Genomic DNA, 53,756 nt, shown 5'->3' on the forward strand with positions numbered 1-53,756 from the left:
AAGGGGTTTCGCTGCCTCCTGCTGAGCGCCTGCACCGCCCTGGTGGCGGAGATGCTGCTCAGCACAGCCGGCTGAAGCAGTCGCTCGCCCTCAGCCAGCAGCGGTACCCGCCTTGGCGCCACCAGCACTGGCACCAGCGGTGCTGGGCTGGTGTTGCTTCAGGAGATAGCGCTCGCCGGCTCTCGAATCGATCAACCGGCAACCCTCGGGCAGCACCGCCGCCGCTGCCTCCAGCGATCCCTTCAGCCAGAGCAACCGGTTCAGGGCACCCTCAAAGCGGACCTCGCCGCCGGTGGTGCTCACCAGCACGGCCAGTGGCTTGAAGCGCTGCACCAACTGCGGCAGCACCTGCTGGCCCTTCACGAACGCCCCCACCACCGGCAGGCCCAGATCCACCACCGGGGTGATCACTGCGTCGAGTGGCTGCTCCGGCAGGGTGGGATCGAGGAAGCCATGGGGCTCCAGGTAGATGCGCCCCTCGGGATGGTCAAACAGGTAGCCATTCTCCAGCTGCGGCACCGGTGCCCCCGCCGAGGCCGTCAGCTGCAGCTGTTCGTGGCAGTGACGTGCGCCGTGCGCCAGGGCGGTGAGCTCGCTGAAGCCAAGAGCGCGCGCCCTGGCCACCGCCGCGGGAGACCCCACCACCGGGGTGGTGGGAGGCAGCAGCGCCAGGCTGGCGGGATGGCAGTGGTCGGGCAGCCCCTGGGTGAGCACCAACAGATCCACCGGCAATGGAGCGGGACGCTCCTGTGGCAGCTCGCCGCGGAAGAACCAGGCGCCGGGGGGGAACTCCAGCGGCCCGGTGAGCCAGGGGTCCACCAACACCCGCAGCTCACCGAACTCCAGCAGCCAGCCATTGGCCCCGAGATAGGTGGCATGCAGGGCCATAGTGGCGGGCGAGCAGTTGGCCCCGGACGCTAGACCCCTTGCCAGCGCAGGCGTGAGGGTGGAGTGCTGGTGCCCGTCGCCGTGGGGCGGACCAGTTGCCAGAGCAGCACGGCGTGGGCGCTGAAGCGCACCGCGCTGAACACCGCCAACGCGACGCAGAGGGGGCAGTGGGTGATTCCCATGCGAAACGCATTATTCGCCTCCACCTTGGCACCGGCTGGCACCGGTTGAGGGTGGATGGGGCGGGGGGAATATCTTTGCAACCCTTTCTGCCGCCAACCGGCCGGCGTGGCCGGGACTCGGACTGTTGAAATGAAGGGGTGCGTCAGGCCGCGCCAGGCGCGGTGGCAGATCCTGTGTTGCGGCTCAGCGAAGTCAAGCTCCCCCTCGACCATGGGGAGGAGGATCTGCGCCAGGCGATCCTGCGGCGGCTCGATCTTCCTGCGGCGGCTCTGCGCGGCCACCAGGTGGTGAAGCGCAGCGTGGATGCCCGCAGCAAGGCTGAGATCCGCTTCAGTTACAGCGTGGATCTGGAGCTGGCCGATGAGCAACGGCTGCTGCGCCGCTTCCGCAAGGATCCGCACCTGCGGCCCACACCCGACACCAGCTACCGCTTCGTGGGCCGGGCGCCTGCCACCACCGACCCTCTGGATCGCCCGATCGTGATCGGAGCCGGCCCCTGCGGCTATTTCGCAGCCCTGCTGCTGGCCCAGATGGGCTTTCGGCCGCTGCTGCTGGAGCGCGGCAAACCGGTGAAGGAGCGCACCGCCGATGCCTTTGGCTTCTGGCGCAACCAGCGTCCGTTCGACCCGGAATCCAATGTGCAGTTCGGTGAGGGCGGTGCTGGCACCTTCTCCGACGGCAAGCTCTACAGCCAGGTGCGCGATCCCCTGCACCACGGCCGCAAAGTGCTCGAAGAGCTGGTGGCCTGCGGGGCGAATGCGGAAATTCTCACCCTGCAACGCCCCCACATCGGCACCTTCAAGCTGGCCACCGTGGTGCGCGGGCTGCGGGCTCGCATCGAGGCGCTCGGGGGAGAGATCCGCTTCCAGAGCCGTGTCGATCGGCTCGTGCTGGAGCCCTGTGAAGGAGAGGAGGGCAGGCAGCGGCGGATCTGCGGCGTGGTGCTGGCCGATGGCACCGTGCTGCCGGCAGGCCAGGTGGTGCTGGCGGTGGGACACAGCGCCCGGGACACCTTCGCGATGCTGGAGGCCGTGGGGGTGGCGATCGAGGCCAAGCCCTTTTCGATCGGTGTGCGGATCGAGCACCCCCAGGAGCTGATCGATCGGGCCCGTTGGGGCCCCTTTGCCGGCCACCCGCGTCTTGGGCCGGCCGAATACAAGCTGGTGCACCACGGCGCCGATGGCCGGAGCGTCTACAGCTTCTGCATGTGCCCCGGCGGACTGGTGGTGGCCGCCGCCTCGGAGCCAGGCCATGTGGTGACCAACGGCATGAGCCAGCACTCCCGCAACGAACGCAATGCCAACAGCGCCATCGTGGTGACGGTGGGCCTCGACGACCTGGCGCCCTATGGCAAGGCGCCCGGCGATCCCTTGGCAGGGGTTGCCTTTCAGCGCCACTGGGAGGCTGCGGCCTTCCGCTCGGCGGGCTCCACCTACCAGGCCCCCGCCCAACGCCTGGGGGATTTCCTGGCCAGCGGGGAGAACGAGCGCAGCCCTGACTCCGGTCTTTCTGCCTCGCCTTGCTCCCGCCTCTCTGGCCCAGCACCGCTGCCCTCCTATGGGCCGGGGGTGAGGTATTGCGATCTGCGCAGCTGCCTGCCTGTTTTCGCCGTGGAGGCGTTGATGGAGGCGCTACCGGTGTTCGAGCGTTCCATTCCGGGCTTTGCGGCGGCGGAGGCCGTCATGACCGGGGTGGAAACACGCACCTCATCGCCGGTTCGAGTTCCCCGATTGGATGATTTCCAGAGCCTCAACATCGCTGGGCTCTTCCCGGCCGGGGAAGGCGCCGGTTATGCCGGCGGGATCCTCTCTGCGGCAATCGACGGCATCAAAGTGGCCGAAGCGGTGGCGCTCACTCGCCTTCGTCGTCAGAACCCAGCGGAATGAGGCGGATCTGCTTGCGTCCCAGCTTGATCTCGAAATCATCCCCCGGTTTGAGGTCGAGCAGGGCGGTATAGGCCTTGCCCACCATCAGGTTGCCGTTGAACTGAACCTTGGTGGTGAAACTCAGTTTGCGACCGCCTTTTCCTACTTTTGGATTGGCTCCGAAGTCCACCCCCTTGGCGATGAGCAGTGCCTCATAGAAGGCGGTGAAATTCAGGCGATCGCTATCGTTTTTCTTGCTGGAGACATAGCCGCAGGCCCGCACGATCTCGGACTTGCTTGCATCCCCCATCTCCTTGACTTTGGCAAGCAGGTCGGCGCCACTCAGCATTGGCCTATACCCAAGAACCTGCTCAGTATCTGACAAGCATTTGCTTGAAGCAAGGGTTTTCGCCAGTTTGCCGCGTGCGTTGGTTGGTCCGCTTCTGTGGCTTCTTGGCGCCGATCGGCTCGGCTGCAACAAGGCAGCGATTCGCGGCTGGTGGTGTCCATGCCCCACGCTGTGGCTTGTCGTTCCCCGGTCGCCTCTGACCCGCACGATCATCTGGTTTCGCCGTGATCTGCGTTGCAGCGATCACCAGCCGCTGCTGGAAGCCAGCCGCCTCGGCGCCGTGCTGCCGTTGTTTGTGCTGGACCGTCAGCTCCTCTTTCATCCGGAAACCGGCGTGGCCCGCGTCGCTTTCCTGCTGGCCGCGCTGCAGGCCCTCGACTGCGACCTGCGGCAGCGGGGTGGTCGCTTGTTGGTGCGTTTCGGCGATCCCGCCGCTGAACTGCTGCGGCTGGTGCGGGAAGGGGGCGCCGCTGGTGTGGTGGCCCATACCGACAGCGAACGGATCGTGGGGCGGGTGCGGGACGCCCGGGTGAATCGCCTGCTCGCCGCCGCCGCCGTGCCGGTCCACTGGGTCGAGCCGGTGGGAGCCGTCGCGGGGTTGGTGCCCTACCCCCGCTACCGCCAGCTCTGGCAGCAGGATGTGGCCCGCGCGCCCCTGCCAGCTCCCCGGCAGCTGGTGGTGCCGGCTCCCGCCGATCCCGAGCGGCCTGCCGATCCTGCCGATCCCCTTGCGGATCTGCCCATTCCCAGCCTTGAAGCCCTGGGTCTGCAGCCTGATGGCAAGCCGCTGCCGCCAGCCGGCAGCACGGCGGCCCACGGCCTGCTCAGCACCTTCCTAGAGGGTCCGGCGGCCCAGACCTACTACTGGGAACTGAGCGTGCCCTCGGCCAGGGTCACCAGCGGCCTCAGTCCCCATCTCAAGTTCGGGGTGCTGAGCCCGCGCCAGGTGGTGGCCCGGCTGGCCCCCCTGGCCGATCACCCCGACAGCCGGCGGCAGCGCAGCGGCCGGCAGCTGATCAGTCGCCTGCGCTGGGGCACGTCGATGGCCCAACGCTTCCGCTACATGCCCCAGCTGGAGCTGAGTTCCCTCTGGCAGTGCTTCGATCAGGAGCCGTGGCCGTTCAGCGAGGAGCTTTACGCCGCTTGGAAAGAAGGGCGCACCGGCTTTCCGATCGTTGATGCCGCCGCCCGCTGCCTGCTTGGCTCAGGCGGCTGGCAAGAGCTGAACTTCCGCAGCCGGGCCATCTGTGCCAGCTTCCTGACCAATCTCTGCGGCATCGACTGGCGTTTCGGGGCCCTGCACTTCATGCGCCACCTGATCGATGGCGACTGTCCGATCGATCACTACCAGTGGGCGATGCAGGCCGGCGTCACCCAGCGGGAGCCGCAGGCCTGGACGCGCATCTATCACCCGGGAGCGGTGGCGATGCAGCGCTGCGACCCCCAGGGGGTGTTCATCCGCCGCTGGTTGCCGGAGCTCGCTGAGCTCACCAACGATCAGCTGGCCTGTCCGCCGCCGATGGCGGCGTATCCGGCCCCGATCCTCAGCTACGAGCAGGCCCGGCGCGAACGAATCCGCCAGCTGGCGGTCCGGCGTCAGGCGGGTCCAGCCTCGAACGCCGCCCAACAGCTGGCGGTGATGCCGGGGCAGCCGCTGCCGTTCGGGGCCGACCGCATCCCTGCGGCGGTGGTGGAGTGGGCCCGGCAGGAGCGGGCCGAGCTGTTTCCGCCGCCGCTGGAGCTCGCCGCCCTCGACCCAGTGGCGCAAACTGCCCTTGAGAGCTGGTTTCGCCCGGGGGTGCGGCAGGGGCCCTCGCGCCCGGCGCCCGAGGCGCCCCGCCGGCGCGGGGCCCGCGCCAGACTCGACCCCAACCAGCTGCAGCTGGAGCTGTGGCCGTAGGCCTGGCCGGCCACTTGCCGCTGGAGGGCTGGTGTCAGCCCTGGGACACGATGCCGCTCCACTGCACCGCCTTCACCTGGTCCCGGCGCCAGGAGTGAAACAGCAGCGGCTCCGAGCTGGTGCACAGCGGGCAGATGCTGATCTGCTCGTCGCAGAGTCCGGCGGCGCGCAGCTGGGCGGCGGTGGCGCGGCGGATGTCGAGGCGATCGTGGTCGGGGCGGAGATCGACCTGATGGGCACCGGCCTGCGCCAGTTGTGAAAGAGCGGCTTGGCTGGACAGGGGAGTGGGGGCCAGCGCTGCCGCCACCTGCAGGGAAACGGAGCGGTGCACCTGATACTCCGGGCCGCTGATGGCCGGGCCCAGGGCCACCCGCAGGTCGTGGCGCCGGCTGCCGCCGGCTTCAAGTTGCTCGATCGCGGCGGGCACGATGCGCCCGGCCACCCCCCGCCAGCCGGCGTGGCAGGCCGCCACGCGGCCACTGCCCAGATCGGCGATCAGCACCGGTGTGCAATCGGCGCCACACACCCAGAGGCTCTGCCCTCCTGCATCGCTCACCAACCCATCGGCCTCGGGCCAGGGCTCGGCGATGGCCGCCGCGGCAGGCACCACCGCTGCGCCGTGAATCTGACGGGTGCGGTGCACGCTGACGCCGGCACTGATGGAGCCGGCCAGCTCGTGGGGCCCCCGGCCGCTCCATTGGCGGCTGAAAAAGCCGTGCTCAAAGCCAGCCAGCAGATCGGATTGGAGGTAATAGCCCCCGTAGGTGCCCACCCAGGTCCAGCCGGCGAGGGCGTTGAAGCCCACGTCCGCGCGATCAAAGGGAGGCGTGGTGGCTTCGGCCATGGCGGCGGCGCTCAGCTGGCGAGGAGATCGCGCAGCAGCCAGAAGCCCTCGAACCGCTCCGAGCGCTCGTCGCTCTGGATCGCCAGGAACTGCAGCCCACCGGCTTCGTCCCGGGAGGCCACGAAGGCCTGCTGGGCGGCGTCGGCCTCGGCGGGATCCAGGCGGCCCAGCAGCCAGCTGTTCTCCAGACCCGCTTCCAGCACCAGGGCGCCGCCATCGAGACGCAGCCGCACCGGCTCAAGCCCGGCCACCCAGCCGGCGATCGCCAGGGCGCGGCGGGCGCTGAACACCCGGATGCCTGGTACGCCGGCCGTGTCGCTGAGCGGAGCGGGCAAGGGCACCAGACCATCGAAGCCCACGTCCCAGCCGCCGGCCTCGCGCAGGTCGGCCACGGTGAGGGAGGCCCAGCTCCAGCTGTCGCCGCGCACGGTTTCCGGCAGCAGCATGGCCGGGGCCTGGGGCGGCAGCGGGGTGGGCGCCAGCGGACCGGCCATGAAGCCCTCCTCCTTGGCATACACCTGCTGTTCGCGCTCCTGCAGCCATTCGATCAGTGCGTAGCAGCGCCGGCTCGGCACTGTTTCAAGGCCGATGGCGGCGGCGGCCCGCTGCACCATGGTGCGCATCGAGGCGCGCCAGCAGCGCAACCGACGCGGGGCTGCCAGGCCCTCGGCGGCGGCGGCGGCGAGGGCCTCGGCCAGTGCCTCCTGCAGCCAGATCGAATTCACGCTGGTGGCCGGACAGACCTTCACCCAGCGGAACGGCGAGCTCGTGCTCTCGAACGGCGGGGTGCTGCAGATCAGCAGCTCCCAGCGTTTCTTGCCATCGGCCTCGAGCACGGGCCTGGAGTAGTAGTCGAGTTCCCAGTCGGCGCTGGGTACTGCGGTGGCAGGACCGCTCATTCCGGCGCCTGCTCCTTCTGCCGCAGTGTGAGGCGGGCCCGGTTGGCCCGCTCGCCCGCTTGCAGCAGCACCTGCTCCTTGTTGATCAGCAGCTCACCGGGCTGGTTCTCCAGCAGGGCGGTGTTGAGGGCAATGCGGCCGCGGCCCGGGTCCACGGAGGTGACGATCGCCTGGACCCGGTCGCCCTGGTCGAACACCTCGCGCAGCTCCCGCAGAGCACCGCCGGTGATGCACGACTGGTGCAGCAGGCCGCTCACCCCACCGAGATCCACGAACAAGCCGTAAGGCTTGACGGCCACCACCTGACCTTCCACCAGTTGCCCCACCTCGATTTCGGAGAAACGGGCCGCCGTGGCGGCGCGCTTCTCGGAGAGCACCAGCTTGCGGTTGTCCGCACTCACCTCCAGGAAGGCGGCGCCGAGGGTCTTGCCCACCAGCTGCTCATGATTTTCGCCGTCCTGAAGCTGGGAGCGGGGGATGAAGGCCCGCAGGCCCTCGAGGTCGCAGGTGACACCGCCTCGGTTGAACCCGGTCACCTTGACCTGCACGACCTTGCCCTCCTTCTCCATCTGACGCACCTTTTCCCAGCTCTGGCGCAGAGCGAGGGCGCGGGCGCTGATCGTGACCATGCCATCGGCGTTCTGCTCGCGGGTGACAAGCACCTCCACCGCCAGCCCTTTTGGGAAGCGCTCCTTGATGTTGGTGATCACACCGAGGCCGCACTCGCTTTTGGGCATGAAGCCCGGCGCCTTGCCGCCGATGTCCACGTACACCCCATCGCTTTCAACGCCGATCACCACCCCGGGCACCACCTCGCCGGAGACGCCCACCGGCTCGTTTTCTTCGAGCGCGGCGAGGAAGGCTTCTTCGTCGAAATCGAAATCGTCCACCTGACGGGCCGGCGCCGCCGCTTGGCCGGGCGCGGCGGCGGCGGCTGGAGATGGGTTGCGCGCCGCCTTGCGGCCGGTTTCCGGGGCGGGCCCCAGCAGATCGGCCATGGTCAGCCCTTCGAGGCTGGCGGTCTCGAAGCGGTCCTCGTCGGAGCTGGCGGCGGTTTCGCGGGCCTGGGGCACCGGCCGCACGGCCACGGGAGCGGCCAGTGGCGTGGGCGCGTCAGCGGCGACCGGCGCACTGCTGTCGGCCACCGGTTCGTCGTCCTTGCGGCTGATGTGCAAGACCTGTGGGGGCTTGCGCACCGGAGCACCTGCGGGCTGCCGCGGCGGCGTCGGGGCCACGGGACGCCGGCTTCCTTCCTGGGGCTGTCGCGGCTGCTGATTGCCGGAGCCGGCCATGGTCCAAGGGAGCAGACAGTTGCCCACTGTAAGGATCAGGGCCGAACGCAAGGCCTGGGTGATGGAGCGAGCGCTGGAACGGCTCAGCTGGCCTGAGGTGCGCGCGGCGGCGTGCCGTCCGGGCAGCACCGTGCTCTGGCCGTTGGGCGCCATTGAGCAGCACGGCCCCCATCTGCCGCTGGGCACCGATGCCCTGTTCGCCGACCGGGTGGCCGATGCCGTTCTTGCCGGCCTGGCGGACGACCTGCCGATCTGGCGGCTACCGGTGTCCTGGTTCGGTTTCTCGCCCGAACACACTGCCTTTCCCGGCACCTTCAGCCTGCCGGCTGAGCTGGTGATCGCCCAGGTGATGGCGATCGGCGCCCAGCTGGCGGCTGCCGGCTTTCAGCGTCTCGTGCTCTTCAACGCCCACGGCGGCCAGATCGCCCTGCTGCAGGTGGCCGCCCGCCAACTGCGCGCCGCCCATCCGGCGCTGGCGGTGCTGCCCTGTTTTCTCTGGAGCGGACCGGAAGGAATCGGCGCCCTTCTGCCAGAGCCCGAGCGGAGCGATGGCCTGCATGCCGGCCTGGCCGAAACCAGCTTGATGCTGCATCTGCAACCGGAATGGGTGGGGCCAGAGCGCCCCTGCGACGGCCAACTGCAGCCGCCACCTCCCAGCGGCTGGAGCCTGGAGGGGGCCGTGCCGAATGCCTGGCTCACGGCGGATCTATCAGCCACGGGGGTGGTGGGCGATGCCCGCGGCGCCAGTGCCGCCCTTGGCGAGCAACTGTTCGAGCGACTGGTGGCGGGTTGGCGTCAGCGGCTGGACGCGCTGCTCGCCAGCCCGTGGCCGCCGCGTGGGCGCCTGCGTAGCGATTGAACGGCGGCAGACCAGCTTTGGCCGGCGGTGGTTACAGTCAAAGCCTTCACGATTTGTCCTCGATGCCTGCGCTCGACACTCCGGCGATGAGCCTTGACATTCAGACGTCATCCCTTGGAGCTGGCGAGGTGGCCGGGGCCGATCTTGCCGGACTGCCGGACTTCACCACCGACCTCTACAAGGACGCTTACAGCCGCATCAACGCGATTGTGATCGAGGGTGAGCAGGAAGCTCACGACAACTACATGTCACTGGGAACCCTGCTTCCCGATGAGGCAGAAGAGCTGGCCCGCCTGGCGCGCATGGAGCTCAAGCACATGAAGGGCTTCCAGGCCTGTGCCCGCAATCTGAGCGTCACGGCAGACATGCCCTTCGCCAAGACCTTCTTCCTGCCGCTGCACGGCAACTTCCAGGCGGCCCTGGCCGAAGGCAAGGTGGTCACCTGCCTGCTGATTCAGGCCCTGCTGATTGAAGCCTTCGCGATCTCGGCTTATCACATCTACATTCCGGTCGCCGACCCGTTCGCTCGCAAGATCACCGAGGGTGTGGTGCGTGATGAATACACCCACCTGAACTATGGCCAGGAATGGCTGAAAGCCAACCTCGAAGCTTCCCGCGCCGAGCTTGAGCAGGCCAACCGCGACAATCTCCCCCTCGTGCGCCGCATGCTGGAGCAGGTGGCGGGGGATGCCGCAGTGATCGGCATGGAGAAGGAAAGCCTGATCGAGGATTTCCTGATCGCTTACCAGGAAGCGCTTACCGAGATCGGCTTCTCCACCCGCGAGATTGCCCGCATGGCCGCTGCCGCCCTGATCGGTTGATTCGAGGGGGCTGTGCCTGCCGAGGTTCGCAACCGCCGATGTAGCGTGCGCAACCCTGTGGCCTCCGCCACCTTCCCCTCAGCCTGAGGGTACGCATCTCCCATGTTCGGTCTGATCGGTCACTCCAGCAGCTTTGAAGAGGCACGTCGCAAGGCAGGAGCTCTCGGCTACGAAGAGTTCGCTGCCGGCGATCTGGATGTGTGGTGCAGCGCACCGCCTCAGCTGCTGGAAACGGTCAGTGTCACCAGCCTCACGGGCAAAACCATCGAAGGCGTTTACATCGACTCCTGCTTCGTGCCGGAGATGTTGAGCCGCTTCAAAACGGCCACCCGTAAGGTCCAGAACGCCATGGAGCTTGCCCAGAAGAGCGGCATTGCGATCACCGCACTGGGGGGATTCACTTCAATTATCTTTGAAAACTTCGACCTCTCCAAGTTTCAGCAGATTCGTTCCACCACCCTGGAATGGGAGCGGTTCACCACCGGTAACACGCACACTGCTTGGGTGATCTGTCGCCAGGTGGAAACCAACGCTCCACTCCTCGGCATTGATCTCTCCTCTGCCAAGGTGGCGGTTGTGGGCGCCACCGGTGACATCGGCAGTGGGGTGTGCCGTTGGCTGAGCCAGCGCACCGGCGTGGGCGAGCTCCTGCTGGTGGCGCGCCAGCGGCAACGCCTGCTCGACCTCCAGAGCGAACTCGGCTGCGGCCGCATCCTTCCTCTTGAAGACGCCCTGGCCGAGGCCAATGTGGTGGTGTGGGTGGCCAGCCTTCCCCAGACGCTCACCATCGATCGCGAGCGGCTGCAGAAACCCTGCCTGATGATCGATGGCGGCTATCCCAAGAACCTCGACGCCAAGGCGGCGGGTGATGGGGTGCACGTGCTCAAGGGTGGGGTGGTGGAGTTCTTCACTGACATCGACTGGCAGATGATGGAAGTGGCCGAAATGGCCAATCCCAAGCGCCAGATGTTCGCTTGTTTCGCAGAGGCGATGTTGCTGGAATTCGAAGGCTGGCACACCAATTTCAGCTGGGGCCGCAACAACATCACCGTTGAATCGATGGAACGGATCGGTAGCGCTTCCCTCCGCCACGGCTTCCAGCCGCTCGGCCTTGAGCCGGCGGTCCCGCAGCCGCTTGCCGCCGCCGTCGCCTGAGCCTTCCGGCTCGCTCCCCCGCCTTTTCCCTTCCCATGGCCCGACGCCCCCTGCTTGATTTCGAGAAGCCGCTCGTGGAGCTTGAGGAGCAGATCGAGCAGATCCGGCAGCTGGCGAAGGATTCCGAGGTGGATGTCAGCCAGCAACTGCTGCAGTTGGAAACCCTTGCCGCCCGCCGTCGGGAGGACATCTTCAGCGCCTTGACCCCCGCTCAGAAGATCCAGGTGGCCCGCCACCCCCAGCGCCCCAGCACCTTGGATTACATCCAGGTGATCACGGATGAATGGCTGGAGCTCCATGGCGATCGCCGTGGCTCCGATGACCAGGCCTTGGTGGGCGGTGTGGGCCGCATCGGCGAACAGCCTGTCGTGTTGATCGGCCACCAGAAAGGCCGGGACACCAAGGAGAACGTGGCCCGGAACTTCGGCATGGCTTCCCCGGGGGGCTACCGCAAGGCGATGCGGCTGATGGAGCACGCCGATCGCTTCCGGCTGCCGATTCTCACCTTCATCGACACTCCAGGCGCCTATGCGGGGGTGCTGGCCGAGGAGCTTGGCCAGGGGGAGGCGATCGCCGTGAACCTGCGCGAGATGTTCCGCCTACGGGTGCCGGTGATCGCCACCGTGATCGGTGAGGGTGGCTCCGGTGGCGCGCTGGGCATTGGTGTGGCCGATCGGCTGATGATGTTTGAGCACAGTGTGTACACCGTGGCCAGCCCCGAAGCCTGCGCGTCGATCCTCTGGCGTGATGCGGCCAAAGCCCCGGTTGCCGCCACCGCCTTGAAGATCACGGCCGCAGACCTGCTGCAACTCGGGCTGATCGATGTTGTGCTGAGTGAGCCCTCAGGCGGCAACCATTGGGGGCCTCTACAGGCCGCGGAAACGCTCAGGGGCGCCCTGATCGAGCAGTTGACCGTGCTTGGGCAGCTCAGCGAGGCGGCGCTCCTGCAGCAGCGCTACGACAAATTCCGCCGCATGGGCCGCGTGCTCGGAGCGGGCACCACGGATTCCGCCGTGGGTTCTTAAGGTTTTGGCTGGAGCGGTTTTGGTTTGCCGTCGGTTTTGATCACAGGTGCATCAAGGGGCATCGGAGCTGCTGCCGCTCGCTGCTTTGTTGCTGCCGGATGGGATCTGCTACTGGTGGCACGCACCCTTCAGGATCTGGAAGCCTTGGCGGAGCCCCTGCGCCAAGGCGGAAGGCAGGTGGGGATCGCCACCGCTGATTTCTCCGATCCAGGCGCCATTGCGCCGGCCGTGGCCGCGTTGCTGAAGGGCAGTCCGGCGCCGAACGTGCTGATCAACAACGCCGGTGCGGCTTACACCGGTGAACTCTCCACCATGAGCCTGGAGCACTGGCAATGGCTGTTGCAATTGAATCTCACCAGCGTGTTCCAGGTCTGTCAGTCGGTGCTTCCCGCCATGCGGCAGATCGGTGGGGGCCAGATCATCAACGTGAGCAGCCACGCAGCCCGCCGCGCCTTCCCTGAGTGGGGCGCCTATTGCGCCACCAAGGCCGCGCTTGAATCCTTCAGCCGCTGCCTGGCCGAAGAGGAACGTCGCCATGGCATCAGGGTGAGCACGCTCACCCTCGGTGCCGTGGATACCCCCCTGTGGGGTACGGAAACCGTCCACGCTTCCTTCGATCGGCGTGCCATGCTTTCAGCAGATCAGGCCGCTGAAGCTCTGCTGTATCTGGCCCAGCAGCCTCCGTCTCAACTGGTGGAGGATCTCACCCTGATGCCCGCAACCGGTGTTCTCTGAGTCATCCATGACCTCCACAATTTCCCCCACTCCGCTGGATCGTGCCCCTACGCCTGAGGTGGGTCCAGCCCCCGTCAGCCTGCGCATTCGTGAGCGCCTGCAGCATGCCGGGGTCTCCTTCTTCGCCAATGACAACCTGGCTGATCATCTCCACGAAGGTGAGCTCGAACAGCTCGAGATCGAGGTGGCAGGGAAAGTGCGCGACATGCTGCGCAGCCTTGTGATCGATATCGACAACGACCACAACACCGAGGAAACGGCAGAGCGGGTCGCCCGCATGTATCTGCATGAGGTGTTCAAAGGTCGCTATCACAAGCAGCCCAAGATCGCCAGTTTCCCCAATGTCAAAAAACTCGACGAAATCTATACCGTCGGCCCGATTTCGGTGCGTTCGGCCTGCTCCCACCATCTGGTGCCCATTCTCGGCAGCTGCTGGATTGGCATCAAACCCGGAGATCGGGTGATCGGCCTTTCCAAATTCGCCCGTGTGGCCGATTGGGTATTCTCTCGCCCCCACATCCAGGAGGAGGCCGTGATGATCCTGGCCGACGAGATCGAACGTCTCTGCCGTCCCCAGGGCCTGGCCATCCTTGTGAAGGCGCAGCACTACTGCATGAAGTGGCGCGGCGTGAAAGAACCCCAGACCACCATGGTGAATTCCGTGGTGCGTGGCGATTTCCGCCACGACCCCAGCTTGAAGCAGGAATTCTTTGAGCTGGTGAGACAGCAGGAATCGATGTTCAGCAGCTAGGCCCGGAAGCGCTCCCGGGCGAGCCTTGAACTCATTGACCCAAAGGGCCAAGAGGTGGAGAAGCCACCCGCTTCACCTGGCCATTCTCCGTGGTCACAGCCACCACCATCAGCAGGCTGCCGGTGTCGGCTGGCTTGATGGTGTAGGCCCCTCCCTGCGCTCCGGGAACCAGGATCCAGGCGCTCTCCCCCGGCCGCCTCACGTACCAGTGAAATTCCGGCGTGCTGAGGGTGGCCAGGGTGTTGGCGATCAGTTGGGCGGTGAGCACGGAGCCGATGGCGGTTTCCCCCTGCAGCAACAGTTGGCTCAGCCCTGTGATCTGCTGATCCACGGCACCTTCAAGGGCGGTGTCGGCGCTGATCTGTCCTTGCAGGATGCGGATCTGCTGTTCGGGCGTCGTGGTCAGCCCCGGCACGCACTGCAGGTCGGCGCCGACCAGCCGGCAACCAGCGATCATGCCCTGCGCCACGGCCGCCTGCCCCCCGGCCAGGGCCGTCAGCAGCAGCAGTGGGGCCAGCGAAAAAGGTTGGAGGGATCTCAAGGGAAAGGGGAATGGCTACCCCGCGATGCTCGCCCGTTTTGACGCCAGCTGCCAGCATCAGCCGCCGCTGGCTGCGCCACCGCTCCCCTTCACGGCCTTCACCAGAGCTGCCACCCGGGCCAGATCCTTGTCCCCCGGAGCGATTTCCACGCCACTTGAAGCATCGATGCCGTCGGGGTGAAGCCGCTTCAAAACCTCGCTGACGTTGTCTGGACCCAGGCCTCCCGCCAACCACCAGGGGCAGGCTGGGGCGAACCCTTCCAGCCAGTCGATCGGCAGGCGCCTGCCGCTGCCGCCCAGTTGATCCGGCGCCCAGGCATCGAGCAGCAGGGCTGCCACCACCTCTTGGTAGGCCTCGGCCCGCTGTAGATCTTCAGGGCTGCGGATCCGCAGGGCCTTCCAGACCGGGCATCCCAGCGATTCACTGAGCCTGCGGCAGCGCTCGGGCGTCTCGTTGCCATGCAGCTGAAGCAGCTGATGCCCCCCCGCCAGTGGATCGAGCTGGGCCTCAAGTGCATCTTCGGGATCGGCCACCACCAACACCCCTAAACAAGCGGGGTTCGCCTGGCGGGCGGCACCGAAGACTGCGGCGCGTTGTTGGGGCTCCAGCCAACGCGGTGATCCCGGCACCGCGATCACACCGATGGCCTCCACCCCCAGGGCCGCCACGGCGTGGGCCTGCACCGGGCTGCGCAGCCCGCAGATCTTGAGAAAGGGGGTCATCGCGGCCTGCCCATGCGCCAGGTTTCTAGGATCAGGCTTCGACGGCCTTGGGGCATCCCTGGGGCACCACTGGATAGCGGCGTGGGCGAGGGTTGGATGTTGTTCAAGATCCGCGGCATCCCGCTGCGGATCCATCCCAGTTGGTTCATTGTGCTGGGCTTGGCCACGGCGGGCTTCCAGCAACAGTATTCAGTGTCCCTGCTGGGGCGCGCCTCCCCAGTGGCGTTGTGGCTGCTGGCCTGCACCACGGCCGTGCTGCTGTTCGTGTCGGTGCTGCTCCACGAACTGGGGCATTCGTTGGTGGCAATCGCCCACGGCGTCAAGGTGCGCAGCATCACCCTGTTCCTGCTCGGTGGGGTGGCCACGGTGGAGCGGGAATGCAGCACCGCGATCGGTGCACTCCAGGTGGCGGCCGCTGGACCGATCGTGAGCCTGATCCTGGCGGGGCTGCTGCTGGCGGGTGCCCATCCGGCGGCCCATCTCTCGCCCCTGCTGGGCGAGATGGTCACCCAGCTCGGGGTGCTCAATCTGGTTCTGGCGCTGTTCAACCTGCTGCCCGGGCTGCCGCTTGACGGCGGCCTGATCGTCAAGGCGCTGGTTTGGCAGTTCACCGGCAGTCAGCGGCGTGGCATTCAGGTGGCGGCAGCGAGCGGCCGTTTCCTTTCCTTGATGGCGGTGGGCATGGGCACCCTGCTGGTGCTGCGCGGCGGTGGCTTCGGGGCGTTCTGGTTGATCCTGCTGGGCTGGTTTGGCCTGGGTGCCTCCCGCAACCAGCTGCAGTTGCTTTCTTTGCAGCAGGCCCTGCGCGACCTCAAGGTGAGCGAAGCGGCACGGCGCCGTTTTCGGGTGCTCGAATCCACCTGCTCGCTGCGAGACCTCAGCCAGCTGCGCCGCAATGAGGAGACCATCCAACCGGCCGATTGGGTGCTCATCTGTGAACAGGGCCGTTGGCAGGGGGTGATCAGTGATGATCCGCTGCAGTCGCTGCCGGTTCAACGCTGGGACCGGGAACGGGTTGGCGACCATCTTCAGCCCCTCTCCACCTTGCCCTCGATCCGTGAGGACGCTCCCCTGTGGCAGGCCGCCGTCCAGCTCGATGAACCTGGCGTCGATCGGTTGCTGGTGCTGGGCGTGTCAGGCCTGCCAACCGGCACGATCGAGCGGCCTGAGCTCTCTGAAGTGGTGCTCAAACGCCTGGGCCTGCGCCTGCCGCCGGCGCTGCTCGAGGCAGCCCGGCGCCAGCGCACCTACCCGCTCGGCATGGCCATTGCTCAGGTGGCCCGTGGCATGGAGTTGGAAGCTGCCGGCGGCGAAGCGCCGCGCTGAGGCCACGGCCTCACCGCCCCTGCCACCTCAGCCGCCGCCCCATCCCTTGCCACCACGGCGAACCTTCCGCGCCGGTGTTCCACCTCGCCCCACTCCTGGGGGCTGAGCGGCTGGCTGCTCCAGCTGCCGCCCAGATCCTGCTGGGCCGCGTGCCGCAGGCCCTCCATCAGCGCCTCGCCCTCCACAGGAAGGGGGGTCAGGGCTGGAGGAGGTTCCCGCCCGAACACCTCCAGCCAGTGGGTGCTTGAAGGCCGCAGCAGCAACGTTCCGTGCTGCAGCAGGTGTCCGCGCCGCCAGAGTTGGGCGCTGCCTACCCGCTTGGCCCCATTCGCCTCCACCAGGTCGGCCGCGGTGCTTGTGGCGAAACAGCTGCTGCGTAGACGGCTGGCCGCCTGCTGTCCGGGCTGGAGAGGGTGGCCCCAAGCCGCCATCGCCTCCCGCAACCACTGGATGGCGCGCCAGTAGGTCTCGGCGCGGCTCCCGCTGGCCGCTGGCCAGTGCAGCGCGTAGGTGAGGCAGCCCCCATGCAACACGGCCCTCCCGCCGCTCGGCCGGCGCACCATGGCGATGCGGCCGCTGTCCACGAGCGCCTGCCAGTGGGGTTCCAGCCGGTGCTGGTGGTGCCCCAGCGACAGGGTCGGCCGGTCCCAGTGGTAGAGCCGCAGGACGCCTTGCGCAGAACCCTCCACCAGGCCATCAAGCAGCAGATCATCGATGGCCATCTGGCGATCACCGCTGCAGGTGAGCGGGGGGATCCAACGCCAGTGGGCGGGCAGGGCGGGCTTCAGGGAAGATGCAGGTGCCAGAGGCCGGGCGACAGGGCATCACCATGCTGATCGACCTGCTGCCACTTCTGCCCCTGCTGCTGATGGGGGTGGTGGCCGGATTGCTGTCGGGCCTGCTCGGCATCGGCGGCGGGCTGGTGTTCGCACCGATGCTGATGTTGATCGGTCTGCCGCCCCATGAGGCCCTGGCCACCAGCACGGTGGCGATCGTGCCCACCACCTTGGGCGGCACCTGGTCGCACCTGCGGCAGGGTCGGCTCGCCCTGCGGCCCTGCCTGGCGATCGGCGTGGCGGCCGCGTTGAGCGGCCTGGCGTTCAGCCGCCTGGGCGGGCTGTTGCTGGGCTGGCAGCTGCTGGCCCTGCAAGCGGTGATGTACACCGCGCTGGCCTTCACGATCGAACCTCGCCGGGAGGCTGCAGACGGCGCGGACGAGCCCCCCGTTCCGCTGCCCGGGCTTGTGGCGGTGGGAGGCGTGTCTGGCTTTGCGGGGGGGCTGCTGGGTGTGGGCGGTGGGCTGATGATGGTGCCGCTGATGGTGAAGGGCCTGAGGATGCCGCTGCACGCGGCCATCCGGCTCAGCACCCTGGCGGTGCTCTGCTCCGCCTCGGCCGCCTCGGTGGAGTTTCTCTCCGGCGGACGTGCCGAACCGGTGATGGCCCTCTGGCTTGGGGGCTCAGCCGCCGTGGCCGCCCGCTGGTCGGCGGCACGGCTTGAGAAGGTGAGCGAGCGCCTGCTGGTGCGGATGCTGCGCACGATCACGGTGGCGCTGGCCCTGGACACCGGACGGCGCGGGCTGCAGTTGCTGCTGGCCTGAGGCTTCACAGCTGCGGCAAGGCTGCCCAGAAGGCGGGATCGAGATCGAAGCCGAGCACCGCCGCCATCTGCCCCAGACCCTGGCGGCAGTGCTGGTTGTGGCGGCGGCTCCAGTCGTCAAGCAGGAAGAGCCGATGGGTGATCCAGAGCTCCAGGCTTTCCGGCGCGAAGCGAATCCCCTCGTTGCGGCTGAAGCCATGGGGCAACAGCATCGCCACGTGCCGGCACAACTGGCCGCTGCCGCGATCGAGCACGAACGGAAGCCAGGGGTACAGGGCGTCGGCCCGCAGGCTCCAGAGCCTCAGTTCGGGCACTTCCGACAGCTCGCGCGGATCCTCCTGCGGACGGTTCCAGTCGAAGCCGATCTGCAGGCGGCCCGCGTGCTCGATCAGCTGGGCGGCGGACAGCGAACTCCAGGCCGTCAGGGGCGAGGTGTCGAGGGCCCGGATCTGATCGGTGGAGATCGGGAGCAGGGAGGGAGCGGTGGAGATCAAGAGCTGTGACAGCCCAACGGTTGGGTCGGGCCCGCGGCAGGGTTGAGCCAACAATGGTGGCGTCAAACGTTTGTTGTCGTCGGCCATGGTCACCTCTTTGAGCCAGGTTGAAGTTCTGATCGCGCTTGTTGTGGCGGCCCACGCCGGCGTGCTGGCCATCCGTCTGAGCGTCAGCCTCTACAACTCCTGAAGCTCTAGGCCTTGGCAGGGGCCGTTCTCCCTGCTACAAGACGGCAACCCCTCTGTTGCCCACCTTGGCTTCTGCGCTGCGCTCCCGTCAGGCTCCTACCGACACCCCGCGCCGGGCCAGCCGCGTCAAGCCTGCTACCAGGGGGAACGACAGTTCCCGTGCGCGCCAGGGCCGCTCGGCTGCACCGGCGGGAATGGTCACTCGCCTCAGCCCAGCCACCTTCAGCTCCGACACGCTCAGTTCCGCTTCTGAGCTCCACTCCGGCGCCTGGCAGGCCTCCAGCGAACGCCAGGAACTTCTTTGCAGTGTGATCGGCCTGGCGGTGAAGCTCGGCATCGGTCTGTTGGCCTCCGTGAGCCTGGTCCATCTGGCCGGGGCTTATCAGCAGCGGCTCGATAGCCATGGCGAAATCAGTGCCATTCTCGACATCGAAAAAAATAAACTTCGCAACGTTCAAGAACGCTTTGATCGTCTCTTTTCCAAGGACGGCGAACAGCGGTTGATTCGTGAACAGGATCAGTGGATAGCTCCCAATCGGCTGCGCATTGTCTGGAATGATTCCCAGCTCCAGAATTCACCCGCTGCCCAGCTCACGCCGGCCCCCAAGCCTTCCCCTGCAGGCGGTTGACCCTGGCTTCCCGTTTCTTTGTCGGAAGAACGTTGCCCGTTTCCTTCTGTTGAATCTCGCCTGCAAAGCCCCAGAGAGCTGAGGCTTCCTCCTTAGGTTGAGGCGCAACGCGTCCCTTCACCTCCATGGCGACAGAGCAGACCTCCGCCTCTCCAACGGCCGGCGCCGCAGCCTTCACCGCCCAGCCCGGCACGGTGCTGGTCACAGGGGCGTCGTCAGGCGTGGGTCTTTATGCCACCAAGGCATTGGTTGGCTGCGGCTGGCATGTGGTGATGGCCTGCCGCGACACCGCCAAGGCCCGGGCGGCCGCCACTGCTCTGGGCCTTCCGGAGGCCAGCCTCACCCACCTGCAGGTGGACCTCGGCGATCTCGACAGCGTCAGGGGGCTGGTGCAGGCGCTTCGTGCCACCGGTCGGCCCCTGGATGCGCTGGTCTGCAATGCGGCGGTGTACCTGCCCCTGCTCAAGCAGCCGCTGCGTTCGCCCCAGGGCTATGAGCTGTCGATGGCCACCAACCATCTGGGCCACTTCCTGCTGATTCAGCTGTTGCTCGAGGATCTGCAGCGCTCCACCCATCCGTCGCGCCGCCTGGTGATCCTGGGCACGGTCACGGCGAACTCCAAGGAGCTGGGCGGCAAGATCCCGATCCCGGCGCCTGCCGATCTGGGCGATCTCTCCGGCTTCAAGGCAGGGTTCAAGGCCCCGATCACGATGGCCAGCGGCAAGCCGTTCAAGCCGGGCAAGGCCTACAAGGACAGCAAGCTCTGCAACATGATCACCACGCAGGAGCTGCACCGGCGCTTGCACGAACGCACCGGCATCGTGTTCAGTTCGCTCTATCCGGGGTGTGTGGCGGATACGCCACTGTTCCGCAACAGCTATCCCCTTTTTCAGAAGATCTTCCCCTGGTTTCAGAAGACCATCACCGGCGGCTATGTCAGCCAGGAACTGGCCGGCGTCAGGGTGGCGCAAGTGGTGGCCGATCCAGCCTTCGCGGTGTCCGGTGCCCACTGGAGCTGGGGCAACCGGCAGAAGCAGGGCGGCAAGCAGTTCGTCCAGGAGCTCTCGGAGAAAGCCAGCGATCCCGCCATCGCTGCCCAGACCTGGGACCTTTCTCTGCAACTGGTGGGCCTGGGCTAAGCCGTTAGCGGCCATCCGCATCTCCCCATCCCTGCACCGTTCTTTGCCAGCCTGCCGATGCCCCGCTTCCTGCGCTGGATCCTTGCCCTTGGCCTCGCTGGCGGCCTGCTGGTGGGTGCCGTGGTGCTGCTCCCCTTCGCCGACTGGCTTCCTGGCGGCACGGTGGGCGACGTGCCCGCCCAGCAGGTGGTCAACGGCACAGCCTTCAACCGGCTCTTCCCGGCGGTGGCGCCAGGCGAGGAACTGGTGTTCAGCCAGGAGAAACGTGGCTTCAGCGAGGCCAGGCTGAAGCGCAGTGGGGAAGTGGTGGCGCTGTTGGCGGTCTCCGACACCACCACCGCACCCGAGGCCCGCGAGAAGTTCGCCGCCGCCGCTGACAGCCTGGCCGGCTGGCCCCTGGTGGAGCAGGGCAGCCAGGCCAGCGCCGTGCTGGTGGGTGGCCGCTTTCAGGTGAAGGTGATCGGCCAGGGCGTTGGCCTTGATGTGCAGGAACGCCATGAGCTGCTGGAGAGCTTTGACCTCAAGGCCCTCGCTTCTGTGCGGCCCAGGCGGATCGGTTCGTCCACTCCCGCCGCCGCAACGGTCCGATCCCTTGCTCTGGTGCGCTGATGGCCCGCCCCACTGTGCTTGAGCGCCTTGAGCGCCTGCCCCGCCGCGGCTTCACCGTGCTGGCGCTGCAGGGCATCAGCACCCTGGTGCCTGGGGGCTGGACCAACATCAGAAGCGCCGATGCCCTGATCAAGGAGGTGATCGGCGACGACGATCCAGCGTTGATCGCCCGCATCCGCAGCCGCGCCGACCTGCTGAGCCGCGCCCGCGCCGAGGGCTATGGCCGCGCGCTCAGCCTCTACGACGCTGTGAACCGTTCCCAGCACGCGGCGGGCGGGGTGAGGCTGCTGGCCAACGTCAGCGCCGGCCTGCCCTTGCTCAAGCGCCTGGCCGATCTGACCCCGCCCGGCGACACCCTGCAGGCGGTGGACCTGAGCCTGAAGGTGGCGGCGGAGTTGCTGGCCTTCACCCAGGTGAATGGCCTGCCCGGCGACAGTTTCGGCGCCTTCGGCGCTGCGCTGGCCGACTACGCCGGTGAAGCGAGGGTGAGGATGGCCGCCTTGATCTGCTTCGACGCCCTGCTACCGCTCGGTGATCAGGCCCTGCAACGCCTCGATGGCCTGCTGGGGGCAGCAGGCCAGAAAGATCTGCAGCGGCTTCCCTCTTACCGGCAGATGGCCGGTCTGATGCCGGGGCGCGGCGATCAGGCCCACATCAGCTTTCTGCGCCGGGGTGTGGACCAGTGGCTGGGCTGGGCCGGTGGATTCAGCTCCGAGCTGGCCCTCACTGCCCAATCTGCCGTGCAAGCGGTGGAATCCACGCTGGGCCCCTGGCAGGGGCGGCTGGATCAGTTCGCCGTGTTCCTGGACGCCTTCACCGACACCTATGCCCACACGGGCGTCCAGGCGGTGGCCCGCCGCCTGGTGGAGCGGGCGGCCGCCGAAGTGTGACTTCAGTCGAAGCCGAGCAGATCGAAGATCTCGCGGTCTTTCAGTGATTCGGCCACAAGCGGTTCCACATCACTGAGCATCTTCTGAGCAAGGCTCAGATACTCCTGCTGCACCGCTTCCACTTCCGGGCTGGCTTCCATCTCAAAGATGGTGCACTTCTTCAGGCGTGACTTCCTGATGGCATCAACGGTTTTGAAGTGGGCCATCGTGCGCAGGCCGGTGCGCTCGTTGAACTTGTCAATCTGGTCGGTGTCTTCGGAGCGGTTGGCAATCACACCACCGAGCCGCACTTTGTAGTTCTTGGCTTTGGCATTGATCGCCTGCATGATCCGGTTCATGGCGAAGATCGAGTCGAAATCGTTCGCCGTGACGATCAGGCAGTAGTGGGCATGCTGAAGGGGGGCGGCGAACCCACCGCAGACCACATCACCCAGCACATCAAAGATCACCACATCGGTGTCCTCCAGCAGATGGTGCTCCTTCAGCAGCTTCACCGTTTGGCCGGTGACATAACCGCCGCAGCCGGTGCCGGCCGGCGGGCCACCCGACTCCACGCACATCACGCCGTTGTAGCCCTCGAAGACGAAATCTTCCGGCCGTAATTCCTCGGTGTGGAAGTCCACGGTTTCGAGGATGTCGATCACCGTGGGCACCATCTTCTTGGTGAGCGTGAAGGTGCTGTCGTGCTTGGGATCGCAGCCGATCTGAAGCACCCGCTTGCCGAGCTTCGAAAAGGCGGCCGAGAGGTTGGAGGAGGTGGTGGACTTGCCGATCCCTCCCTTGCCGTACACCGCAATCACCAGGGCGCCGGTCTCGATGTTCATCGAGGCGTCCTGATGCACCTGCAGGCTGCCTTCGCCGTCTTCAACGCGATTGGTGGGGGTCGTGAGCGTGGCTGTCATCAGCGCGATCCTTGCCTTGAAACAGGGCCGAACAATGGCTTGGTTCCATGCAAGGTCAGCACGGCCAGGCGTGTTGGTGCATGGTGCAAACCGAAACATCTCCCGGCTGCTCTGCGCTCAATCCCTCACTTGCTGTAATGCGCCTTGGCGTCGTAGAGCACCTCTTCGGTGATCGCCGCCACCCCGTGGTCACGGGCGAAGGTTTCGGTGTTGGTTTTCACCTTGCCGCGCACGAAAAAGGGGATCTTGCGCAGGGCGGCTTCGCCGTCGGCACTCCAGACGGCGGTGCCTTCGGTCACGGTGGGAGGTGCCAGTGTGGCGGTGGCGCCCGCAGCAGCGGTGCCGTTGGCCGCTGCTGCCATGGACGAACCGGCCACAGCGGCCACATCAGGCTCGTGTGCCGCAGCCTGACGGGGAGGAGCTCCCTCGGCCAGATGGCTGCGGTGTCCTTCGACGAATTCGAAGTCGTGGCGGAACATGCCGATCAGGTGTTCCTCCAGGCCCATCATCAGCGGGTGCACCCAGGAATCAAAGATCACGTTCGCCCCTTCCCAACCCATCTGCGGGGCGTAACGGGCGGGCACGTCCTGCACATGCAGCGGAGCGCTGATCACCGCACAGGGAATGCCCAGCCGTTTGGCGCTGTGGCGTTCCATCTGGGTGCCCAGCACCAGTTCCGGCGCGGCCTCTCCCATCGCCTTCTCCACGGCCAGGTAGTCGTCGGTGATCAGGGCTTCAAGGCCAAGCTCCTTGGCCGCGGCACGCACCTCGCGGGCCAGCTCGCGGCTGTAGGTGCCCAGACCCACCACCGTGAAGCCGAGTTCATCGGCGGCGATGCGGGCGGCGGCGATCGCATGGGTGGCATCGGCAAAGATGAACACCCGCTTGCCGGTGAGGTAGGTGGAATCCACCGAGCGCGAATACCACGGCATTCTTGAGCGCAGGTCGGCTTCGTTGGCTTCAGGCGCTTCGAGATCGAGCACGGTGCTCAGTTCAGCGAGGAACCGCCGCGTGGCTCCCACACCGATCGGCACGGTGCGCACCACCGGCGTGCCGAACTGGCGCTCCAGCCAGCTGCAGAGCGGCCCGGCCACTTCCGGGTAAAGGCACACATTGGCGTCTGCCTCTGGTAGCCGCACCAAATCGGCGGGCCTTGCCCCCATCGGTGCCACCACGTTCACGTCGATGCCGTGTTCGCCCAGCAGACCGCGAATCTCTTTGATGTCGTCGCGGCAGCGGAATCCCAGCAGGCTCGGCCCCAGCAGATTCACCCGCGGCCGGCGGCCCTCGGCCCTCCAACGATCGGGTGAGGGCCGCGGGGTTCCTGGCGCTGGCAGCTGCTCGCGCAGCAGGGTGCGGCAAAGCTGATAGAGGGTTTCGGCCGCCCCCCAGTTCTCCTTTTTGGAATAGGCGGGCAGTTCCAGGTTCACCACCGGCACGCCGAGGTTCATCCCACCGGCGAGGGCGCCTGGCTGGTCCTGGATCAGTTCCGCCGTGCAGCTTTCGCCCACCAGCAGGGCTTCGGGCTGGAACCGGTCTACGGCCTGCTGGATCGAGCGCTTCACCAGCTCAGCGGTGTCGCCGCCGAGGTCGCGGGCCTGGAAGGTGGTGTAGGTGACCGGCGGACGGCGATCCCGCCGCTCAATCATCGTGAACAGAAGGTCGGCGTAGGTGTCGCCTTGGGGTGCATGCAGCACGTAGTGCAGCCCTTCCATCGAGGCGGCGATCCGCATCGCGCCCACGTGGGGGGGGCCTTCGTAGGTCCAGAGGGTCAGTTCCATTTCAGGAGTTGGCGGCGGTGCAGCGGACGGGCGAACAATTCGGCGAGATCGGCGGCCTGATCAATGCCGTGGATGGGGCTGAAGACAAGCTCAATGGACCACTTTGTGGCGATGCCTTCCGCCTCGAGCGGATTGGCGATTCCCAGCCCGCAGACCACCAGATCGGGACGGGCGGCGCGCACCCTCTCCAGCTGACGCTCCAGATCCTGGCCCTCACTGAGCTGGGTGCCCTCCGGCAGCAGCGCCAGCTCTTCCGCCATCAGCGGCCGATCGAGATAGGGGGTGCCGACCTCCACCAGCTCCATGCCGCATTCGCGGCTGAGGAAGCGGGCCAGCGGGATCTCCAGCTGGGAGTCGGGCATCAGGAAGAGGCGCTTGCCTTCAAGTTGACGCCGCAGCGGCGCCAGCGCGCGGCGGCCCCGCTCCACCAGTGGATCGAGCACCTCCGCCACCAGGTTGGGGTCGACCCCGAAGGCGGCGGCGGCCGCTGCCATCCAGGCGCGACTTCCCTCCACCCCAAGGGGATAGGGGCTGGGGAGCCGGGTGGCGCCGCGGCGTTCGAGCGCCCGCACCGTGTCGCTGAGGAAGGGTTGGGCGAGCAGCAGCTTGGTGCCCGGCCCAACGGCTGGTAGAGCGGTGGACTGGCGGGGCGGCAGGCTGCGCACCGGACCGATCCCCAGGCGCTCGAACAGGGTGAGGAACCGGTCCTCGACGCCATCGGCCAGGGTTCCCACCAACAGCAGCTGGTTTTCGTCGCTGCTGGGCAGCAGCGGAACCAGCGCGCTCAGGGCGCCGTCCTCCCCCTGGGTAAAGGTGGTTTCGATGCCGCTGCCCGAGTAATTCACCACCCGGACACGGCCGCGCATGCGGGTGTTGATCCGCTCCGCCGCCTTGGCCAGGTCGAGCTTGATCACTTCCGACGGGCAGGAGCCCACCAGGAAGAGGGTGCGGATCTCGGGGCGGCGCTCCAGCAGATCGTTCACCACCCGGTCGAGCTCTTCGTTGGCATCGGCCAGGCCTGCCAGATCCCTTTCACCCAGGATCGCTGTGCCGAAGCGGGGTTCGGCGAAGATCATCACCCCTGCCGCCGACTGCACCAAGTGCGCGCAAGTGCGGGAGCCCACCACCAGAAAGAAGGCATCCGGCATGCGGCGGTGCAGCCACACGATGGAGGTCAGACCACAAAAGACCTCCCGCTGGCCGCTTTCACGCAACAAGGGCGGCAGGGTTGGCGTCGAGGCCATGGGCACGGGTGTTGGTCCCTTCCTGGTTAATCCGTCGGGCGGCAAAGAGTGGGGGAAGCGGGCCTCATCAGCGCTTTCCTTCACAGGGCGTAACGCACTGGAACCCATGAGCAGCGCTTATCGGGTTCACCATGGACGGTGATGGGAGGGGGCACCCAAATCGCTTGACGCAGGGGTACCTCGAAGAGCAGTGTTCCTAGCGAACCTCCTCCTCACAGTTCCGGAGTCGTCAATGGCGAATGAAACCATGGGCATCGCCCTCGGCATGATCGAAACCCGCGGCCTGGTGCCCGCGATCGAAGCGGCCGACGCGATGACCAAAGCCGCAGAAGTGCGTCTGATCGGTCGTGAGTTCGTCGGCGGCGGCTACGTCACCGTGCTGGTGCGCGGCGAAACAGGCGCTGTCAACGCAGCCGTTCGCGCCGGCGCTGACGCCTGTGAGCGCGTCGGCGACGGCCTCGTGGCTGCCCACATCATTGCCCGCCCGCACCGTGAAGTCGAACCGGCGCTCAACAGCAGCTTCGGTCTGGGCTCCAAGGACTGAGAGCTGAAGCGCCCCTGAATCGCGGGCTGCCCAGCTTTCCCCTTCCCACCCGACCCACCACGAGATTTCCTCCATGAGCAAGAAGTACGACGCCGGGGTCAAGGAGTACAGAGACACGTACTGGACTCCCGACTACGTCCCCCTAGACACCGACCTGCTGGCCTGCTTCAAGGTCACCGGCCAGGAAGGCGTTCCCAAGGAAGAAGTGGCTGCCGCCGTTGCCGCTGAATCTTCCACAGGCACCTGGTCCACCGTGTGGTCCGAGCTCCTCACCGATCTCGACTTCTACAAAGGCCGCTGCTACCGCATCGAAGACGTTCCTGGCGACAAGGAATCCTTCTATGCCTTCATTGCCTACCCCCTCGATCTGTTCGAGGAAGGTTCGATCACCAACGTGCTCACCTCCCTGGTGGGCAACGTGTTCGGCTTCAAGGCCCTGCGCCACCTCCGTCTGGAAGACATCCGCTTCCCGATGGCCTTCATCAAGACCTGCCCCGGCCCGCCGAACGGCATCTGCGTCGAACGCGACCGGATGAACAAGTACGGACGTCCCCTGTTGGGTTGCACCATCAAGCCCAAGCTCGGCCTCTCCGGCAAGAACTACGGCCGGGTGGTTTATGAGTGCCTCCGTGGCGGTCTTGACTTCACCAAGGACGACGAAAACATCAACTCCCAGCCCTTCCAGCGCTGGCAGAACCGTTTCGAGTTCGTGGCAGAAGCCGTGAAATCGGCAGAGCAGGAAACCGGCGAGCGCAAGGGGCACTACCTCAACTGCACCGCCGCCACTCCTGAAGAGATGTACGAGCGGGCCGAGTTCGCCAAGGAACTGGGTCAGCCGATCATCATGCACGACTACATCACCGGTGGCTTCACCGCCAACACCGGTCTGTCGAAGTGGTGCCGCAAAAACGGCATGCTGCTGCACATTCACCGTGCGATGCACGCGGTGATCGACCGCCATCCCAAGCACGGCATCCACTTCCGGGTGCTGGCCAAGTGCCTGCGCCTCTCCGGTGGCGACCAGCTGCACACTGGCACCGTGGTGGGCAAGCTCGAAGGTGATCGTCAGACCACCCTGGGTTTCATCGACCAGCTGCGTGAATCCTTCGTTCCCGAAGATCGCAGCCGCGGCAACTTCTTCGACCAGGACTGGGGCTCCATGCCCGGCGTCTTCGCCGTGGCCTCCGGCGGTATCCACGTGTGGCACATGCCCGCACTGGTGGCGATCTTCGGCGACGATTCCGTGCTGCAGTTCGGTGGTGGCACCCACGGCCACCCCTGGGGTTCCGCTGCTGGCGCCGCTGCCAACCGCGTGGCGCTTGAAGCCTGCGTCAAGGCACGCAACGCCGGTCGCGAGATCGAGAAGGAGAGCCGCGACATCCTCATGGAAGCCGCAAAGCACAGCCCTGAGCTGGCGATCGCTCTCGAAACCTGGAAGGAAATCAAGTTCGAGTTCGACACCGTCGACAAGCTCGACGTCGGCTGATTTTCCCCAGCCCGTGGTGGCGGTGACCCGTTTCACCGCCACTGCGGGGCTCTTTTGAACCTTCCCCTCCACTTCAAGGACCCCCATGCCCTTCAAGAGCACCGTGGGTGACTATCAAACAGTCGCCACCCTGGAGACCTTCGGCTTTCTTCCGCCGATGTCCCAGGACGAGATCTACGACCAGATCGCTTACATCATTGCCCAGGGTTGGAGCCCGCTCGTTGAGCACGTCCACCCCAGCCGTTCCATGGCCACCTACTGGTCGTATTGGAAACTGCCCTTCTTCGGTGAGAAGGATCTGGGCGTGATCGTGAGTGAGCTCGAGGCCTGCCATCGTGCCTACCCCGATCACCATGTGCGCCTGGTGGGCTACGACGCCTACACCCAGAGCCAGGGTTCCTGCTTCGTGGTTTTCGAAGCGCGCTGAAGCGGTGTCGGTCCCGCTTCGGCGGGACCTCATCCCCTTCTTTTCTCTCCAATCGTTCGCAGCTTGTCCAGCGCCGCATCGAAGGGTCGATCGGTCTGGGGCTGTGCGCGATGAACGTTCACTGGCACTTTCCTTACCGGGCGGATATGGCAACTCAATCCAGTCGCGAAGCGGCACTTGCACGTCGATTGGCACTTTCCACCGCCGGAAAGTCGGCTGAGAAGCGTTATTCCTCCAGTCCCAACCGGGTGCGCGGCGCTGCAGAAGCCCGCCCGGCGCGCACCGTGGAAGCTGCCCCGCCCAAGCCCGCAGCTGTCGTGTCAACTCCCGAGCGCCGCTCGCCCCGCTTTGAACAGCTCGGCGCCGCTCCCAGTGCCTCCAGCCACCGCTCCATTCCCTCGCGCATTGCCAACCCCAGCCGGGATCTGGTGCTGGCTCGCCGTGAAGCCCTCAGCAAGAAGGGCAAGCGCGCCGACACCAGCCGCGATCGCACCCGCACGGAAGCTCCTTCCACCTCTGCCGCCTCCGCCAAGCCGGCCGATTGCAAGTGCAAGGGCAACACCGAAGCCGCGCCTGCGGCAGAACGTCCCGCCGCCTCGGCGTCCTGGTCGCTCGGCAACGGCCGCGCCGCCAGCCTGGGCTCCATCACCTCCCCCAGCCGCAGTGATGAGCGCCGCCTTTCCGGCAACCGCCGGGTTGCCCAGCACAATCCCAGCCGCGCCCGGGGTCTGGCCCGCCGCGAAGCGCTCTCCAAGCACGGCAAATCCGCCGCCACCAACGGCTCCAACGGCACCGCCGCCCTCGTGCGGCAAGGCAACCCTGAAATGAGCAGCCGCGAACTCGCCCAGCGCCTCCGCGACCTCAAGAGCAAGAACGGCGCCGGTGCCGTGGGCCCCTGCGGTGGCACCACCCGCCCCTGCGGCCCCCGCCGTGGCACCAACCGGCCCGAGGGTGCTCAGGACGCCACCTGGAAAGTGGGCGCCAGTGAAACCACCCGCGGACAGGTGGTCACCGGCACCCAGGCCAACCGTTCCGAGAAGACCACCGGCAACGAGGCCAGCACCTGCCGGCCGATTACCGGCACCGAATACATGGGCGCTGACATCTTCCGGATGTTCTGCCAGAACGAGCCCACCCCCCTGCAGCCCGCCAAGGTGCGCGTCACCGCCACCTCCCACGGCAACCGCGTCACCGGCAATGAAGTCGGTCGCTCCGAGAAGGTCACCGGCGATGAGCCCGGCACCTGCAAATCGGTCACCGGCACTGAATACATTTCCGCCAACCAGTCGGCGGCCTATTGCGGCAGCACCGCTTCCCCCAGCCCCCGCAAGGTGGGCCTCAGCCAGACCCTCGGCGGTCGCCCGGTTTCCGGGGTGATGGTGGGCCGTTCTGAGAAGGTCACCGGCGATGAGCACGGCGCCTCGGTGCGCACCACCGGCACCCAGTACGTGGGCAGCGATTCGATCGCCAGCCCCGGCCAGGCGCCGGCCAAGGTGGGCCAGGTGCACACCCTCAGGGGCACCGGCATCACCGGCACCCTCGTGGGCCGCTCTGAGAAGGTCACCGGCAATGAGCCCGGCACCTGCCGCCGCGTCACCGGTGATGAGTACATCGGCAGCCAGCAGTTCGAGGGCTTCTGTGGAGAGAGGCCCGAACCGGAAGCCGCCAAGGTGGGCTTCAGCCTCACCGGCAAGCAACAGATCGTCTCCGGCACCAGCACTGGCCGTTCCTCCAAGGTCACCGGCGATGAGCCCGGCACCTGCAAGGCCGTGACCGGCACGCCCTATGCCGGCCTCGAGCAGGCCTCCGGCTGGTGTGCCCCTGATGCGGTTCGCACGATCCGTCAGCGGGTTCCTGTTGGCATGGGCACTCCTGGCGCGCGCCTCAGCGGCCTTCAACCCGGCATCGGTGGCATCATGACCGGCGCCTCCAAGGGCGCCTGTGAGCCCGTCACCGGCACCCCTTACGTGGGCGCCGACCAGTTCAACGCAGCCTGCAGCGCCGCCGCAGGCCACGAGGCTGATTTCCCCCAGCCGCTCGACACCCAGCCCTGGCAGCAATTCAGCGTCCAGTCGCCAGCTCGCGCTGCCCACCAGCAACGGGAGCGAAGCCAAGCTGTGACGGGAACCCGCTACGAAACCAGCGCCAGGATCACCGGCCCTTTTGACCTGGCCGGTGACAAAGTCACCGGCACTGAACAGTTCCGCTTCGATCGGCCCACCAGCCCCAGCATCCCTGCCACCATCCCGATGGCCCGGCGCATGGCGCCCGGCCCCGCAGCCGTCTCAGCACCCCCAGCCGCTGAACCGGTTGTCGATGATCGTCCGCTCTCCCGGGTGACCGGTGAAGGCATCTCCGCCGGCCTGCATATCACCGGCGACGACTGGGACCGGGGCAAGCGGGTCACCGGCACGGAAGGCGTTTCGGCCCGCCGCCGCAATCCCACCCGCACCGGCCCGATGTCGGCGATGGCTCCCGTCCAGCCAAAGCGCAACGATGAGATTGCCCAGCCGGTGAGCCGCGTGACCGGCTCCAGTGGCGGTTCGGACATGGGCTCTTTGATCACCGTCTCCGGTGGTGCCCGCGGTTGATGCTTCGTTTCCTCCCTTCGCTCGGCTGCTGACGTTGGCTTCTTCGCGCCGCTATCCCTCCGTCGAGAGGCCTCTGGCTCCCACGGCACCGAGGCGCCGTCAGGACCAGACAGATGTTCAGGGGCTCACCCAAGAGCCGTTTCAGACCCTGGCTCCAGAGTCAGTTCAGGCGCCCGTTCCCGAATCCCTGCTTCGGTCCGCCGATCCCCTCTCGCTGGCCCGCGCCAGGGCGGGAGCGCGCGGCACACCTCGTCCGGTGCGGCCCATGCGCGGCCGCCGGCCCCTGCCTGCAGGAACACTGCACCCGCTCACCGATGCAGCGGCCAACGAACGCCTGCATGCCTACGACGCGCAGGTGAAGGGATCCTTTGACCGCATCGTTCCCGTGCTCAAGCGGCTTTCGGCGCTTCAACACGAATCTGACTTCATCGCCCAGGCCCAGGAGCATGCCCGCGCTGAGCTGGGTTTCGAGCTGCCGCTGCCCATTCTGGAAACGGCCTGGGTGCAGCAGCTCGATATGCGCACCTTGTTTGCCTGGTGCGTGTTCGAAACCTATGAACAGGTGAGCGGTGCCTTCTTCCGCGAGGATCCACTCGAAGGCCAGGACGGTACGGCGGCGGCCGAGGCCTTCAATTCTTTTTTGCTCGCGTGCGGATTCCATCTGCTTGATGTGACCCCCTGCGCCGATGGGCGTCTGGCCCATGCGATCACCTACGCGCTCCGCCTGCCATTCAGCTCCGTGCGCCGCCGGCCCCACGCTGGCGCCCTGCTCGATGTGGAGAACACGGTCGACCGCTGGGTGAAGACCGAGCACCTGCGCTATCGGGAGGGCCGGCCGAATCCGGCCCATGAGCCCACCCGTTACCTCAAGGTGGCGCTGTATCACTTCAGTTCCCGTGACCCGCTGCACGAAGGATGCGCCGCCCACGGCTCCAACGACGTGCTGGCCGCCGCCGCCGCCTTCGCCCGCCTCCAGGATTTCCAGCAGGCGGTCGAAAACAGCTTCTGTTGTGGCGCTTCGGTGGATCTGCTGTTGATCGGCATGGACACCGACACCGACGCCATTCGGGTGCATGTTCCCGCCCGCGATGGGACAACGGATCTGGAAAGCTGGCTGGATGCCCGCCAGGCCTACGACGACACCCAGGCCCTGGGCCCCGATGCCGCCCGCCAGAAGCTGCTGGCCCTGGTGCGCCAGGCGGCCCCCGGTGAACCCGACGACGGCATGGTGGCCCTCGTGGCCCGCCTGCTGGAGCACAACCTTTCCCAGATCGATTATGTGCGTGGCTACCACGACGGCGCCTATGCCGATGCAGGCCATGCCGAGCGTTTCATCGGCGTGGGCATCGGCTTCAAAGAGATTCACCTACGCAATCTCACTTACTTCGCCCACATGGACACGCTGGAAGAGGGCTCCGCAGACGTGGATGTGGGCGTGAAGATCTTCAAGGGATTGAATGTGTCACGCGGGCTGCCGGTGCCATTGGTGGTGCGCTTCGATTACCACGGCAGTGTGCCCGGGGCGCGGGACCGGGCCATTCAGCACTGCCGCCGCACGGATGCGGCCATTCGCAACCGGTACAGTCAACTTGGGTCGGAGGGTCTGCTACACACATTGCTGACTGTGCGCGACCGTGATCAGCACGCTCCAGCTGAGGCAGTAGGGTCCTCTATCAGCTTCGGCACAGAAGGAGGGCACTGAGATGTTGATCTGCAGAGTGCTCAAGCCCCTGGTGGCGACCAATCGCATTCCCGAGTTCAAACACAAGCACCTTCAGGTGGTGCTCGATGGCAGCTCCCAGAAAGTGGCGGTCGACGCCGTCGGTTGCATTCCCGGCGATTGGGTGATCTGTGTGGGCAGCTCGGCGGCCCGGGAAGCGGCTGGTAGCAAGTCGTATCCCAGCGATCTCACGATCGTGGGCATCATCGATCACTGGGATCCTGAAGCTGGATCGGCCGAACGGAGAGCGTCCTGATGGAGATCATGCAGGTCACCGGATCGCTTGTCTGCACCCAGCGGATCGAGGGCCTGCGCCACTGCAATCTGCGGGTGCTGCGCAACACCAAGGGCAAACTCAGCGTGGCGGTCGATCCGATCGGTGCCATGCCCGGGAACTGGGTGTTCACCGCCAGCGGCTCCGCGGCCCGTTTCGCCACCGGCAATCCCGACATCCAGACCGACCTGACCATCGGCGGGATCATCGACCTGTGGGATCCGGACGGTTGACCCTCCCCGCTTCACCTTCCTCACCGTCCGTTCCCGCCGCCCCATGGCCACCCCCTCCTCCCGCCAACCTTCGTCTCGCCGCACACCGCCCGCCGCTGCCGTGACCCCTCCGGCCACGACCACGGCACCCGCGGAACCGGCCAAAGCGTTGCCTGCCGCCACCACTCCAGCTGCAACGGTGCCAGCGGCTTCAACGGCCGCTGCGGCACCCGCCACCACCTCGCCGGTGGCTGGGCCTACCGCCAACGCCGCCCCTGCTTCCAGCAGTGGCGGCGCGGCAGCAGAGGCGCCGATCACGGTGCCCGCGAAGGCGGTCGCCACCAGCAGCCCGGCCCGCTCGGCGCCGGTCCGCTCCTCCAGCAGCCGGCGGGCGTCCTCCACGCCTACCCCCCGGCGGGCAGCCACCTCCCGTGCTGCCACGCCCGCTGCCAGCCGCGGCACCTCCCGCGGCGGCAGCGGCACCCCCCCCACCCCATCCCCTTCTGAGAGCACAGCCATGGCCTCCACACCGACCGGCATCGCCCTCGGCATGATTGAAACCCGCGGCCTGGTGCCGGCGATCGAAGCCGCTGACGCCATGACCAAAGCGGCCGAAGTCACCTTGATCTCCCGCGAATTCGTGGGCGGCGGCTACGTGACCGTGATGGTGCGTGGCGAAACCGGCGCCGTGAACGCCGCCGTGCGCGCTGGTGCCGACGCCTGCGAGCGGGTGGGTGATGGCCTGGTGGCGGCCCACATCATTGCCCGCCCCCACTCCGAACTGGAGCCCGTGCTGACCTTCAGCGGCGCCCTGCGCAGGAGCTGATCATGCAGGCCGGTACCCATCCCCGGGTGCTCGGCTATCTCGGCCGGGCCCTCAGCCTGGAGCTCTCTGCGGTTCAGCAGTACATGACCCAGGCGTCACTGCTGAGCCTCTGGGGTCAGGCGGCGGCGGCAGAGCGCTTCAGGCTCGACACCGCCGAAGAGATGCAGCATGCCCAGCGCCTTGTGGAACACATGTTGCTGCTCGGTGTGGCCCCGGCTGCCTCGCAGCTCACACCTGTGAGCGTTGCCGCCGACCTAGTCGGTCTGCTGCGGCGCAATGCCGAGATGGAGCAGCGCCTGATCGATCACTACGGCGAAGCCAGCCGCTTCTGCGCTCTGATCGGCGACACCGCCAACGGCCATTTCTTCCACCGCCTCTGGACGGAGGAACGGCTCCATGGTGAGCAGTTGCAGGAGTGGCTGCAGCAATTGCTCGGTGAGCAGGGTGCTTTCGTGAATCAACGCGCCACTTTTTGAGTTCGGCCCCCAGGGGGGGGCATGGGGCAACAAGACTGCTGAACGGTCCACCCCCCAACCCACCCGTCGCGCCACCTTGCCTACGGACGCTGCCCCGCCCCTGATCGTCCAGCTGGCCTGGTTGATTCCTCTCTATGGCTTTGCCGGCGTGGTGCTGGCACTGCCGTGGGCCAGCGGTTGGATCCGCCGCGAGGGCCCCAGGCCGGCCGCCTACCTCAACATTTTTGTCACGCTGCTGGCCTTCCTGCATGGCAGCGCTGTGCTCTCCACTGTGCTGCGCGAGGGCCCCTACGCGATCACGGTGCCGTGGTTTCAGGCCGCCGACCTGACCCTCTCGTTCAGCTTTGATCTCTCCCTCACCAGCCTGGCCAGCCTTGAATTGGTGACCGGCCTGAGCCTGCTGGCCCAGTTCTTCGCGCTGGGTTACCTCGACAAGGAGTGGTCGCTGGCGCGGTTTTACGCCCTGATTGGATTTTTTGAGGGGGCAATGGCGGGGGTGGTGCTGAGCAGCTCCCTGTTTCTCACCTACTTCCTGCTGGAGATGCTCACCCTCTCCACCTACCTGCTCGTGGGCTTCTGGTACGCCCAGCCGCTGGTGGTGACGGCCGCACGCGATGCCTTCCTCACCAAAAGGGTGGGCGATGTGTTGCTGCTGATGGGGGTGGTGGCCCTGTCGGCCTGGGCGGGGGTGATGCGCTTCGACGACCTCTACAGCTGGGCGGCAGGCGCGCAGATCTCGCCGCTGGCCGGCAATCTGCTCGGCCTGGCCCTGATCGCCGGGCCGCTGGGCAAGTGCGCCCAGTTCCCAATGCACCTCTGGCTCGATGAGGCGATGGAGGGGCCAAATCCGGCTTCGATCCTGCGCAATTCGGTGGTGGTCACCTGCGGCGCGCTGGTGTTGCTGCGGCTGATGCCGATCCTGCAGCTGTCGCCCCTGAGCCTGACGGCGTTGGTGGCGCTCGGCTCGCTCACCGCCATCGGCGGCTCGCTGGTGGCCATTGCCCAGGTGGACATCAAGCGCACCCTCTCCTATTCCACGAGCGCTTCGATGGGGTTGGTGTTCATCGCCATCGCCCTGCAGCAGCCGGGCATCGCCCTGCTGTTGCTGTTCGCCCACGCCGTCGGCAAGGCGCTGCTGTTCATGAGTGTCGGTTGTGTGATCGCCACCACCAACTGCCAGGACCTCAGCGAACTGGGCGGCCTGGGGCGCCGCATGCCCGCCACCACCTGCGCCTTCCTGGTGGGGGCGGCCGGCACCACCGGTTTGGTTCCCCTCGGCTGCTTCTGGGCGCTGGGCCTCGATGTGCAGGCGATGCTGCGCAGTGCCCCCTGGTTGGCCGCGATCGTGCTGCTCGCCAATGCGCTCACCGTGGTGAACCTCGTGCGGGTGTACCGCCTGGTGTTCCTCGGCTCGCCCCAGCCCAAGACCCGCCGCACCCCCGAGGTGAACTGGCAGATGGCCCTGCCGATGGTGAGCCTCACCGTGCTCGTGCTGGTCACGCCGCTGATCATGGTGGTGATCGACCCGGTGCCGGGCCTGGCTTCGTTCTCGCTGCCGGTGGCCCTCTCGCTGCTGCTCACCAGTGCCGTTGCGCTGGTGGCCGGTTGCCTGCTGCCGCTGCGCAAGGGCTGGTCGGTCACGATCCTGCGGCCGCTGCGCCTGTTGCAGGAGCTGCTCGCCTACGACTTCTACACCGATCGCATCTACCGGGTCACGATCGTGGCGCTGGTGGCGGGTCTCTCGCGGGCCGCTGCCCGCTTCGATCGCGATGTGGTCAACGCCCTGGTGAACCGGGTGGGCAGCCTGTCGCTGGCCAGTGCCGAGGGCCTCAAACTGACCGTGACCGGTCATACCCAGACCTACGTGCTCACCGGGACCGTGGCGATTGTGCTGCTGCTCACCTCGCTCTCCTGGGTGGTGCGATGACTCTCTCTCCCGAACAGGTGCCGTCATGTTGAGCGGTCTGCTGCTGATTCCTCTGTTGGGCGCCATCGCCCTGCTGGTCTGGCCTGGTGCGGTGAGCGGCGAACGGTTGCGGCGCACCTGCCTGGCGCTGCTGGTGCTGCAGGTGGCCTGGTCGTTGCGGGTGCTGTGGCAGTTCGACCCCACCATTTCCGGGCTGCAGCTTGAGGAGATCGCGCCCTGGGTGGGCAGCCTCGGCCTCGACTATCGGCTTGGCATTGACGGCCTGTCGCTGCCGCTGGTGCTGATCAATGGGGCACTTTCGCTGGCAGCGGCGCTGGTCACGTCCACCTCCACGCCGCGGCCCCGCCTTTACTACGCCCTGCTGCTGCTGATCAGCGGGGCCGTGAATGGCGCCTTCCTGGCCCAGAACCTGCTGTTGTTCTTCCTTTTCTATGAACTGGAACTGATTCCGCTCTGGCTGCTGATCGCCATCTGGGGCGGCAGCAACCGGGCCTATGCGGCCACGAAGTTCCTGCTGTTCACCGCCGTGTCCGGGGTGCTGATCCTGGGCGCCTTCTTTGGCCTGGCGCTGGCCACCGGCACGGCGGATTTCAGCCTGCAGCCACTACTGGGGCAAGAGCTGGGCATGGGCATGCAGCTGTTGCTGATGGGGGCCCTGCTGGTGGGGTTCGGCATCAAGATTCCGCTGTTTCCCTTCCACACCTGGCTGCCGGATGCCCACACCGAGGCCTCCACGCCTGTGTCCCTGCTGCTGGCCGGCGTGCTGCTGAAGCTCGGCACCTACGGGCTGCTGCGCTTCTGTCTTGGCCTCTTCCCCGATGCCTGGCAGTTGATGTCCCCCTGGTTGGCGGGCTGGGCGGCGGTGTCGGTGTTGTTCGGTTCGCTGGCGGCGATTCAGCAGCAGGACATGAAGCGGATGGTGGCCTACAGCTCCGTGGGCCACATGGGCTACGTGCTGCTGGCGGCCGCTGCTGCCACGCCGGTGAGCCTGCTGGGCGCGCTGTTTCAGATGGTGAGCCACGGCCTGATCTCCGCGTTGCTGTTTCTGCTGGTGGGGGTGGTGTACGCCACCACCGGCACCCGCGATCTGAACGTGCTGCGCGGTCTGCTCAACCCGGAGCGGGGCCTGCCGATCACTGGCTCGCTCATGATCGCCGGGGTGATGGCCAGTGCCGGCATCCCCGGCATGGGGGGCTTCATCTCCGAGTTTCTGGTGTTCCGCGGCAGCCTGGTGCCCTTCCCGGTGCCCACCCTGCTGTGCATGGTGGGCTCGGGCCTCACGGCAGTGTATTTTCTGCTGTTGGTAAACCGGGTGTTCTTCGGCCGCCTTTCGCCCCCGGCCGACGACCTCGACACGCCGCTGCCGGCGGTGCCACTGGCGCGCCAGATCCCGGCGCTTGCGCTCACCGTGGCGGTGCTGTTGCTCGGGGTGGCGCCGCAAGCGCTCGGCACCCTTGCCACGGCCACCACCACGGCAATGGGCCGGGCGCCGCAACGCCTGGCGGCCCTGCCGGTTTCGGCCGCTCCTGATCGCTTGCTTGCGGGAGGGATGGGGCAATGATCCGTCAGCCCGAAGCGGCAGCGATGCTGGAGCGCTTGCTGGCCGGTGTGCCGCTGCTCGACCACTCCGCCGAGCACCTGCTGGAGGTGGTGGCGGTGCTGGAGAGCTATGGCGAGGTGCTCGATGCCTACAGCCGCAACCTCATCCACCAGGCCCAGCGTGAGTTTCTCAATCCCTTTCCGGTGCTGCGTTTCTTCAATGGGGAGGTCACGCCGCAGCGGCTCTGGCGCCACCTGATCCACGACCGCATCAATTTCGAATACGCCGAGTATTGCCAGCGCCTGATGCTCTGGCACGGCACCGGCGGCCTTGACGCCTACCTCGATTCCGCCGCCTTCCAGCAGCACTGCGCCGTGGTGATCGGCCACCGGCGCCGCCGTGATCCGCTGCTGGCTCTGCTGGATCCGCTGTTCCCGGATTTCCTGCCCGAGCTGATCCGCTCGGCGGCCACCGCCAGCGCGCTTGGCCAGTTCTGGCGGGTGATGAGCGATCTGTTCCTGGATCTCGCCGACGCCCACCGCCGCGGTGAGATCGTCACGATCGCCGCCGTGGTGGCCTTCATCCGCGAAGGGCTGGTGGCGGCTGCCGGCCTGCCGATCCGCTATGCGGTGGAGCTCGATGGTGTGCCGTTCGAGATCCTGCCTCCCGCCGCCGGCCTCACCTTCCTGGTCGATGTGGCGGTGCCCTACGTGGAGGCGGTGTTCCTGCGGGGCAGTCCGTTTCTGGGCACGGTGTCGTTCAACGCCCAGGCGCGCCAGATCCCGATCGACCAGGCCTGCTTCCAGTACGGGGCGCTCTACGCCGATCCGCTGCCCACGATGGGCGCGGGCATTCCCCCCAGCCTGCTGATGCAGGACATGAGCCGCCATCTGCCGGCGGCCTTGCTGCAGGTGTACCGCAGCCGGGGCAGGGGGGAGGGCGACCTGCGGGTGAAGATCTGCGCCAGTTTTCAGAAGGCGATGTTCTGCGTCACCAATGCGGCCATCGACGGCACCTTCCCCCATCCGCTTTCCAGCAGCCACCCGAGCGAACAACAGGCCAACCGGGCCTATGCAAAAGCCTGGATCGAACGGCTGCGGGTGGCGCGCATCGACTGCCTGCCCGACCGTTTGGCCGCCGGGGCCTGATGATTTCCCTGCAGTAGGTTTCCAAGATGGAGCAACCCTGGACCCTGCGGCAGCGACCCGAACGTCTGGAGCGGCGGCTGGAATTCGGCGACTACGAAACCACCCGCGTCTTCCTTGAGCAGCTCAACCACCTGTCGGAGCAGAGCGGCCGCTTCCCGGACATCAGCTTCGGGCGTACCTACGTCAATCTCACCCTGCGCAGCGAAACCGAGGACGGACCGATCGGAGCCCCTGAAACCGCGTTTGCCGAGGCCATCGACCGCCTCGTGCCCTGATGGCCCCCTCCACCGTCGGCCCCAGCTCCGATCCGGTGATGGCGGATGACACCCCGGTGGATCTGCGGGCCGCCTACGAAGGCACCGGCGTGGGTGATGTGCTTGATCAGCTCGACCGCGAACTGATCGGGCTCAAGCCGGTGAAGATGCGGATCAGGGAGATCGCCGCCCTGCTGGTGGTGGAACGGGCGCGCAAGCAGGTGGGGCTGGCCACGGCGGCCCCCAGCCTGCACATGTCGTTCACCGGCCATCCGGGCACGGGCAAAACCACTGTGGCGGAGCGGATCTCCGAAATCCTGCACCGGCTGGGCTATGTGCGCAAAGGCCATCTGGTCACGGCCACCCGCGATGATCTGGTGGGCCAGTACATCGGCCACACCGCCCCCAAGACGCGGGAGATGCTCAAGCGGGCCATGGGCGGGGTGCTGTTCATCGACGAGGCCTACTACCTCTACCGCCCCGAGAATGAGCGGGATTATGGCGCTGAGGCGATCGAAATCCTGCTGCAGGTGATGGAGAACAACCGCGATGATCTGGTGGTGATTTTTGCGGGTTACAAGGACAAAATGGATATTTTCTATCAATCAAATCCCGGCCTCTCTTCCCGTGTAGCCAATCACATTGATTTCCCAGATTACACCGCTCCGGAGTTGCTCTCCATTGCCAAGCTGATTCTTGCCGGCGAGAGCTATCGCTTCAGCGATGAAGCCAGCATCGCTTTTTCTGATTATATTCAGCGCCGCATGCTGCTGCCGTTCTTTGCCAATGCCCGATCCATCCGCAACGCAATCGATCGGGCCCGCATGCGCCAGGCGAACCGGCTGTTCAATCACATGGGGCGCGGCCACACCAAGCGGGATCTGATCACGATCGAGGCCGACGACATCACCGCCAGCAGTGTGTTCCAGGGAAAAGTGGAAGGCCTCGACCGCAGCCTGCCGCTCACCTGATCAGCAGCCAGATCACCAGCGCGGGTGCCCTACCGGCGTCTGAGCTGCGGAGAGTGTCTCGGCCAGAATGATCGTTGCAGCTCCTCGACTGCTGTTCACCAACTGCTGTTGCTCAACAGCTGCTCAGCAACAGCTGTTCAGTGGCATCAGTTCAGCGCGTACTTTCAGCGGCGGCGGCGGCCGTCGATCTGCAAGAGATCACGCACCTGCTGCAGTTGGCGGGCCAGGGAAGGATCGCTGGCCAGCTTCTTCTCCACCTGCTCCACGGCATACATCACGGTGCTGTGGTCCTTGCCTCCGAACACATCGCCGATGCGGGGCAGGCTCAGATCGGTGGTCTGGCGCATCAGATACATGCCCACCTGGCGCGCCTGGCTCACGGCCCGTTTGCGGCTGCTGCTGCGCATCTCGTCGATGCTGACACCGAACACCTCGGCCACCTTCTCCACCACCTGCTGCGGCGTCACCACCACCTCGTTGCCCACCGGGTCGAGCATCGGCGCCACCGATTCCACCGTCATCGGCAGACCGGTGATCGAGGCGAAGGCCACCGCCCGGGTGAGCGCCCCCTCCAGCTCCCGGATGTTGGAGGTGAAGCGGCCTGCCAGGTACTGGATCAGGTCGCGCGGCAGGGTCATGCGTTCCTGCTCCGCCTTCTTGTGCAGGATCGCCATGCGGGTCTCCAGGTCGGGGGTCTGGATGTCGGCGATCAGGCCCATCGAGAAGCGTGAGATCAGGCGTTCCTGCAGGCGGGGAATCTGGCTGGGGGGGCGATCGCTGGCGATCACGATCTGGCGCCCCGCTTCGTGCAGAGCGTTGAACGTATGGAAGAACTCCTCCTGGGTGTACTCCTTGCCTTCGATGAACTGGATGTCGTCCACCAGGATCAGGTCGGCGGCGCGGTAGCGGTCGCGGAACTTCTGCATGCCGTCCTTGCGGATCGCCTGGATCAGGTCGTTGGTGAACGACTCGGTGGACACGTAGAACACACGCGCATCTGGGTCGATCTCGACGCGGTAGTGGCCGATCGCCTGCATCAGGTGGGTCTTGCCCAGCCCGACCCCACCACAGAGGAACAGGGGGTTGAATTCACGCCCCGGCGCTTCCGCCACCGCCAGCGATGCCGCATGGGCCATGCGGCTGTTGGGCCCCACCACGAAGCGGTTGAACACGTAGCGGGGGTTGAGCCCCGGCGCCGGGCGCCGCGGTGTTTCGCCGCTGGCAGCGGTGGCCAGTACCGGGCCGCCGGAGCCCGCGCCCGCCATGGCCCTTGCCCCCGCTGCCACCGGCCCTCCCTCGCCGCCTATGGCCTCTGGCAGCCCATCTGGGCCAGGCTCAGCGGCTGCCTGGGCGGTGGACACCTCTACGGCGACCCCGTGGCCGGCGAGCTCGGAGGCGACGGCGGCAATGGTGGTCAGGTAGTTCTTGCGCAGCCAGCCGCAGGCGAAGCTGTTTGGCGCTTCCAGGTGCAGCACCCCATTGCGGAAGCCGGCGCAGCGGGCTGGGCGGATCCAGGTTTCGAAGGTGGGCTTGCTCAGATTGGCCTGAAGCGAATCCTGAACCCGGTGCCACAGCTGCTCACCCTGCTGCACCACCACCCCAACGCCCGGGAGCCGAATATAGGCAGAGACCTTCCAGGCGGGCGGCCTCCGATGAGGCGCATCCTGACCTGGCTTGCCTGCCTCCGATGTCCCCTGTCCGTTTCCCCAGTCTTCCCCAGTTTCCGGCGACTGGTCTCACGGCTGGACTGCTGGGGATCGCCATGAGCGGTTGCGCGGTGAGCCTGCCGGAGTTGTCCGGCTTGCCACGCTTGCCACAGCTCCCGCAGCTCCCGCAGAGCGATCGCACTCCTGCGCTGCCGAAGGTGAGCGACGCCCCGCCGGCGGGCCCCTTGCAGACCGGCAACAGTTTCATCGTCAATGCGGTCGAGAAGGTGGGTCCGGCCGTGGTGCGCATCGACACGGTCAAGCGGGTGATCAACCCGTTGGGCGGTCTGTTCGGGCGTGGCCCGGCGATTCAGCAGCAGCAGGGGCAGGGCTCAGGCTTCATCACCCGCTCTGACGGGGTGATCATCACCAACGCCCACGTGGTGGAGGGGGCCAATGAGGTGTCGATCACGCTGCCCGACAGCCGCAGCTTCACTGGCAAGGTGCTCGGCAGCGATCCGCTCACCGACATCGCCGTGGTGAAGGTGGTGGCCGAGGGGCTGCCCGTGGCGCCCTTGGGGGATTCCGCCCGGGTGCGGCCGGGGGAGTGGGCGATCGCGATCGGTAACCCGCTGGGGCTCGACAACACCGTGACCGCAGGGATCATCAGCGCCATCCAGCGCACCAATGCCATCGGTGAGGGCCAGCGGGTGCCTTACATCCAGACCGATGCGGCCGTGAACCCCGGCAACAGTGGTGGGCCGCTGATCAACGACCGGGGACAGGTGATCGGTGTGAACACCGCCATTCGCCAGGCGCCCGGCGCCGGCCTGAGCTTTGCCATCCCGGTGAATCTGGCTCGGCAGATCGCCGCCCAGATCCTCGAGAAGGGCCGGGCTTCGCACCCCTACATCGGTGTGCGCTTGCAGGCGCTTACTCCCCAGCTGGCCCGCGAGATCAACGCCACCTCCTCCGAGTGCCAGCTGCCGGAAGTCCAGGGGGTGGTGGTGGTGGAGGTGCTGCCCCGCAGCCCTGCGGAACAGGCGGGGCTCAAGCCCTGCGACCTGATCGAGCAGGTGGACAACAAGGCCGTACGCAACCCCTCCGAGGTGCAGGTGGCGGTGGATCAGGTGCGGGTCGGCAGTGAGATGACGGTCAAGGTGCGCCGTGGCACTCAGAGCACCACGCTCAACATGCGACCGGCGGAGCTCAAGAGCTCTCGATGAACGGGGCTGAAACCGGCCCCTCACTCAGGGGGCAGCGCGTGCTGGTCGTGATGGCGCGCTGGCCCGCCCCGGGCCGTTGCAAGCGGCGGCTGGGGGCCAGCATCGGTGCGGTGCCCGCGGCCCGCATCCAGCGCCGGCTCACCGCCCACACCATCGCGGTGGCCAGGGGTCTGGCTGCTGCCTGCGGGTGCTGCCCGCTGCTGGCCGTGGCGGGCCTGGGCGCGCGGGCGGCCGAGCGCTGGGGGCGTGCGGCGGGCATCAAGGTGGTGGCGCTTCAGGGGCAGGGCAGCCTGGGCGTGCGTCTTGCCCGCCAGTTCCAGCGCGCCTTTCGCGCCGGGGCCCGCCAGGTGTTGCTGATCGGCACCGACCTGCCGTTGCTGGAGGGGGCAGATCTGGCCGCCGCCTTTGCGGAGCTGGAGCACAGCCCCCTGGTGCTGGGCCCCGCCACCGATGGCGGCTACTGGCTGATCGGCCTGGGCCGGCCTGAACCGGCGCTGTTCTGTGGCATCGACTGGGGCAGTTCGGCGGTATTGGATCAGACCCTGCAGTTGGCCAGCCAATGCCGCCTGGAACCCACCTTGATGGCGCTGCGCAGCGATCTCGATCGCGCGGGCGACCTGGCGCCGTGGCAGCGCTGAAGACCGACGCGCTGCAGGGGGCGATCGCCGTGGTGATTCCCGTGCGCAATGAAGCGGCCCATCTGCCTCTGCTGTTGGCCGATCTGGCGATGGCCCCGGCGGGGTTGATCGGTGAGCTGCTGGTGGTGGATGGCGGCAGCTCCGATGGCAGCGGCCGGCTGGCCTCGCTGGCCGGCGCAGCGTTGCAGCACGCCGGTGGGGGCCGTGGCGCCCAGCTGGTGGCGGGAGTGGCGGCCACCGAAGCCCCCTGGTTGCTGCTGCTGCATGGCGACCTGCGCCTGCCGCCGCGCTGGTGGGAGCCGGTGCTCGCGGCGCTGGGGCAGGCCGAGGCTGCCTGGTATTTCCGGCTGCGGGTGCGGGAGTCGGGCCTGGCGCTGCGGCTGATGGAAGCCGCCGTGGAGCTGCGCAGCCGCTGGGCGCTGACGCCCTATGGCGATCAGGGGCTGCTGCTGCCCCGGGGCTTGCTGGAGCAGGCCGGTGGCCTGCGTCCCCTGCCTCTGATGGAAGACCTCGACCTGGTGCTGCGCCTGCGCCAGCAGGCACCGATCCGTTGTCTGGAGCGCGAGGTGCGGGTGGAAGGCCGCCGCTGGCGGCGGCTGGGCGTGTGGCGCACCGCCTGGCATAACGCGCGGCTCCGCCGTGCCTGGCGCCACGGCACCGAGGCCGGTGAGCTCGCCCGCCGCTACTACCAGCTGTAAGCGCGAACGGCGGGGCGGGCGTTCAGGGGGAATACCAGAAGGCGCAGCGCCGCTGACGCGGCTCCAGTTCCCAGCCCTGCGACGCGTAGAAGCCCACCACGTCGGGGTCGGCGAACAGGCTCACCCGTTCCACCTCCATGGTGCGCAGGCGATCGAGCACGTAGGCCATCAGCTGCCGCCCCAGCCCTGCCCCTTGATACAGAGGATGCACCGCCACATCCCACACCGTGGCTTCCAGCACGCCATCACCGGTGCAGCGGGCGAAGCCCACCAGCCGCGGCACGCGCGGATCGTGGCGCCAGAGCCCCACGCGCAGCAGGCTGTGCTGCAGCGCCTTGCGCACCCGCCGCAGCGGTCGGCGGCTCCAGCCCACTGCGTCGCAGAGTTTTTCGAGTTCCACCAGATCGATGTCCCGGTCTTCGCTCAACACCAGCTGCAGCTGCGCATTGGGCGTGGGGCAGAGGCGGAATCCGACGCCGTAGAAGCTGGAGAGAAGGGGGTCGGAGTCCAATCCTGAGGGCCGAGACAACGCAATGGAACGATCCTGCCCGATCGGGGGGGTTCCGTTGCAGGCTGGAGGCTTGCTTCGCCCCTGGATTGCCCCGTTCCGTTCCGGCTGACCCGGGCGTCGCCCCCCCTCCCGCCGCTGCCGGGGACGAGCGGCCGCTGCTGGTGTGTCTGCACGGCTGGCTGCTGGCCGGCCGTCTCTGGGACCCGCTGCGGGTGGCGCTGGACGACCGCCAGCGGCTCTGGACCCCTGACCTGCCTGGCTTCGGCGGCACCCCCCGCCCCCGTTCGCTGGCCCCCACCCTGGCCAGCTACGGCCGCTGGGTGGCAGAGCAGTGCCTCACCCTGGCAGAGCGGCGTGTGGTGCTGGTGGGCCATTCGCTCGGCGGCAGCGTGGCGCTGCATGCGGCGCCGCTACTGGCCGGCCGGCTCGTGGGGGTGATTCAGATCGCGGCAGGCGGCGGGGTGTACCAGCCGCGCGCCTTCAGCCAGCTGCGCACCGGCGGCCGGCTGTTCCTGCAATGGCGTCCCAGCTGGCTGGCGGAGCTTCCCGGCACCGCCGCCATCCGCAGCCCCCTGATCGCCGAGCAGCGGGCAGCCCGCAGCCTGCTGGCCTGCAGCACCAACCGCGGCGCTGTGTGCCAGCTGCCGGCACTGGTGGCCGGTCTGCAGGTGCCGAGCCTCTGGATCGCAGGCAGCCGCGATCAGGTGATGGAGCCCCGCTACGTGCGCCATCTGGCGGGCTACTCCGACCGACACGAGCTGGCTGAGTTGCAGGGCTGCGGGCATCTGCCAATGCGCCAGGCCCCCCACCAGCTCGCTGGCGTGATTGAGAGCTGGGTTCAGAGCCTGGCCAGGCCGCGCTCCTGAAGATCGGCCAGTTGGGCGTAGAGCCCACCGGCCTGGCGCAGTTCCCGGTGGGTGCCCTGTTCGATCAGCTGGCCGCGCCGCAGCACCAGGATCCGGTCGGCGGCCTCCACGGTGGCCAGCCGGTGGGCGATCACGATCGCGGTGCGGGCGTGCAGCAGTTTGTCGAGGTCGCGCTGCAGGGTGGCTTCGGTGGAGGGATCCATGAAGGCCGTGGCTTCATCCATCACCAGCACGGAGGGGTCGCGGATCGCCACCCTTGCCACCGCCAGCAGCTGCCGCTCGCCGGAGGAAAGATTGCCGCCTCGCTCGCGCAGTTCGGTGGCCAGGCCATCGGGAAGGCGCCGGAGCAGGCCGTCGAGGCCGAGCTCACGGCAGATGCGCTCCAGTTCGTCGTCGGGAATCGCCGCATCGAGGCGCAGGTTGTCAGCCACGTTGCCGCTGAACAGGAAGGTGTCCTGCAGCACCACCCCCAGCCGCTGACGCAGCGTGAGGCTGGGCAGCTCGCGGATGTCGATGCCATCGAGCAGGATTCGCCCCTGCTGCGGTTCGTAGAGCCGGCAGAGCAGGCGGATCACGGTGGTCTTGCCGGAGCCGGTGGGGCCCACCAGCGCCACATGCTCGCCAGGGGCGATGCGAAAACTGAGGTCGGTGAGGATCGGGTCGTCGGGCCGGTAGGCGAACGACACGTTCTCGAAGATCACCTCGCCCTCGCTGGCCCGTTCACGGCCGGAGCGGCGGGCGGCGGCGGTGCGCTGCTCCATGGCCAGATCGCTGATCTCGATCGGTTCCTCCAGCAACTCACCGATGCGCTGCACGGCCGTCAGGCCGCCCTGGATCTGGGTGAAGCGCTCCGCCAGCTGGCGCAGTGGATCGAACAGGCGCTGGGAAAACAGGATGAAGGTGGTGAGGGTGCCCAGGCCGATGGCGCCATCGGTGACCATCCAGCCCCCCAGGGCCAGCACGAGCGCCACCGCCGAGAGGGCCACCCACTCGATGAAGGCGGAGATCGAACTTTCGTAGAAGATCGTGCCGTCGACCGCCTTGCGGTAAGCGTTGGTGGTGACGCCGAAGCGGGCGCTGTTGACGGCCTCGCGCCGGAACATCTGCACCACATCCAGGCCCTGCAGGTTTTCCTGGAGATCGGCGTTGAGCTGGCTGAGCTCTTCGCGGACGCGGTAATTGGCTTTGCGGTAGCGCCCCTGCAGCCAGAGGATCACCACCACCACCGGGATCTGGATCAGCAGCAGCAGGGCGCCGAGGCGGAACTCGATCGAGAGCATGGTGACAGCGATCACCACCAGGGTCACCAGGTCGGCGAGCACGCCGATGGCGCCGCTGCCGAACACTTCGGCCAGGGCGTCGACATCGCTGGTGAGGCGGGTGAGCAGCTTGCCCACCGGCGTGCGGTCGTGGAAGCGCAGCGACAGGGCCATCGCATGGCGGAACAGGTCGTCGCGGATGCGGGCGGTGAGGCGTTGCCCCACGGCCTGCACGCTGTAGCTCTGCACCCCCTGCAGCGCCAGGCGCACCAGCACGGCCGCCAGCAGGCACAGCACCAGGGTGCGCATCGCCATGGCCACGCTCTGGCCCACCAGCCAGGCGGCCCTGGGCTCGTTGCGCAGCACCGAGATCGCCTGGCCCACCAGCAGCGGCTGCACGGCCGCCGAAAAGGCGACGGGGATCAGCAGCAGCAGCGTGAGCAGCAACCGGCGGCGGTCGCGGCCGAGATAGGGAACGAGCTTGAGCAGCCGCTGGCGGTCAAGGGCGGCCATCAGCGCGCCTCCACACGGGCCGCCGCCACCCGGTCGATGATCGTTTGCAGCTGGCCTTGATCGAGCCGCAGGGCCAGGGGATGGCCGATCAGGCGGGCGGTGCTGTGGAACAGGTCCTCGATCGCCACCAGCCCGTTGTCGCGCAGGGTGCGGCCGGTGGCCACCAGATCCACGATCGCCTCCGACATGCCGGTGATCGGGCCCAGCTCCACCGAACCGGTGAGATGAATGAGCTCCACCGGCAGGTCGAGCTGGTTGAAGAAGGTTTCGGCGCAGCGCACGAACTTGCTGGCCACGCGGCAGTGGGCCGGCAGATCAGCGGCCCGGCGGTAGCCGCTGCTCGCCTTCACCGCCACGGCCATGCGGCAGCCACCGAAGCCGAGGTCAACCAGGGGGGCCACGGGCAGCTGGTGCTCCCGCAGCACGTCTTCGCCGACGATGCCGAGCTGGGCCTGGCCGTAGGCCACATACACCGGCACATCGGCGTTCCGCACCAGCAGGGCGCGGGCGGTGCCGCACGGGCTGGGCACCATCAACTGGCGGTTGTCGCTGTCGAGCAGGGCGGCGAAATCCAGACCGGCCGCGGCAAGGCAGCGCACCGAATCCTTCAGCAGGGCCCCTTTGGCCAGAGCAACGGTGATCATGGGCGTGCTCCGCAGGCTGAACTTTACCGATGCAGACCTCCCGCAGCGAGCCGCCGGCCGTGGCGGCAACGGGCGGGCGGCCTCCAGCGCTGGCCGTGTCGCTGATCCCGGTGCTGAACGACAACTACGTCTTCGTGCTGCACGACCCCCTGGCGGCAGGGGCGGCCCCCGGCCGGGCGGTGGTGGTGGATCCCGCCGTGGCGCCGCCGGTGCGCGCCTGGCTGGAGTCCCACCGGCTGGAGCTGGTGGCCGTGCTGCAGACCCACCATCACTCCGATCACATCGGTGGCACCGCCGGCCTGCTGGAGCGCTGGCCAGCCGCCGCGGTGATCGCCGCCGCCGCCGACCGCGAGCGCATTCCGCTCCAGACCCTCTCGGTGCGTGGCGGTGACCGCCTCAGCCTGCTGGGCCGGGCGGTGGAGGTGCTGGAGGTGCCGGGCCACACCCGTGCCCATCTGGCCTACGTGCTGCCGGCGGTGCCGGGCGGGCACGGGGAGCTGTTCTGCGGCGACACCCTGTTCGCCGGCGGCTGCGGGCGGCTGTTCGAGGGTTCGCCGGAGCAGATGCACCACTCGCTGCAGCAGCTGGCGCAGCTGCCGGAAAGCACGCGGGTGTGGTGCGCCCATGAGTACACCCGCGCCAACCTGCGTTGGGCCGCTGCGCTGGTGGCGGCAGAGCCAGAGGCTGCTGCGGGTGCGATCACGGCGCGACTGGCGGCGGTGGAGCAGGCCCGCAGCCAGGGCCAGGCCACCATCCCCAGCACGATCGCGCTGGAGCGCGCCACCAATCTCTTCCTGCGTGCCGGCAGCGCCGCCACGCTCGCCGCGCTGCGCCGGCACAAGGAGGGCTGGCAAGGCTGAGGCGCCAGGGGGCTCAGTGGCAGGGCAGCAGGGGTAGTCGCTGGGGAAAGAGCAGGGCCGGTTGCTGGGGCCGCAGGCTGAGGCGGCAGCGTTCGGAGAGCTGGAAGGTGCGCTCCAGCGGCAGGCGCAGCCGCAACCGGAACGGGGCCCCCTGGGGCTGCTCCAGCTCCACCTGCAGCAGCCATTCCCGGCCCAGGAATTCCCGCCCCATCACCCAGGCGCTGCCTGCTGGATCGGGGGTGAGATCCAGGGCGCTGGGCTGGAGCAACACCTCCGCCGGCGCCCCGTCCGGGCATGGGGAGGCCGCAGCCCCGGAGAGGGGGGCGAAGGCCCCCAGCGCCGTGATCACCTGGCCGTTGCGCCACTGGGCCGGCAGCAGGTTGCGTTGCAGCACGAAATGGCCCACGAAGGCGGTGGCGGGATGCTCCACCAGCTCCTGCGGCGGCGCGCACTGGTGCAATCGTCCGTCCTTGAGCACCGCCACCCGGTCGCAGATCGCCAGCGCCTCTTCCGGGTCGTGGGTGACGATCAGGCCGCTGGCGCCGCAGCGGCTGAGCACGCCCGGCAGTTCGCTGCGCAGCCGCAGCCGCACGTCCACATCCAGGTTGGAGAAGGGTTCATCGAGCAGCACCAGCTCCGGTGCCGGCGCCAGTGCCCGGGCCAGGGCCAGCCGTTGCCGCTGGCCGCCGGAGAGTTCGTGCGGATAGCGCTGCTCCAGGCCCGCCAGGCCCAGCAGATCAAGCAGCCAGGCGGCCCGGCTGCGGTCCTGGCGGGGCCGCAGACCGAAGCAGGTGTTCTGCCAGGCATCGAGGTGGGGAAACAGGGCGTAGTCCTGAAAGACCATGCCCACGCCGCGTCGCTCCGGCGGCACCCACACGGCCGGACCGGCCACCTGCCGGCCCTGCACCGTCACCTGCCCCCGCGAGGGCCGCTCGAAACCGGCGATCAGGCGCAGCAGGGTGGTTTTGCCACAGCCGGAGGGACCCAGCAGGCCCACCAGTTCGCCTGGGGCCAGCTGCAGGTTGATGTCTTCCAGCGCCCAGTCGGTTGCTTCGCCAGCGCCGCCGCCGCGGCCGTAGCGGTGCCACACGCCAACGAGCTGCACGGGATCGGCCGGCGTTGCGTCGCCGCGGGCGTTGACCGCCGCCGTGTCAGTGGCGGAAATCCCGGTGGAACTGGCGATAGGACACCCTTAAGCTCGTTTTTCCCATCTTCCAACGCCATGGGCGCCGGCATGGCCATCGAGGCGATTCACACCCCTGCCGCTCCTGAGCCGGTGGGCCCCTACAACCAGGCCGTGCGGGCGGGTGGCTGGCTGTTCTGTTCCGGACAGATCGCCCTTGATCCCGTCAGCGGCGTGATGGTGGGCGACGGAGATGTGGAAGCCGAGACCCGCCAGGTGCTCAGCAACCTCGTGGCGGTGCTGCAGGCGGCAGGCAGCGGCCCGGATCAGGTGGTGCGCACCACGGTGTTTCTGGCCGACCTGGCCGATTTCGCCCGGGTGAACGCCATCTACGCCGAGACCTTCCAGGGGCCGGTTCCTCCCGCCCGCGCCTGCGTGGAAGTGGCGGCCCTGCCCCGGGGCGCGCGGGTGGAAATCGACTGCATGGCGGTGGTCGTTTGAAGCCCAGTGGGGCTGCCGTCAGGTAACGAACACGACATCACGTAGTCGACGTGACAGTCCGCAGCTGTCACAGGACCGACACTGACTCTCTGCCTCACGACGTTCATGGCGTTCTCCCCCTTTCGTCGCTCTGCCTCCGCCGCCGGTTCGCAGCGTCTTTACCGCTTGGTGGACCGCCAGTGCGCTCCCCATCCGGTGCTCGACGACCACTTCGAATCGATGGATGCGGCCTGGGAGGCGGCGCTGAGCTGGTGGGAGGAACAGGCCTGCGCGGTGGAGCAACCGATCGAAATCGGCATCGAAGTGAGCACCCCCCGCGGTGACTGGCGCACCCTGCGCTACCCGGGTGGCTGGCCGGGCCTGATGCACTGAGCACTAGGTGCGGCCTAATGCACTGAAAGGATCGCTAGTCTCGGCGCGTTGTTTCATGCGAGCCGCTGCATCAGCGGATCAAGAAGGTCATCACAATCGGCGTTCTTTCGCTTGCTCTGTTTGGCGGCCTGGTCACCGTTGCTTCAGCTCAGTTCACCGGCCCAGGTGCTGGCCCCGGCTCCAGGCCGCACCAGCACAACCGCCCAGGCCCGTGACGCCCGCCTCGGCACCTATCTCACGCTCACCGGCACCATTGCGTCGCGCAAGCGTGAAAACTATTTCACCTTCCGCGACGCCTCGGGCACCATCCACGTGGAGATCGAAGACGCGATCTGGAAGAACCGGCCAGTGGGCCCCAACGACAGGGTGAAGCTCGTGGCCGAAGTGGACCAGGGCTCCCGCGGCCGTTACCTCTGGGTGAAGTCGCTCACGCTGGTGGATTGACCGCTGCGGCGGTGCGGTTTGGCGGCGCGGTGGCTGCAGTCTCTGGCGGCTTCCAGCTGATCGCTCAGCCGGCCTCCAGCTGCTGCCGCAGCGGGGGCGGCAGGCGAATCCCCGAAAGAAAGGCGAGCGCCACCAGCAGGCAGGAGGCCCAGAGGCAGGCCTGAAGGCCGCCCACCAGGAACAGGGCGCCCGAGAGCAAGGTGCCCACCAGCCGGCCGGCCGCATTGGCCATGTAATAGAAGCCCACGTTGAGGCTCACTGATTCGGCATCGGTGTAGGCCAGCACCATGTAGCTGTGAATCGATGAGTTCATCGCGAACACGACCCCGAAGGCGGCCAGACCCACCACCAATGCCACGCCGGGATTGCCCACTTCTCGCCACAGGCTGATAGCGATCAGGCCAGGAATGGCGGTGAGCACGGCGCTCCAGAACTGCACAGCAGACACCCCTGGCGGGCCGCTTTTGCCCCAGCTGCGCCGCAGGGCCGGTACTGAGGCCTGCACGATGCCGTAACCGATCACCCACAGGCCCATGAAGCCGCCGGCCTCCCAGTATTTCCAGCCCAGCACCGACTGCAGAAACACCGGCAGGGCCACCACGAACCACACATCCCGGGCGCCGAAGAGGAAGAAACGGGCTGTGGAGAGCACGTTGATGCCCTTCGATTTGGAGAACATCGCGGTGATGGCGGGCGATTCCTTCATGCGGCCGATCTCACCGGGTAGCACCAGGGTCATCAGGAAGGCAAGGAACAGGCCGGCGGCCATGGTGCCCACGGCGGCACTGAAGCCGATCGTGGTGAGCAGCACCCCGCCGAGGAAGAAGCCCACCCCCTTGAGGGCATTCTTGGAACCGGTGAGGATCGCCACCCATTTGAACAGTTGGTTCTCGCCCCGGGCGTGATCGTCGGGGGTTTCCGGTACCACGGTTTTGATAGCGCTCTTGGCACTCATCTTGTTGAGGTCCTTGGCGATGCCGCTGATCGCCTGGGCCACCATCACGTAGGCCACGCTCCACCAGCGGGGCCAGTCGTCGGCCACCGGAATCAGCATCAGCAGGGCGCCCACCTGCAGCAAGGTGCCGGCCCAGAGGGTGAGCCGCAGCCCGAAGCGGGCCCCCAGCCAGCCGCCATAGAGGTTGGTGACGATGCCGAAGAACTCGTAGAACAGAAACAGAAAGGCGATCTCCAGGGTGGTGTACCCCAGCTGGTGAAAGTGGAACACCACGAGCATGCGCAGCGCCCCGTCGGTGAGGGTGAAGGCCCAGTAGTTGGCCGTCACGATGCCGTATTGCTGCAGGGCCGTGAGCTGCTTCATGACCGGGCACCCTGGGATACCGCCGCCAGGCCAGCACCTTCAAGCGCCGCCACGTGGCAGGCCAGATCAGCCATGCGGCAGCTGTAACCCCACTCGTTGTCGTACCAGGCGAACACCTTGAGCTGGGTGCCGTTCACCACCATCGTCGAGAGGGCATCAACGATCGAGCTGCGGCTGTCGTTGAGGTAATCCACCGACACCAGCGGCCGCTCCTCGTAGCCCAGGATTCCCTGTAGCGGGCCGGCGGCGGCGGCAGTGAAGGCACCGTTCACCTCCTCCACGCTCACGGCGCGCTCAAGCTCGAACACCGCATCGGTGATTGAGGCATTCAGCAGCGGCACGCGTATGGCATGGCCGTTGAGCTTGCCCTGCAGTTCGGGGAAGATCATGCCGATCGCCTTGGCCGATCCGGTGGTGGTGGGGATCAGCGAGTTGGTGGCGGAGCGGGCGCGGCGCAGGTCGGATTTGAAGGCATCGATCACCACCTGGGTGTTGGTGATGTTGTGCAGGGTAGTGATCGAGCCGTGGCGAATGCCGAAGCTTTCCTGCACCACCTTCACCACCGGCGCCAGGCAGTTGGTGGTGCAGGAGGCGGCGGTGAGCAGGCGGTGGCGGCTGGGTTCGTAGAGGTGGTGGTTGATGCCGTAAACCACGTTGAGCGCTTCTGCCCCCGCGATCACGCCTTTCACCGGGCAGGCCACAATCACCCGCTTCAGGCCCAACTCGCTGAAGTAGGGCTCGAGTGTTTCGGGCGTTTTGATCTTGCCGCTGCATTCGAGCACCAGATCCACGCCAGCCTGGGCCCAGGGCACGGCAGTGGGATCCTTGTGGCGGCTGTAGCTCACGGCGTGACCCGCCACCCGGAAGCCGTCGGCGTCGGCCTGCACCGCCTCTGGCCAACGGCCATGCACGGAGTCGAATTCGAGCAGGTGGGCGGCGGTGGCAGCATCGCCGGCCGGGTCGTTGACGTGCACCAGCGCGATGCCGGGGCGGCCCCAGAGGGCGCGGAACACCAGGCGGCCGATGCGGCCAAAGCCGTTGATGCCGATCTTCATCCGGAAACCAGCGATACGGTGCGAACATAGATCAACTAGAGTTGATGGACGATG

Annotated in this window: 58 protein-coding genes; 37 read left to right on the forward strand and 21 right to left on the reverse strand. The window is 67.2% G+C overall.

Annotated features, from left to right (window positions below; translation table 11 throughout):
* Positions 1-90 precede the first annotated feature (90 nt).
* Together KBY97_RS07450 and KBY97_RS07455 are read right to left on the reverse strand one after the other, a co-directional pair.
* Entirely contained in the window at positions 91-888 is a 798-nt protein-coding gene (locus KBY97_RS07450; RefSeq protein WP_255146061.1) for an MBL fold metallo-hydrolase, read from the reverse strand.
* A 29-nt stretch (positions 889-917) separates the two neighbouring features.
* Positions 918-1,112, reverse strand: coding sequence for a hypothetical protein (locus tag KBY97_RS07455; protein ID WP_255146063.1), 195 nt, complete (start codon positions 1,110-1,112; stop codon positions 918-920).
* Between the two features lie 132 nt (positions 1,113-1,244).
* On the opposite strand from KBY97_RS07455, the gene KBY97_RS07460 reads away from it, so the two are divergent.
* Positions 1,245-2,957, forward strand: a complete 1,713-nt coding sequence (locus tag KBY97_RS07460; protein ID WP_255146189.1) for an NAD(P)/FAD-dependent oxidoreductase — start codon at positions 1,245-1,247, stop codon at positions 2,955-2,957.
* Here KBY97_RS07460 and KBY97_RS07465 read toward each other — a convergent pair.
* Positions 2,923-3,285, reverse strand: coding sequence for an AbrB family transcriptional regulator (locus KBY97_RS07465; RefSeq protein ID WP_255146064.1), 363 nt, complete (start codon positions 3,283-3,285; stop codon positions 2,923-2,925). The two genes, KBY97_RS07460 and KBY97_RS07465, sit on opposite strands and share 35 nt — an antisense overlap.
* Positions 3,286-3,364: 79 nt before the next feature.
* On the opposite strand from KBY97_RS07465, the gene KBY97_RS07470 reads away from it, so the two are divergent.
* On the forward strand, positions 3,365-5,185 hold the full coding sequence (locus KBY97_RS07470; protein ID WP_255146066.1) for an FAD-binding domain-containing protein: 1,821 nt from the start codon (positions 3,365-3,367) through the stop codon (positions 5,183-5,185).
* Between the two features lie 34 nt (positions 5,186-5,219).
* On the opposite strand, the gene pgeF is transcribed toward KBY97_RS07470, so the two are convergent.
* Genes pgeF through KBY97_RS07485 form a run of 3 tightly spaced genes read right to left on the reverse strand, consistent with a single transcriptional unit; the run spans position 5,220 to position 8,220 of the window.
* Positions 5,220-6,029 (reverse strand): peptidoglycan editing factor PgeF, encoded by an 810-nt coding sequence (gene pgeF / locus KBY97_RS07475; protein ID WP_255146068.1) that lies wholly within the window; start codon positions 6,027-6,029, stop codon positions 5,220-5,222.
* Between the two features lie 11 nt (positions 6,030-6,040).
* Positions 6,041-6,928 (reverse strand): Tab2/Atab2 family RNA-binding protein, encoded by an 888-nt coding sequence (locus KBY97_RS07480; RefSeq protein ID WP_255146070.1) that lies wholly within the window; start codon positions 6,926-6,928, stop codon positions 6,041-6,043.
* On the reverse strand, positions 6,925-8,220 hold the full coding sequence (locus tag KBY97_RS07485) for a S1 RNA-binding domain-containing protein (protein WP_255146072.1): 1,296 nt from the start codon (positions 8,218-8,220) through the stop codon (positions 6,925-6,927). The genes KBY97_RS07480 and KBY97_RS07485 overlap by 4 nt, the downstream gene beginning before the upstream one ends.
* A gap of 61 nt (positions 8,221-8,281) precedes the next feature.
* Here KBY97_RS07485 and KBY97_RS07490 point away from each other — a divergent pair, with 61 nt between their 5' ends.
* The 6 genes from KBY97_RS07490 (at position 8,282) to folE (ending at position 13,566) form a co-directional block, all read left to right on the forward strand.
* Positions 8,282-9,079, forward strand: a complete 798-nt coding sequence (locus KBY97_RS07490) for a creatininase family protein (RefSeq protein WP_255146073.1) — start codon at positions 8,282-8,284, stop codon at positions 9,077-9,079.
* Between the two features lie 62 nt (positions 9,080-9,141).
* Positions 9,142-9,900 carry an aldehyde oxygenase (deformylating) gene (locus KBY97_RS07495; protein WP_255146075.1) on the forward strand — a complete coding sequence of 253 codons (759 nt, stop codon included), beginning with the start codon at positions 9,142-9,144 and terminating at the stop codon, positions 9,898-9,900.
* Between the two features lie 102 nt (positions 9,901-10,002).
* Positions 10,003-11,055 carry a long-chain acyl-[acyl-carrier-protein] reductase gene (locus tag KBY97_RS07500; RefSeq protein ID WP_255146077.1) on the forward strand — a complete coding sequence of 351 codons (1,053 nt, stop codon included), beginning with the start codon at positions 10,003-10,005 and terminating at the stop codon, positions 11,053-11,055.
* Positions 11,056-11,090: 35 nt separating this feature from the next.
* The gene (locus KBY97_RS07505; protein ID WP_255146078.1) at positions 11,091-12,080 is read left to right on the forward strand and encodes an acetyl-CoA carboxylase carboxyltransferase subunit alpha; all 990 of its coding nucleotides are present in this window, start codon (positions 11,091-11,093) and stop codon (positions 12,078-12,080) included.
* 24 nt (positions 12,081-12,104) lie between these two features.
* Positions 12,105-12,815 carry an SDR family oxidoreductase gene (locus KBY97_RS07510; RefSeq protein WP_255146079.1) on the forward strand — a complete coding sequence of 237 codons (711 nt, stop codon included), beginning with the start codon at positions 12,105-12,107 and terminating at the stop codon, positions 12,813-12,815.
* A 7-nt stretch (positions 12,816-12,822) separates the two neighbouring features.
* On the forward strand, positions 12,823-13,566 hold the full coding sequence (folE, locus tag KBY97_RS07515) for a GTP cyclohydrolase I (protein WP_255146080.1): 744 nt from the start codon (positions 12,823-12,825) through the stop codon (positions 13,564-13,566).
* Between the two features lie 31 nt (positions 13,567-13,597).
* Here the strand turns inward: folE and KBY97_RS07520 are convergent, their stop codons facing one another.
* Entirely contained in the window at positions 13,598-14,107 is a 510-nt protein-coding gene (locus KBY97_RS07520; protein WP_255146081.1) for a hypothetical protein, read from the reverse strand.
* 57 nt (positions 14,108-14,164) lie between these two features.
* A complete protein-coding gene (locus tag KBY97_RS07525; RefSeq protein ID WP_255146082.1) occupies positions 14,165-14,830 on the reverse strand; it encodes a phosphoribosylanthranilate isomerase in 666 nt (221 codons plus the stop codon).
* A gap of 81 nt (positions 14,831-14,911) precedes the next feature.
* On the opposite strand from KBY97_RS07525, the gene KBY97_RS07530 reads away from it, so the two are divergent.
* Entirely contained in the window at positions 14,912-16,156 is a 1,245-nt protein-coding gene (locus tag KBY97_RS07530) for a site-2 protease family protein (protein WP_255146083.1), read from the forward strand.
* Here the strand turns inward: KBY97_RS07530 and KBY97_RS07535 are convergent.
* A complete protein-coding gene (locus tag KBY97_RS07535; protein ID WP_255146085.1) occupies positions 16,102-16,878 on the reverse strand; it encodes a lipoyl protein ligase domain-containing protein in 777 nt (258 codons plus the stop codon). The two genes, KBY97_RS07530 and KBY97_RS07535, sit on opposite strands and share 55 nt — an antisense overlap.
* Before the next feature lie 71 nt (positions 16,879-16,949).
* Between KBY97_RS07535 and KBY97_RS07540 the strand changes: the two genes are divergently transcribed.
* Positions 16,950-17,756, forward strand: coding sequence for a sulfite exporter TauE/SafE family protein (locus KBY97_RS07540; RefSeq protein WP_255146086.1), 807 nt, complete (start codon positions 16,950-16,952; stop codon positions 17,754-17,756).
* A 4-nt stretch (positions 17,757-17,760) separates the two neighbouring features.
* On the opposite strand, the gene KBY97_RS07545 is transcribed toward KBY97_RS07540, so the two are convergent.
* Positions 17,761-18,246, reverse strand: coding sequence for a CRR6 family NdhI maturation factor (locus KBY97_RS07545; RefSeq protein WP_255146191.1), 486 nt, complete (start codon positions 18,244-18,246; stop codon positions 17,761-17,763).
* Between the two features lie 88 nt (positions 18,247-18,334).
* On the opposite strand from KBY97_RS07545, the gene psaM reads away from it, so the two are divergent.
* On the forward strand, positions 18,335-18,439 hold the full coding sequence (psaM, locus tag KBY97_RS07550) for a photosystem I reaction center subunit XII (RefSeq protein WP_094513206.1): 105 nt from the start codon (positions 18,335-18,337) through the stop codon (positions 18,437-18,439).
* A gap of 87 nt (positions 18,440-18,526) precedes the next feature.
* Here psaM and KBY97_RS07555 read toward each other — a convergent pair whose 3' ends face one another.
* Positions 18,527-18,775: a hypothetical protein gene (locus KBY97_RS07555; protein ID WP_255146087.1), complete on the reverse strand. Its 249-nt coding sequence runs from the start codon at positions 18,773-18,775 to the stop codon at positions 18,527-18,529.
* Here KBY97_RS07555 and KBY97_RS07560 point away from each other — a divergent pair.
* From KBY97_RS07560 to KBY97_RS07575, 4 genes are all read left to right on the forward strand, one after another.
* Entirely contained in the window at positions 18,762-19,067 is a 306-nt protein-coding gene (locus KBY97_RS07560) for a hypothetical protein (protein WP_255146088.1), read from the forward strand. The two genes, KBY97_RS07555 and KBY97_RS07560, sit on opposite strands and share 14 nt — an antisense overlap.
* Before the next feature lie 125 nt (positions 19,068-19,192).
* The gene (locus KBY97_RS07565) at positions 19,193-20,206 is read left to right on the forward strand and encodes a protochlorophyllide reductase (RefSeq protein WP_255146090.1); all 1,014 of its coding nucleotides are present in this window, start codon (positions 19,193-19,195) and stop codon (positions 20,204-20,206) included.
* A 57-nt stretch (positions 20,207-20,263) separates the two neighbouring features.
* Positions 20,264-20,815 carry a hypothetical protein gene (locus KBY97_RS07570; protein WP_255146091.1) on the forward strand — a complete coding sequence of 184 codons (552 nt, stop codon included), beginning with the start codon at positions 20,264-20,266 and terminating at the stop codon, positions 20,813-20,815.
* Positions 20,815-21,705, forward strand: coding sequence for a hypothetical protein (locus tag KBY97_RS07575; protein WP_255146093.1), 891 nt, complete (start codon positions 20,815-20,817; stop codon positions 21,703-21,705). The genes KBY97_RS07570 and KBY97_RS07575 overlap by 1 nt, the downstream gene beginning before the upstream one ends.
* A gap of 2 nt (positions 21,706-21,707) precedes the next feature.
* On the opposite strand, the gene bchL is transcribed toward KBY97_RS07575, so the two are convergent.
* The 3 genes from bchL to KBY97_RS07590 form a co-directional block, all read right to left on the reverse strand.
* Positions 21,708-22,607 (reverse strand): ferredoxin:protochlorophyllide reductase (ATP-dependent) iron-sulfur ATP-binding protein, encoded by a 900-nt coding sequence (gene bchL / locus KBY97_RS07580; RefSeq protein ID WP_255146095.1) that lies wholly within the window; start codon positions 22,605-22,607, stop codon positions 21,708-21,710.
* 125 nt (positions 22,608-22,732) lie between these two features.
* Positions 22,733-24,388: a ferredoxin:protochlorophyllide reductase (ATP-dependent) subunit B gene (locus tag KBY97_RS07585; protein ID WP_255146097.1), complete on the reverse strand. Its 1,656-nt coding sequence runs from the start codon at positions 24,386-24,388 to the stop codon at positions 22,733-22,735.
* A complete protein-coding gene (locus tag KBY97_RS07590) occupies positions 24,379-25,632 on the reverse strand; it encodes a ferredoxin:protochlorophyllide reductase (ATP-dependent) subunit N (protein WP_255146098.1) in 1,254 nt (417 codons plus the stop codon). Before KBY97_RS07590 ends, KBY97_RS07585 begins: the two co-directional genes overlap by 10 nt.
* A 232-nt stretch (positions 25,633-25,864) precedes the next feature.
* Between KBY97_RS07590 and KBY97_RS07595 the strand changes: the two genes are divergently transcribed.
* The 14 genes from KBY97_RS07595 to cbbX all read left to right on the forward strand — a co-directional run bounded on the left by KBY97_RS07595 (position 25,865) and on the right by cbbX (position 40,028).
* Positions 25,865-26,176: a BMC domain-containing protein gene (locus tag KBY97_RS07595; RefSeq protein ID WP_015107695.1), complete on the forward strand. Its 312-nt coding sequence runs from the start codon at positions 25,865-25,867 to the stop codon at positions 26,174-26,176.
* A 73-nt stretch (positions 26,177-26,249) separates the two neighbouring features.
* Positions 26,250-27,662, forward strand: coding sequence for a form I ribulose bisphosphate carboxylase large subunit (locus KBY97_RS07600; RefSeq protein WP_094513223.1), 1,413 nt, complete (start codon positions 26,250-26,252; stop codon positions 27,660-27,662).
* 85 nt (positions 27,663-27,747) lie between these two features.
* On the forward strand, positions 27,748-28,089 hold the full coding sequence (locus KBY97_RS07605; protein ID WP_094513225.1) for a ribulose bisphosphate carboxylase small subunit: 342 nt from the start codon (positions 27,748-27,750) through the stop codon (positions 28,087-28,089).
* 146 nt (positions 28,090-28,235) lie between these two features.
* Positions 28,236-30,680, forward strand: a complete 2,445-nt coding sequence (locus KBY97_RS07610) for a CsoS2 family carboxysome shell protein (protein ID WP_255146099.1) — start codon at positions 28,236-28,238, stop codon at positions 30,678-30,680.
* 34 nt (positions 30,681-30,714) lie between these two features.
* Positions 30,715-32,382 (forward strand): carboxysome shell carbonic anhydrase, encoded by a 1,668-nt coding sequence (locus KBY97_RS07615; RefSeq protein WP_399217477.1) that lies wholly within the window; start codon positions 30,715-30,717, stop codon positions 32,380-32,382.
* A 1-nt stretch (position 32,383) separates the two neighbouring features.
* Positions 32,384-32,656, forward strand: a complete 273-nt coding sequence (locus KBY97_RS07620; protein ID WP_255146101.1) for a carboxysome peptide A — start codon at positions 32,384-32,386, stop codon at positions 32,654-32,656.
* The gene (locus KBY97_RS07625; protein WP_255146102.1) at positions 32,656-32,907 is read left to right on the forward strand and encodes a carboxysome peptide B; all 252 of its coding nucleotides are present in this window, start codon (positions 32,656-32,658) and stop codon (positions 32,905-32,907) included. The genes KBY97_RS07620 and KBY97_RS07625 overlap by 1 nt, the downstream gene beginning before the upstream one ends.
* 226 nt (positions 32,908-33,133) lie before the next feature.
* Positions 33,134-33,712: a BMC domain-containing protein gene (locus KBY97_RS14750; RefSeq protein WP_399217499.1), complete on the forward strand. Its 579-nt coding sequence runs from the start codon at positions 33,134-33,136 to the stop codon at positions 33,710-33,712.
* A 2-nt stretch (positions 33,713-33,714) separates the two neighbouring features.
* Positions 33,715-34,188, forward strand: a complete 474-nt coding sequence (locus tag KBY97_RS07635; protein WP_255146103.1) for a ferritin-like domain-containing protein — start codon at positions 33,715-33,717, stop codon at positions 34,186-34,188.
* A 76-nt stretch (positions 34,189-34,264) separates the two neighbouring features.
* On the forward strand, positions 34,265-36,115 hold the full coding sequence (locus KBY97_RS07640) for an NAD(P)H-quinone oxidoreductase subunit F (protein WP_255146104.1): 1,851 nt from the start codon (positions 34,265-34,267) through the stop codon (positions 36,113-36,115).
* A 25-nt stretch (positions 36,116-36,140) separates the two neighbouring features.
* Positions 36,141-37,676 (forward strand): NADH-quinone oxidoreductase subunit M, encoded by a 1,536-nt coding sequence (locus KBY97_RS07645; protein ID WP_255146105.1) that lies wholly within the window; start codon positions 36,141-36,143, stop codon positions 37,674-37,676.
* Entirely contained in the window at positions 37,673-38,803 is a 1,131-nt protein-coding gene (locus tag KBY97_RS07650; protein WP_255146107.1) for a CO2 hydration protein, read from the forward strand. Before KBY97_RS07645 ends, KBY97_RS07650 begins: the two co-directional genes overlap by 4 nt.
* Before the next feature lie 26 nt (positions 38,804-38,829).
* On the forward strand, positions 38,830-39,078 hold the full coding sequence (locus KBY97_RS07655; protein ID WP_255146110.1) for a 4a-hydroxytetrahydrobiopterin dehydratase: 249 nt from the start codon (positions 38,830-38,832) through the stop codon (positions 39,076-39,078).
* The gene (gene cbbX / locus KBY97_RS07660; RefSeq protein ID WP_255146111.1) at positions 39,078-40,028 is read left to right on the forward strand and encodes a CbbX protein; all 951 of its coding nucleotides are present in this window, start codon (positions 39,078-39,080) and stop codon (positions 40,026-40,028) included. Before KBY97_RS07655 ends, cbbX begins: the two co-directional genes overlap by 1 nt.
* Positions 40,029-40,192: 164 nt before the next feature.
* Here cbbX and dnaA read toward each other — a convergent pair whose 3' ends face one another.
* Positions 40,193-41,626, reverse strand: coding sequence for a chromosomal replication initiator protein DnaA (dnaA, locus tag KBY97_RS07665; RefSeq protein WP_399217480.1), 1,434 nt, complete (start codon positions 41,624-41,626; stop codon positions 40,193-40,195).
* A gap of 164 nt (positions 41,627-41,790) precedes the next feature.
* On the opposite strand from dnaA, the gene KBY97_RS07670 reads away from it, so the two are divergent.
* Genes KBY97_RS07670 through KBY97_RS07680 form a run of 3 tightly spaced genes read left to right on the forward strand, consistent with a single transcriptional unit; the run spans position 41,791 to position 44,236 of the window.
* A complete protein-coding gene (locus KBY97_RS07670; RefSeq protein ID WP_255146113.1) occupies positions 41,791-42,900 on the forward strand; it encodes a trypsin-like peptidase domain-containing protein in 1,110 nt (369 codons plus the stop codon).
* On the forward strand, positions 42,897-43,538 hold the full coding sequence (locus KBY97_RS07675) for a TIGR04282 family arsenosugar biosynthesis glycosyltransferase (RefSeq protein WP_255146115.1): 642 nt from the start codon (positions 42,897-42,899) through the stop codon (positions 43,536-43,538). The genes KBY97_RS07670 and KBY97_RS07675 overlap by 4 nt, the downstream gene beginning before the upstream one ends.
* The gene (locus tag KBY97_RS07680) at positions 43,526-44,236 is read left to right on the forward strand and encodes a TIGR04283 family arsenosugar biosynthesis glycosyltransferase (protein WP_255146117.1); all 711 of its coding nucleotides are present in this window, start codon (positions 43,526-43,528) and stop codon (positions 44,234-44,236) included. Before KBY97_RS07675 ends, KBY97_RS07680 begins: the two co-directional genes overlap by 13 nt.
* 22 nt (positions 44,237-44,258) lie before the next feature.
* Here the strand turns inward: KBY97_RS07680 and KBY97_RS07685 are convergent, their stop codons facing one another.
* A complete protein-coding gene (locus KBY97_RS07685) occupies positions 44,259-44,747 on the reverse strand; it encodes a GNAT family N-acetyltransferase (protein WP_255146118.1) in 489 nt (162 codons plus the stop codon).
* Between the two features lie 86 nt (positions 44,748-44,833).
* On the opposite strand from KBY97_RS07685, the gene KBY97_RS07690 reads away from it, so the two are divergent.
* Positions 44,834-45,613 (forward strand): alpha/beta fold hydrolase, encoded by a 780-nt coding sequence (locus tag KBY97_RS07690; protein WP_255146119.1) that lies wholly within the window; start codon positions 44,834-44,836, stop codon positions 45,611-45,613.
* Here KBY97_RS07690 and KBY97_RS07695 read toward each other — a convergent pair.
* A complete protein-coding gene (locus KBY97_RS07695; RefSeq protein WP_255146120.1) occupies positions 45,586-47,385 on the reverse strand; it encodes an ABC transporter ATP-binding protein in 1,800 nt (599 codons plus the stop codon). The two genes, KBY97_RS07690 and KBY97_RS07695, sit on opposite strands and share 28 nt — an antisense overlap.
* Positions 47,385-48,029, reverse strand: coding sequence for an ATP phosphoribosyltransferase (gene hisG / locus KBY97_RS07700; RefSeq protein ID WP_255146122.1), 645 nt, complete (start codon positions 48,027-48,029; stop codon positions 47,385-47,387). Before hisG ends, KBY97_RS07695 begins: the two co-directional genes overlap by 1 nt.
* A 29-nt stretch (positions 48,030-48,058) precedes the next feature.
* On the opposite strand from hisG, the gene gloB reads away from it, so the two are divergent.
* A complete protein-coding gene (gene gloB, locus KBY97_RS07705; protein WP_255146124.1) occupies positions 48,059-48,889 on the forward strand; it encodes a hydroxyacylglutathione hydrolase in 831 nt (276 codons plus the stop codon).
* Between the two features lie 13 nt (positions 48,890-48,902).
* Here the strand turns inward: gloB and KBY97_RS07710 are convergent, their stop codons facing one another.
* A complete protein-coding gene (locus tag KBY97_RS07710) occupies positions 48,903-49,994 on the reverse strand; it encodes an ABC transporter ATP-binding protein (RefSeq protein ID WP_255146125.1) in 1,092 nt (363 codons plus the stop codon).
* 117 nt (positions 49,995-50,111) lie between these two features.
* Between KBY97_RS07710 and KBY97_RS07715 the strand changes: the two genes are divergently transcribed.
* The 3 genes from KBY97_RS07715 (at position 50,112) to KBY97_RS07725 (ending at position 51,329) form a co-directional block, all read left to right on the forward strand.
* The gene (locus KBY97_RS07715; protein WP_255146126.1) at positions 50,112-50,513 is read left to right on the forward strand and encodes a Rid family detoxifying hydrolase; all 402 of its coding nucleotides are present in this window, start codon (positions 50,112-50,114) and stop codon (positions 50,511-50,513) included.
* Between the two features lie 105 nt (positions 50,514-50,618).
* Entirely contained in the window at positions 50,619-50,885 is a 267-nt protein-coding gene (locus KBY97_RS07720) for a hypothetical protein (RefSeq protein WP_255146127.1), read from the forward strand.
* Positions 50,886-51,005: 120 nt separating this feature from the next.
* Positions 51,006-51,329: a YgiW/YdeI family stress tolerance OB fold protein gene (locus KBY97_RS07725; RefSeq protein WP_255146128.1), complete on the forward strand. Its 324-nt coding sequence runs from the start codon at positions 51,006-51,008 to the stop codon at positions 51,327-51,329.
* Positions 51,330-51,393: 64 nt separating this feature from the next.
* Here the strand turns inward: KBY97_RS07725 and arsJ are convergent, their stop codons facing one another.
* Positions 51,394-52,647: an organoarsenical effux MFS transporter ArsJ gene (gene arsJ, locus KBY97_RS07730; protein ID WP_255146129.1), complete on the reverse strand. Its 1,254-nt coding sequence runs from the start codon at positions 52,645-52,647 to the stop codon at positions 51,394-51,396.
* A complete protein-coding gene (locus KBY97_RS07735; protein ID WP_255146131.1) occupies positions 52,644-53,702 on the reverse strand; it encodes an ArsJ-associated glyceraldehyde-3-phosphate dehydrogenase in 1,059 nt (352 codons plus the stop codon). Before KBY97_RS07735 ends, arsJ begins: the two co-directional genes overlap by 4 nt.
* Positions 53,703-53,756 lie beyond the last annotated feature (54 nt).

It is taken from the genome of Synechococcus sp. ATX 2A4, assembly GCF_024346375.1.
In the GTDB taxonomy this organism is placed as follows: domain Bacteria; phylum Cyanobacteriota; class Cyanobacteriia; order PCC-6307; family Cyanobiaceae; genus MW101C3.

What these genes read in the sequence shown, in the direction of transcription:
- cbbX (WP_255146111.1), top strand. Translation starts at nt 39,078, where the DNA reads ATGGCCCCCTCCACCGTCGGCCCCAGCTCCGATCCGGTGATGGCGGAT.
- KBY97_RS07485 (WP_255146072.1), bottom strand. Translation starts at nt 8,220, where the DNA reads ATGGCCGGCTCCGGCAATCAGCAGCCGCGACAGCCCCAGGAAGGAAGC.
- KBY97_RS07695 (WP_255146120.1), bottom strand. Translation starts at nt 47,385, where the DNA reads ATGGCCGCCCTTGACCGCCAGCGGCTGCTCAAGCTCGTTCCCTATCTC.
- KBY97_RS07570 (WP_255146091.1), top strand. Translation starts at nt 20,264, where the DNA reads ATGCCCCGCTTCCTGCGCTGGATCCTTGCCCTTGGCCTCGCTGGCGGC.
- KBY97_RS07715 (WP_255146126.1), top strand. Translation starts at nt 50,112, where the DNA reads ATGGGCGCCGGCATGGCCATCGAGGCGATTCACACCCCTGCCGCTCCT.
- arsJ (WP_255146129.1), bottom strand. Translation starts at nt 52,647, where the DNA reads ATGAAGCAGCTCACGGCCCTGCAGCAATACGGCATCGTGACGGCCAAC.
- KBY97_RS07735 (WP_255146131.1), bottom strand. Translation starts at nt 53,702, where the DNA reads ATGAAGATCGGCATCAACGGCTTTGGCCGCATCGGCCGCCTGGTGTTC.
- KBY97_RS07620 (WP_255146101.1), top strand. Translation starts at nt 32,384, where the DNA reads ATGTTGATCTGCAGAGTGCTCAAGCCCCTGGTGGCGACCAATCGCATT.
- pgeF (WP_255146068.1), bottom strand. Translation starts at nt 6,029, where the DNA reads ATGGCCGAAGCCACCACGCCTCCCTTTGATCGCGCGGACGTGGGCTTC.
- KBY97_RS07610 (WP_255146099.1), top strand. Translation starts at nt 28,236, where the DNA reads ATGGCAACTCAATCCAGTCGCGAAGCGGCACTTGCACGTCGATTGGCA.
- KBY97_RS07555 (WP_255146087.1), bottom strand. Translation starts at nt 18,775, where the DNA reads ATGCCGAGCTTCACCGCCAGGCCGATCACACTGCAAAGAAGTTCCTGG.
- KBY97_RS07600 (WP_094513223.1), top strand. Translation starts at nt 26,250, where the DNA reads ATGAGCAAGAAGTACGACGCCGGGGTCAAGGAGTACAGAGACACGTAC.
- KBY97_RS07720 (WP_255146127.1), top strand. Translation starts at nt 50,619, where the DNA reads ATGGCGTTCTCCCCCTTTCGTCGCTCTGCCTCCGCCGCCGGTTCGCAG.
- KBY97_RS07575 (WP_255146093.1), top strand. Translation starts at nt 20,815, where the DNA reads ATGGCCCGCCCCACTGTGCTTGAGCGCCTTGAGCGCCTGCCCCGCCGC.
- KBY97_RS07480 (WP_255146070.1), bottom strand. Translation starts at nt 6,928, where the DNA reads ATGAGCGGTCCTGCCACCGCAGTACCCAGCGCCGACTGGGAACTCGAC.
- KBY97_RS07500 (WP_255146077.1), top strand. Translation starts at nt 10,003, where the DNA reads ATGTTCGGTCTGATCGGTCACTCCAGCAGCTTTGAAGAGGCACGTCGC.
- KBY97_RS07590 (WP_255146098.1), bottom strand. Translation starts at nt 25,632, where the DNA reads ATGGCCTCGACGCCAACCCTGCCGCCCTTGTTGCGTGAAAGCGGCCAG.
- KBY97_RS07655 (WP_255146110.1), top strand. Translation starts at nt 38,830, where the DNA reads ATGGAGCAACCCTGGACCCTGCGGCAGCGACCCGAACGTCTGGAGCGG.
- gloB (WP_255146124.1), top strand. Translation starts at nt 48,059, where the DNA reads ATGCAGACCTCCCGCAGCGAGCCGCCGGCCGTGGCGGCAACGGGCGGG.
- KBY97_RS07535 (WP_255146085.1), bottom strand. Translation starts at nt 16,878, where the DNA reads ATGGCCATCGATGATCTGCTGCTTGATGGCCTGGTGGAGGGTTCTGCG.
- KBY97_RS07670 (WP_255146113.1), top strand. Translation starts at nt 41,791, where the DNA reads ATGAGCGGTTGCGCGGTGAGCCTGCCGGAGTTGTCCGGCTTGCCACGC.
- KBY97_RS07525 (WP_255146082.1), bottom strand. Translation starts at nt 14,830, where the DNA reads ATGACCCCCTTTCTCAAGATCTGCGGGCTGCGCAGCCCGGTGCAGGCC.
- KBY97_RS07645 (WP_255146105.1), top strand. Translation starts at nt 36,141, where the DNA reads ATGTTGAGCGGTCTGCTGCTGATTCCTCTGTTGGGCGCCATCGCCCTG.
- KBY97_RS07495 (WP_255146075.1), top strand. Translation starts at nt 9,142, where the DNA reads ATGCCTGCGCTCGACACTCCGGCGATGAGCCTTGACATTCAGACGTCA.
- bchL (WP_255146095.1), bottom strand. Translation starts at nt 22,607, where the DNA reads ATGACAGCCACGCTCACGACCCCCACCAATCGCGTTGAAGACGGCGAA.
- KBY97_RS07585 (WP_255146097.1), bottom strand. Translation starts at nt 24,388, where the DNA reads ATGGAACTGACCCTCTGGACCTACGAAGGCCCCCCCCACGTGGGCGCG.
- KBY97_RS07565 (WP_255146090.1), top strand. Translation starts at nt 19,193, where the DNA reads ATGGCGACAGAGCAGACCTCCGCCTCTCCAACGGCCGGCGCCGCAGCC.
- KBY97_RS07595 (WP_015107695.1), top strand. Translation starts at nt 25,865, where the DNA reads ATGGCGAATGAAACCATGGGCATCGCCCTCGGCATGATCGAAACCCGC.
- folE (WP_255146080.1), top strand. Translation starts at nt 12,823, where the DNA reads ATGACCTCCACAATTTCCCCCACTCCGCTGGATCGTGCCCCTACGCCT.
- KBY97_RS07505 (WP_255146078.1), top strand. Translation starts at nt 11,091, where the DNA reads ATGGCCCGACGCCCCCTGCTTGATTTCGAGAAGCCGCTCGTGGAGCTT.
- KBY97_RS07605 (WP_094513225.1), top strand. Translation starts at nt 27,748, where the DNA reads ATGCCCTTCAAGAGCACCGTGGGTGACTATCAAACAGTCGCCACCCTG.
- hisG (WP_255146122.1), bottom strand. Translation starts at nt 48,029, where the DNA reads ATGATCACCGTTGCTCTGGCCAAAGGGGCCCTGCTGAAGGATTCGGTG.
- KBY97_RS07675 (WP_255146115.1), top strand. Translation starts at nt 42,897, where the DNA reads ATGAACGGGGCTGAAACCGGCCCCTCACTCAGGGGGCAGCGCGTGCTG.
- psaM (WP_094513206.1), top strand. Translation starts at nt 18,335, where the DNA reads ATGGTCACCTCTTTGAGCCAGGTTGAAGTTCTGATCGCGCTTGTTGTG.
- KBY97_RS07625 (WP_255146102.1), top strand. Translation starts at nt 32,656, where the DNA reads ATGGAGATCATGCAGGTCACCGGATCGCTTGTCTGCACCCAGCGGATC.
- KBY97_RS07490 (WP_255146073.1), top strand. Translation starts at nt 8,282, where the DNA reads ATGGAGCGAGCGCTGGAACGGCTCAGCTGGCCTGAGGTGCGCGCGGCG.
- KBY97_RS07450 (WP_255146061.1), bottom strand. Translation starts at nt 888, where the DNA reads ATGGCCCTGCATGCCACCTATCTCGGGGCCAATGGCTGGCTGCTGGAG.
- KBY97_RS07635 (WP_255146103.1), top strand. Translation starts at nt 33,715, where the DNA reads ATGCAGGCCGGTACCCATCCCCGGGTGCTCGGCTATCTCGGCCGGGCC.
- KBY97_RS07650 (WP_255146107.1), top strand. Translation starts at nt 37,673, where the DNA reads ATGATCCGTCAGCCCGAAGCGGCAGCGATGCTGGAGCGCTTGCTGGCC.
- KBY97_RS07540 (WP_255146086.1), top strand. Translation starts at nt 16,950, where the DNA reads ATGCAGGTGCCAGAGGCCGGGCGACAGGGCATCACCATGCTGATCGAC.
- KBY97_RS07465 (WP_255146064.1), bottom strand. Translation starts at nt 3,285, where the DNA reads ATGCTGAGTGGCGCCGACCTGCTTGCCAAAGTCAAGGAGATGGGGGAT.